This is a genomic window from Janthinobacterium sp. UMAB-60 (assembly GCF_900095235.1).
Taxonomy (GTDB): domain Bacteria; phylum Pseudomonadota; class Gammaproteobacteria; order Burkholderiales; family Burkholderiaceae_D; genus Janthinobacterium.
The window spans coordinates 1-55,569 of record NZ_LT607495.1 but is presented as its reverse complement, the minus strand read 5'-3'; the positions used below and the strand labels follow the sequence as shown (position 1 = coordinate 55,569).

Below are 55,569 nucleotides of genomic sequence, written 5' to 3'. Positions count from 1 at the left end.
CTGCTCAATTTATTGAAAAATGCGCTTGATGCGCAGGTGGAAAACGACAATCCCGGGCACCCCATCGGCGTGCTGCTGCACCGCGAAAACGGCGCCTGCACGGTGGCCGTGCGCGACGCCGGTTGCGGCCTGCAGGCGGCGCAGATGGCGCGCCTGTTCGAACCCTTTTTTACCACCAAGGCCGAAGGCCTGGGCCTGGGTATGTCGCTCAGCAAAAGCATCATCGAATCGTTCGGCGGCAGCCTGTCGGCGCATGCCAACGCCGATGCGCCAGGCTTGACGGTCTGGTTCCGCCTGCCCGAAGATACCGGTATGGAAGCAAACAAGGAAACACCATGAATGAAAGCGATGCGATCATCTTTGTCGTCGACGACGACGCCGCCATGCGCCGCTCGCTGGCCTATCTGTTCGATTCGGCCGGCTGGAAAGTGGCGACGTTCGAATCGGCGCGCGACTTCCTGCAGCGCTACGATGGCCATGCGCCCGGTTGCTTGCTGCTCGACGTGCGCATGCCTTTGATGAGCGGACTGGAACTGCAACAGGAGCTGGTGCGCCATGCGATAGCGCTGCCCGTGATTTTCCTCAGTGGCCATGGCGACTTGGCCATGGCCGTGCAGACGATGAAGGCCGGCGCCTGCGATTTTCTGGAAAAGCCGTGCAAGGACCAGGTACTGCTCGATGCCGTCAGCCGGGCCGTGGCCCGTAGCATGGATGAGAGCCGCAACGCCGCCAGCGCGAATACGGCGCAATCGGCGCTGGCCAGACTCACCGCGCGCGAGCGCGAAGTGGCGCTGCTGATGGCCGAAGGCAAAGCCTCGAAAGTCATCGCCCGCGAGCTGGGCATCAGCGACAAGACGGTGCAGGTGCACCGCCATAACACGATGGAAAAACTGGGCCTGCACTCAGCAGCCGAGGTGGCCCGGCTGCTGATGGCCAGCGGGGAGATTTAAGCCCGCACGATGCGCGCCGGCAGCCCTTGCCGCACCGACGTGCCCGACACAGGATCGACAAATACGTTCTTGTCGCCGCGGCTCGGGTCCGTCAATCCCAGATCGTTCAGGTTGATGCCCGCGCCGATGGCCGGCTCGTCGGGCTGACGCGACTTGCCGATGCGGTGGGCCCGCGCGCCATGCTCCTTGTGGCCAAAGCCATGTTCAATGGCGATCACGCCACGCTGCACCCCATGGCGCAGCATCACCGTGGCCCTGGCCCTGCCGCCCGGCGTTTCCAGATATATTTCATCGCCATTTTCCAGCTTCAAACGCGCCGCATCGTCGGGATGCACGGCAACCGGGTTGTCAGGATGGATGCCGCGCAAGCGCCGTGCGCCGATGCTGTAGGAGTTCTGCAGCGCCGATTTAAAACTGATCAACTCGAATGGCCACTCGCTGGCCGGATAGGTTTTGCGCACCGGCGTGCCGTCGGCAAACGCCGCCACCCTCCAGGCGGGCGTGCCGGGGAAGCGTTTGCCGCTCAAGCTGTTCTTACTCACGCCCAGGCCCTCGTTGTACAGCATCATCGGTTTCAGATAACGGTGCGTGGACCAGTCCTGCGGATACGGCGTTTCATCGGCCACCGGAGCGGGAGCCACTGGCGCTTTGGCATTCGCAGGCGGCGGCAGGCGCAGGCCGAACATCTCGCCATAGCTCTGGTAGCGTCCTCCGCGCGCCAGCATGAAGGCCACCTTGCGCCACTCTTCCGGCTTCAGGGTGCGCTCCAGTTCGGGACGGATGCGCGCCACGCCGGACAGTTCGATGTCGTCGTCGCTCGCCTCCGGTACGGCCGTTTTGCCCTGCCAGGCGATGTTGGCGCCGCCGCGCAGATACCAGTCCTCGGCGCGCAGCAAGGGGAAGCGCTGGCCATCCATGTCCTGCAAGGCCTCCGGGCCGAAGCCCGGCAAGGCCATCGTTTTGGCCAGCGCGATGAAGAACGATTCCATGCAAATGGTCTGCCCATCCGGCGTCTTTTGCACGCGCGGTTCGACCACGGGCCAGCGTGCCGTGCTCATTTTGACGGGCATGCCGCCCCAGGCGCCGGCCCAGCCCCAGCTTTCATACAGCAAGGTATCGGGCAGCAGGTAGTCGGCAAACGCCGAGCTTTCATTGATGAAGGGGTCGATGGCCACGATCAGGGGAATCTTCTTCGGATCGGCCAGTTCCTTGCCGATCTGCGCGCGCAAGCCCGTGATGCCGTAGACGGGATTGCAGCTCCACAGGATCAGCGCCTTCAGGGTGTACGGATAGCCGTTCATGGCGCTGGTGAGCCACTCGGTCGCCAGCGCGGGCGCGTTCGGATACCACGGCGCCCTGGCCGGATACGCCTTGCCCGCTTCTTTCTTCAGCTTGAATTCCGAGGTTTTTTCATAGGGCACATTGCGCCCGATCGGCATGCCGGCCGCCTTGATCTCGCCGTCGAAACTCTCCAGGTTATAGCGCGGCCCAGGCCCCGCATCCTTGAAGCTGCCGCCATTGACCAGGGTGCCGCCCTTGCGGTTCAAATTACCGATCAATGTATTGAGCATGACCAGCGCATACGCGTTATAGAAACCGGCGCCCGACATCATGCCGCCATGCGCATTGACGGCAGCGCGCTTGCCATGGCTGGTGAGTTCCTGCGCCAGGCCTTCGATGATGTCGCGCCCGATGCCGCAGGCAGCCGCGTATTCATCCATGCTGTGGCGCTGCGCTTCTTCGTTCAACATCGTCATGGCCGTCTTCAGGTGCAGCGGCGCGCCCGCAACCTCCAGCGGACCGTCGAAGAACAGGCGACCCTCGCCCTTGGCGGCGTTGTGCGGCACGATGGCTTGCGTGGCGGCGTCGATCACGCAAAAGGCGTCGCCATCCTTGTAGCGCTCTTCTTCCGCCAACTCCACCGCGCCGATGTCCGATGCGCGCAGGTAGCGGCCGTCGCGCGGGTGGCCTTTCTCGTTGATGATCAGATGCGTGGCGTTGCACCAGGCGGCCTCGCCCGCCGCTTCCGCCACCTTCAGGTTCGGCTGCGCGAGGAAGTTGCGGTCATAGCGTTCGTGCTCGATGATCCAGCGTATCATCGCCATGGCCAGCGCGCCATCGGTGCCCGGCTTGATCGGTACCCAGCGGCTGCGGTCGCCCGCAGCCAGGCTGTCGGCATTCGTCAGCACCGGGTCGACGACGACGTAGCTGAAATCGCGCTTGCCCGAGCGGGCCTTGGCGATCAGGGTGCCCTGGCGCTTGAACGGATTGCCCGCATTGCCCGGCGCCGTGCCCACAAAAATGCAGAACTCCGTGTTTTCCAGATCCACTTTCGCATGCGGCATTTTCTTCATGTCGCCGAACATGGCGCCCGAGCCGCTGCGATACGCGCCGCCGCAATACGAACCGTGGTTGACCAGGTTCAAACTGCCGTACGACTGCTTGAAGAAGCGCGTGCCGAACGCCAGGCGACCGTCGTCCGTGCTGCACATCAGGCCCACCTGGTTCACTTGCGGACCCAGTTCCGGTTGCGCCGGATCGATCGGCTTTTCCAGCTCGCGCAAGGCGCGCAAGCCCTGAACGTGGCCTTCGCCAAACAGGTCGCCGCCTTCCGTCACTTCCTTCACCAATTGGTCAAAAGCGATCGGTTCCCACTGGCCGCCGCCGCGCGGTCCCACGCGCTTCATGGGCGCCAGCACGCGGAACGGCGACTCCATCTGTTCCAGCACGCCATTGCCGCGGCCGCAAGCGGTCGAGCGCCCCTTCAGCCCCTTTTCCTGGAAGCGCGAGAGCGACACAAAACTGTCGCGTATCGAGGTCTGGTAAGGCAGCGCCGGGTCGGCCGACATGGGGCTGTAGGGATTGCCCGCCACGCGCAGCACCTTGCCGCTATTTTTATCCAGGCGCACGCGCACGCCGCAAAACGTGGTGCAGCCCATGCACATGGTGTAGCTGACCTGCTGGTCCGGGTTGACGGTCAATTTCCCCGTGGCCGTGTCGACGGAAAACTCGGGCGGCAGGGAATTGCCGTGCAAGCGCTGTACGGGTTTGTCCTTGCCCAGCGCGTGGTCGACCATGCGGCCGGCCGTGGTGGAAAAGCTGGCGGCAAAGGCGGCCAGGCCGCCGCCGATGGCGCCGTAGCGCAGCAGCTTGCGGCGCTTTTCGTTTTCATCTTCAGGGACGTCGTTGCGGTCGTCGTTGTTTGTGTGTTCGTTCATTTTTGACTCCTCAGTGCGTGGCCATGGCGGGGCGGCTGCGTGTAGCAATCGCGCGTCCCGCCCATGGCAAAAATTCCAGCATCAGCAACAGCAGCGCGATCCACAGGCCGGCCGTGCCGATGATCCCCATCAAGCCGTCGTTCCCCATCGGCAGGTGGTAGTCATACAGGCCCGCGCCCGTTTTCGGAATCGTCTGGCCGCCGATAAAAATCGTCCAGCGCATCATCCAGGCGCTATGCAGCGCGATCAAGCCGTTGACCAGGCCACTCGTGGCCGGGCGCCAGATGGCCAGCGCCATCGGCACGATGGACGACAGCACGGCCCAGACAGCCGTGAACTGCCATTGCGGCATGCCCGCCACCTGGGTAAAGGCCATGCTGTGGCTGGCGCTCACGCCGGAGAGACTGACGAACAGCCAGCCGCCGCCCAGCGCCAGCACCAGCGCCAGCGACAGGGCCAGTGCGCGATTCAGCGACACTTCCAGGGCCTGGTCGCGACCCGGCAGGAAGCGATTGAACAGCAAGGCCAGGCCCACCGCCCCGACAAAGGCCGTGGCGGCAAATTGCGCCGGCAGGAAAGGCGTGAACCACAGCGGACGGGCACGCACCACCATCACTTCCATGCCCGTGTACAGACCCACCACGAAGGCGGCGAGCAGGGTGAAGGCGGCGGCGGTGACGATGGCGCGGCGCGAGGCGACACCACCGCGTCCCAGCAGGCGATAGGCGAAGGCCAGGCGGTCCTTGCCCTGCCCCCGCGCGGCGAAGTCCCCGCGCAGCGCCAGCCACGCATACAGCATCAGGCAGCCCAGATACAGGGGAATGAAGAACGAACCCCACGACATCCACGATTGCGGCTGGAAGTAAATATAGAAGTGATAGAAGCGGCCCGGCCCGTGCAGGTCGGCCAGCAGCGCCACGGGCGCCGTCATGCCGCAGACGAGGGACGCCAGCAGCGCGATGCGCCCCAGGCGCTCATACGCCTTGCGGCCGAAGACGAAGTACGGCAAGGTCAGCATGAAGCTGCCGTAACTGAGGCCGATGAGGAAAAAATACTGCACCGCCCACGGCAGCCATGCCGCTTCGCGCGTGACGTTGAGAATTTCGGTGATGTGGCTGTCCATGGTTTATTTCCCGTGTTTGCTCGGTTGCCAAAGTGTCGCTTCGCCCTCGACGTGGCCGGCGAAGCGCGTGTCCAGTCCCAGATAGAACACGTGGGGCTGGGTACCCTGTTCGGGCTTGAGCACTTTCACCTTGTTCTCGCTGAGCAGCTGATGCACCATGCTTTCCGGGTCGTTGAGGTCGCCGAAGATGCGCGCGCCGCCGACGCAGGTTTCCACGCAGGCCGGCAGCAAGCCTTCGTCGACGCGGTGCGCGCAGAATGTGCATTTGTCGGCCTTGCCCGTTTCGTGGTTGATGAAGCGCGCGTCGTACGGGCAGGCTTGCACGCAGTAGGCGCAGCCCACGCAGCGGTCGCCATCGACGACGACGACGCCATCCTTGCGCTGGAAGGTGGCACCCACGGGACAGACGGGTATGCAGGGGGGATTGGCGCAGTGGTTGCACAGGCGCGGCAGCATGTAGGTGCCGCAGCGGTCCTCTTCCTTCACTTCATAGGTCGAGACGACGGTGCGGAAGCTGTTTTCCGGTACGGCGTTTTCCATGATGCAGGAGACCGTGCACGCCTGGCAGCCGATGCACTTCCGCACATCGATCACCATCGCCCAGCGCTGCCCGCCTTCGCCCCTGGTGGCGGCCTTGCCGGGCAGCGGCGCGATGGCCGCCCCGATAGTAACGGCTGGCAAGGCGCGCAAAAAACTGCGGCGCGATTCAATCATGACACTCTCCTTGACTATGGGCGGCAAGCCCTTGTTGACTTGCTGCCATGATAGAAAAGAAGTTGCCGTACGGATATTGGGGTGATCGGGTGGGGGCCTAGATGATCATGCCAATTGACAGGATCGACAATGCGGAGTAGGTCGGATTCCCCATGAGCGCTTGCATTGGTAGGTCGGGTTAGCCGGCACGGCGTAACCCGACACGCAGCGTCGCGCGGGCATGTCAGTCCCCGCAGTAACCGTTACAGCTCGTCGAGCGAATACAGCCGGCGGTGCTCGCGGATCGCGTAGCGGTCCGTCATGCCGGCGATGTAGTCGGCGATCTTGCGCGCCTGCTTGGTCACATCATCGCCATTGACCTGATAATCGGGCGGCAGCAGGGCCGGTTCGGCCATGAAGCTGTCGTACAGTTCGCGCACGATGCGGCTCGCTTTGACGCGCATGCGGTTGACCTGGTAGTGGCGGTACAGGTTTGCTCTTAAAAAGCGTTTCAGGTCCGTCGCATCACGGCGCATGGCGTCCGAAAAGCGGATCAGCGGGGCACTGGCGCGCACTTCGTTGACGTCGCGCGGCGCCGCATCAAGGATCAGCGCATTCGACGTGACGATCAGATCGTCGGCCAGCGCCGTGATCAGCCGGCGCAGGGTTTCGTAGATGGCGCGCCGGCCCGACAGGCCTGGAAACGCCTGCTGCACGTCGCGCCACAGGCGGCCGAAGAACTCCACCTCTTCCAGCTGGGCGATGGTGATCAGGCCCGAACGCAGGCCGTCATCGATATCGTGGCTGTTGTAGGCGATTTCATCGGCCAGATTGGTCAGCTGCGCTTCCAGTGTCGGTTGCGTGCGGTCGATGAAGCGCTGGGCCACGGGCCCCAGTTCGCGCGCATGCGCCAGCGAGCAGTGTTTTAATATGCCTTCGCGCGTCTCGAACATCAGGTTCAAGCCATCGAAGGCGCCGTAGTGCTCTTCCAGGGTATCGACCACGCGCAGGCTTTGCAGGTTGTGCTCGAAGCCGCCGTGCGCCTGCATGCACTCATTGAGCACATCCTGGCCCACGTGGCCGAACGGCGTGTGGCCCAGATCATGCGCGAGCGCGATGGCTTCGACCAGATCTTCATTGAGGCGCAGGTTGCGCGCGATGGAGCGGCCCACCTGTGCCACTTCCAGGCTGTGCGTCAGGCGCGTGCGGAACAGGTCTCCCTCGTGATTGAGGAAAACCTGGGTCTTGTATTCGAGGCGGCGGAAGGCCGAGGAATGGATGATGCGGTCGCGGTCGCGCTGGAACTGGCTGCGCGAGGCGTGCGCCGCCTCGGCAAAGCGACGTCCCTGCCCCTGTGCCGAATGGGCAGCATAGGGAGCCAGGAAGTCTTCGGGCAGCATCTTATTGCACTCCGGCGGCCAGGGTGGCCAGCACCAGTTCGTGCGGCGCCGACGTGATGCACGGGCTGCCCAGCGGTTTCAACAGGATGAACTTGATGGCGCCGCCCTCGTTCTTCTTGTCCACTTCCATCAGCTCCAGCCAGCGCGCGACACCGAGGTCGGGCGCCTTGACGGGCAGGCCGGCGGCGGCGACGAGCTTGCGCAAGCGCTCCACGGCCGCCTGGTCGATATACCCCATGCGGCAGGACAGATCGGCCGCCATCACCATGCCGCAGCCGACGGCTTCGCCGTGCAGCCAGTGGCCGTAGCCCAGGCCCGCTTCAATGGCGTGGCCGAAGGTGTGGCCGAAGTTCAGGATGGCGCGCAAGCCGCCTTCGCGTTCATCCTGGCGCACCACGTCGGCCTTGATTTCGCACGAGCGGGCAATCGCATACGCCAAAGCCCCCTTGTCGCGCGCCATCAGCTTGGCCATGTTCGCCTCGATCCAGTCGAAGAACGCGGCATCGATGATGGCGCCATGCTTGATCACTTCGGCCAGGCCGGCCGACAGCTCGCGCGCCGGCAGGGTTTCCAGGGTCGAGGTGTCGGCGATCACGGCGCGCGGCTGATAAAACGCGCCGATCATGTTCTTGCCCAGCGGGTGGTTGATGCCCGTCTTGCCGCCGACGGAGGAATCGACCTGCGCCAGCAAGGTGGTGGGCACCTGCACGAAGCCGATGCCGCGCATGTAGCTGGCCGCCGCATAGCCGGTCAGGTCGCCGATCACGCCGCCGCCCAGCGCCACCAGGGTGGTCTTGCGGTCGCATTTATTGGCCAGCAGCGCGTCAAAGATCTGCATCAGGCTGGCCCAGTTTTTATATTCTTCACCATCCGGCAGGACGATGCTGATCACGTCGCGGCCGTCGCTGGCCAGCGCGGCCTGCAGGCGGCCCAGATACAGGGGGGCGACGGTGGTATTGGTGACGATGGCCACCTTGTGGCCGCTGATATGGCGCAGCAGCGCATCGGCGTCGGCCAGCAGGCCGGGACCGATGGCGATCGGGTAACTGCGTTCGTCGAGGTCTACGCTCAACAACATTTTGGATTGCTCGTTCATCGAAGGCTCTGCATGAATGACGCAGTTGGGCGAGGCCTCGCATTCGAGGCTGGCCAACTGCATCAGAATTGTCTGGACCATCGATTGTACGTTAGGACGGCCCGTGTCGATGACAATGTCGGCCACTTCCATGTAATGGGGCTCGCGCTGGGTCGTCAATTCTTCCAGTTTGCGGCGCGGATCGGCCGTCTGCAGCAGCGGGCGATTCTTGTCATGGCTGGTGCGCGCCAGGATGTTGCTGACGCTGGCGCGCAGATACACGACCGTGCCCCGTTCCTTCAGGTAGGCGCGGCTGTCGGCATTGAGGATGGCCCCGCCGCCCGTGGCCATGACGATGCCTTGCTGGGCGCTCAGGTCGCGAATGACCTCGGCCTCGCGCCGGCGAAAGCTCGCTTCCCCCTCGATTTCGAAGATCCACGGGATGGTCGCTCCCGTGCGTGCCTCAATCTCGTGGTCGGAATCGACAAAGCGCAAGCCCAGTTTGCGGGCCAGGATGCGCCCGATGGTGGTCTTGCCTGCGCCCATGAGGCCGACAAGGAAAATATTACTGTTGGAAATTTCGGACACTTTTATATCAATCAGAAAATAAACGCACACCACGAGCAGCCTGCCCCCTGTGCAGTACTGCCCGTTCCCCTCGCGTCAGGGACAAGAGAATGCCAGTTTAAACGGATAACTGGTGGTATTGCCCAGCGGCGTGGTCACCGTCACATTAAACGTGCTGGTCAACGGGATCGTGCAACTGGTCGGCGTCAGGCTGTTAATTGTAACGGCATGCCAGCTTCCCTGGTTACCCTGAATGTTGCTTCCTGTCCTGTCATCGACGCCAGCGGTATTGTGCGGGAAGATATTTTGCACGCTTGTGGGCAATATCGTGGCGCTACCGTTGAGCATGTTGCTAATCGACACCGTGCTACCGGAAGGCATGGGATTCTGCTGAAAATCACTGATCCGCACGCTGAATTGACGTACATCCGCAGCCTTCACGGTACCAAGATCATAGACGCTTCGGCCGAGCATGACGCTAGTTGATCCATCGAACAATGTGACGTTATCGGCGTGGCTGTCGCTCAGGAAAATGGCCGTTCTGACAAATAGCTGCTTGCTGCCGTCAGTCGTACTGGCACAAATCAGCGCCAAGCCTGGCCACGGCTTGTCTGCCGTACCACCATTGCTGACATCGTTGCAGGGCGTGACGGGTGGATTGCTTGCCGTGCGCGGCTCCTGGCTGCGGAAGTCCACGGAACAACCGCCATTGGAGGTGATGCAACCGCCCATGCTGGACGATCCAATGGCACCCAGACTACTCTGGAATGCGACGGGCGTACCGTCAGGAACGGGATTGCCCGCCTGGTCGGCCAGTAAAACCGTGACGGTAGTAGCAGGTGTGCTCAAAGAACTGTCATATGACCAGCCTTCCACATTCGACTTGCCCACGCTAATCGAGAATCCCGATTGCACGGGCTTGCCGGTCGTGACGAGGATGGAATCGGAATACGTATTCATATACGTCGAGGATTTCAGCGCCGCCTTCACGCGGAACGTGGTCGGCGTCGTACCGGAATTGACCGTGGTAATGACCTCGCCATTGGCATCGGTGGTGTCCGTCAACTTATTGAGGGTGACGGCAGCCCCGTCGTCCAACGAGAACGTTACATCCTGGCCGGCAAGCGGTTTGTTAAAGGTATCGAACACGCGGAAAGTCAGTGTTGCCGTTTCCGTGCGCAGCAAGCCGCCCTGCCCTTTGATCACGATGGACTTGCCTGCGGGGCTAACGGCTGACAACTGTATCGATGCTGGCGCGGGGGAGCCAACAGACAGGGACGAGTGCGCGGCGCTGTTGCTGCCAACCACGCTGGCATTGATCTTGTCGGTGTTGCTACAACCGAGATCGCGATACACCACCGTTGCCTTGCCGTTATTGGCAGCGACGTCCGTTGCCACGCTGGCCTTTCCTGCCAAAATGCAGGGCGAGCTGAATCGGACAGTCGCGCCAGCCCCCAAATACGGGGTGCCAGCAGTCATGCTATCGCCAGACCTGATATCGACCGACATGGTCGTGGAACCATACGCAGCGATACTATTCGGCAAGAATGTCAAGTTCGACGCAAACAATTCGGTAGCACCCAGCGCATAACTGGCCTGGCTGTTGGCGGTGGCGCCGTTGGTGGTGGTGGTGGCCCGCAAAGTACCGGCACCACTGGCCAGCAGACTGACTGGCCGTAAGATGACACTGGCTATGCCACTATCATCGGTCAGCGCCGTGCCCGTCGATGACGACAGCAACGCCAAAGCGCTATCGGTAGAAAACATGACCAGCGCGCCACTAATCGGTTTTCCACTCAAATCGGTCACCAGTGCCTTGGCCGTCAGCGGCGTGGCGCTCGACAGCGCGTTACTGGCGCTGCTACCACTGAACAGCGACAGCGTCATTTTCGCGCCCGCAGCCTGCGCCGCCTTGACTTCATAACTCGCCTCGCCGGTGACCGTGGCGGTACCCGCCGCGACAGTGGCCGTCAGCTTGCCCGCACCGGTGACCGTCGCATTCAAGGCCGAGACAGTGATGCTGGCATAGCCCTTGGCGTCCGTCAGCGCCGTGCCATTGCTCGACGACAGCGTTACCAGGGTGGCGTCGGAGGCGAAAGTGACTATCGTATTGCTGACCGGAGCACCATTTTTATCGATCACCAGCGCCTTGGCCGTCAGCGGCGCAGTGCTGCTTAGCGTAATGGCAGGCTGGTCGGCCGAGTTCAACAGGCTCACCGTGACCGTCGCGGCCACACCACCGGTCGTACCACCACCCTTGCCGCCATCAATGGTCGGATCACCGCCACCGCCGCCACAGGAGGCCAGCACAGTGCTCAAGACCAGCAAAGCCAGCCAATTCAATGCCCTACTCCAAGAAGTATTGCCTAAAGAGAAATTTCGCATAGTCGCCATCAGTCCGCTTTCGTTTGCATTGTTACTTAAACGTAAAGATGTGACATTAACGTGTTGCTGGCCGATCTGCCACTATTTTCGGCGTAATAAACACCATCAGTTCCGTTTTTTCTTGACTGCGGCCCGTGCTGCGGAAAAAAACACCGAGCACGGGGATGTCGCCCAGCAGCGGCACCTTGCTGTCCGTACCCCGTTCGGACTGCTGATAAATGCCACCCAGCACCACCGTGCCGCCGTCTTCCACCATCACTTGCGTGCGCACGTGTTTGGTGTCGATGGCGAAGCCGGAACGCGTTTCCTGGCCCACGCTATCCTTGTTGACGTCCACTTCCAGCACCACGTTGCCGTCCGGCGTGATCTGCGGCGTGACCTCCAGGCGCAGATTCGCCTTGCGGAACGTGATCGACGTGGCGCCGCTGCTGGTGGCCACCTGGTAGGGCAGTTCGATGCCCTGCTCGATCAGCGCCAGTACCTTGTCGGCCGTCACCACCCGAGGGCTGGAAATGATCTTGCCCCTGCCATCGGCTTCCAGCGCGGACAACTCCAGGTTTAAAAAGCGGTTGGCGGCCGCCGAAAACAGGCTCAGGGCGAAGCTGGCCGGCTGCAAGCCATTGATGCTGGCGGCCGGCAAGTTGACGAATTGCGTGTTCGGCACGAAGGCGCCGGCGCCCGCCACCGTTTGCCCCGTCGCCTCGCCCACGCCCTGATACGTGCCGCCGATGGCCGCGCGGCGTCCGCTGCCACCGAGCGAAAAACCCGGCAACTGGCCCGCTGCCAGGCGCTGGTCCGTAAAACCCAGGCGCGCGCCCAGGTTGCGGCTGAAGCTGTCGTTCGCCTCGACGATGCGCGCCTCGATCATCACTTGCCGCGTTGGAATATCCGTCTTGGCGATCAGCTGACGGATCTGCTCCAGGCGCGCCGGCACGTCGGTGACGAACAGCTGGTTCGTGCGCGGCTCGATCAGCACGCTGCCACGGCGCGACAGCAGCCGGCTGCGCCCTTCCCCCGCGTCCAGGCCGAACACGGTACGGAATGCTTCGGCCTTCTGGTAATTGAGCTGGAAGATGGCTGATTGCAAGGGTTCGAGTTCGGCGATCTGCGCGCGCTGTTCCAGTTCCAGTTTTTCGCGCGCCAGCATTTCCTCGCGCGGCGCGATCCACAGCACGTTGCCATTGCGCCGCATGTCCAGGCCCTTCGCCTGCAGCAGCACGTCGAGCGCCAGGTCCCACGGCAAGTCGCGCAGGCGCATCGTCACATTGCCGGCCACGCTGTCGCTGGCGATGATGTTTTTCCCCGACGCGTCGGCCAGGATGTGCAGGGCCGCGCGCACGCCCACGTTCTGGAAATCGACGGAGATTTTCTCGCCGGCATACTGGCGCGGCGCCGTCACCGGCACCACCGCCTCGTCCCCGGCCAGGGCGGCGCCATGCAGCAATAGCCAATACATCGAACACATCCACACAGACGGCTTCATGGCGTGACCTCCGGCACACTGGCCCTGGCGTCACCCGGTCTTTGCAGGGACAGGCTGCCATGCCGTTCGCGCCACCCGCCGCCCGCGTCCGGCAGCAACTCTTTGTACTGCAGCGCCTGTTCGCTGATTTGCGTGACCCGGCCGTGGTCTGGCCCCAGATACTGGCCCACCGCCACCCGGTACACGCGCTGGCCCGCCAGCAGCAGCGCGCTCAGGCGCCCTCCCTGTTGCACGCTGCCCACCATGCTGATGGCCGGCAAGGCGACGCTTTCCAGCGGCTCGCGCACGCGGCGCGGGTCGGGTCCGGCCACACTGCCATGCTGGCCCGGCGCGCTTGCCACCGCCAATGCATTAAAAGGGTCGGCCAGGGCGGCGGCCGCGTACGGCTGCGGCACGACAGCGGCAAGCGGGCGCCATGCCGGCGCGCCGGTCTTTGCAGGCAATACCGCTTGTGCCGCCAGCTCCCCCGCTTCGGGCAAGCGATACGCGTGCAGCACGGCATCGAGGGTCAGCAAGCGATCCTTGCCCTGGGTCAAGGCCAGCTCATGCACCGTGACGATGCGCGGCAGGCGCGCCAGGTCCCCCAGCAACGCGCCCATGGCGTGATAGCCGCCGCGCAACTGTATGGCGATCGGCAAGGCGACATACGGCGCTTGCGGCCGGGCCGCGCCCGGCTTGAACAGCGAAAATTGCAGGCCGCGCGACTGGCCTGCGGCGTTAATGTCCGTCAACAGCACCGCCATCGCTTGCTGGTCGGGCAATTGCTGTTCCAGCTGGGCCAGCTCGGCGCCGGCCTGGCGCCGCTGCGCACGCCACTGCGGCAACTGGCTCGCCCTGGCTTGCGCCGCCAGATACCCGGCGCGCAAGCGGCCTTCCTCGTCTTGCGCCGCCTGCACGTCCGCACTCAGTCCATCGAGCCACGCAAGGTGCAACAGCGCCGCCACCAGCGTACCGGCCAGGGCAGCGCAAGCGACGCGCAAGTGTAGCGGCCACAGCGACGCGGTCTTCAAGCTCAGCATGATCAACCTCCACGACTAAGATTGCCCAGCGGGTGCCAACGCCAGCCGTATCGTCCATTCCACGGCGCCATCTGCCGCACCGCGCACTTCCATCACTTCCGGGCGGGACCAGGGCGCGGCCTGCTCCAGCGCCTGCAGCAGTGCCGCGACCTTGTCCTGCGCGACGGCATGCCCTTGCAGGCGCACCAGCGCCGTTTCCTGGCGCACACTGTGCAAGGCTACGCCGGCCGGCATCGCCTGGGCCAGCACGTCCAGCATGCGCACCCAGGCATGGCGTTGCTCTTGCAAATTGGCAATGGCCTGCTGGCGCAGCAGCAGTGCCGCCGTTTCGCCCTGCACCCGCTTGCCGGTGGCAAGGATGGCATTCACCTGCTGCATGGCATGGCGCCAGCCTTGCTGGCGACGCAGCTGCACGTCGAGCTGCTGCTGCAGCCAGGCGCCTGCCGCCAGGGCCAACAGCAATCCCAGCACCGCCCCACCGGCCAGTTGCCACAACAGCAGCTGACTGCGCCGGCGCCGCGCCGCCTGGCGATGCGGCAACAGGTTGATGCATGGCACTTGCGCCACGGCCTTCATCGCGCGTACCGGTGCATGGCCAGGCCCCAGGCCAGCTGATAACTGAGGCCGCCGTCCGGCAAGGCTTGCCAGCCACCCTGCGCGAGTGCCGCCTGCAGGGCCAGCGCCTCGCTATCCATGACGACGGGCGTCAAGCCGGCCGCCGTAGCCGCATCGAGGCGGCGCTGCACACTGGCGCGCCGCGCCGCCACCAGCAGCACTTCGATCTCCTGCTGCGTCTGGCCGGCAAACGGTGGCGCCGGCCCCAGCTGGTAAAAGTCCAGGCTGGCGTCTTCCAGCGCAAACGGCATGTATTGGGCCGCTTCCAGTTCCACGAGGATTTCCAGCTGTTCCTCCGGCAAACCGGCGGGCAGGCGGATCGCATGCGTGATCAGGGCCGTGGCCGGCATGGCCAGCGCCACGCGGGTGCAGGCGCTGCCACTGTTGCGGCATGCCAGGCGCACGGCGCTGGCCAGGCCCTGCAGATCTTCGACATGACCGTCAAGCATCACTCCTGCCGCCAGCGCGGCGCTGCCGCAATGCCGGCATGACAGTTTCCCTCGCCGGCGCCGCAACTCGACCACGCGCACGGCATCGTCCGCCATGTCGATGCCCAGCAAACCGATGCCAAGAAAACTGCGGATGGATATGTTTTTCATAGAGAAACGTCAGCGTGGGAGGGGTTGCTGCCATCCGCAAGCCTAGTCCTGGCAGCGCTGGCTTGTAAACGGATTTCACGCTGGGGTCTGCGGCGCGCGGCGCCTATATGGCGGGGCCGTGATCTGGCGCAGAATAATTGTTACCAAATCCTGGTTGCCAGCGGGCCAATACACGCTTATATAGAGTATCGACAAGTTTCAACACTCCCCAGGCAAGCGCCACGGCGCGCTGCCACCCCGGCAAGCTCGCTTATAATTGGCCGGCATAATTAACCGAAAGACATACGACGCATGACATCTTCAAACTCCGCTGGCTCCGCTGGCTCGAAGCCGCCCACCAAGGGCAGCAAACCCAAACGTTTTCTGCTGATGGCACTGGTATCGCTGCTGGGCCTGGGCATCGTCGGCGTCTTGCTGGTGGTCTTTGGCCTGGCCATGGCCTATCCGAACCTGCCGGCGCTCGATACCTTGACCGATTACAAGCCAAAAATGCCGCTGCGCGTGTTCACGTCCGACAGTGTGCTGATCGGCGAGTTCGGCGAAGAACGGCGCAACATGGTGCATATCAAGGATATTCCCGATGTCATGAAGAAAGCCGTACTGGCCATCGAAGATGACCGTTTCTATGAACATGGCGGCGTCGACTATCTGGGCATCACGCGCGCGGCCCTGCACAACCTGACGGGCGGCGCCAAGCAAGGCGCCTCGACCATCACGCAACAGGTGGCGCGCAATTTCTTCCTGTCCAGCGAACAGACCTTGAAACGCAAGGCGTATGAAGTCTTGCTGGCATGGAAGATCGAGAAAAACCTCAGCAAGGACCAGATCCTCGAAGTGTATATGAACCAGATTTATCTGGGACAGCGCGCCTACGGCTTCGCCTCGGCCGCGCAAATCTATTTCGGCAAGAATATCCAGGATCTCACCGTCGCCGAAGCGGCCATGCTGGCCGGCTTGCCGAAGGCGCCGTCGGCCTACAACCCCGTCGTCAATCCGAAACGCGCGCGCATGCGCCAGCAATACATTCTGCAGCGCATGGCGCAGCTGGGCTACATCACGCCGGCGCAGTTCGAAGAAGCGAAAAATGAAGAGCTGAAAGTGAAGACCGACAGCAGCGCCTTCGGCGTGCACGCGGAATACGTGTCGGAAATGGCGCGCCAGCTGGTCTACGAGCAATTCAAGGAAGACACGTACACGCGCGGCCTGAACGTCTACACCACCATCACCAAGGCCGACCAGGACGCCGCCTACATCGCCTTGCGCAAGGGCGTGATGGATTACGAGAAACGCCACGGCTACCGCGGCCCGGAAGCGTATATCGAGATTCCGAAAACCAAGGCCGAAGCGGACGACGCCATCGAGACGGAGCTGGCCGACCACCCGGACAGCGACGACATCATCGCCGCCATGGTGCTGCAGGCATCGCCCAAATCGTTGCAGGCAGTCACGTCGGCCGGCGAGGAAATCACCATTACCGGCCCCGGCCTGACCTTTGGCGCGGCCTGGCTGTCGGAAAAAGCGGCGCCGAACCGCCGCATCAAGCGCGGCGCCGTGATCCGCGTCATGCAAGAAAACAACGCCTGGGTCCTGACGCAGATGCCGGAAGTGCAATCGGCGTTCGTCTCGGCCAGCACCACCGACGGCGCCATCCGCGCCATGGTGGGCGGCTTCGATTACAACCGCAACAAGTTCAACCACGTCACGCAGGCGTGGCGCCAGCCCGGTTCCGCCTTCAAGCCCTTCATCTATTCCGCTTCACTGGAACGGGGCCTGTCGCCGGCCACCATCATCAACGACGCGCCGATCTCGTTCGACGCGGGCCAGACGGGCGGCCAGGCGTGGGAACCGAAAAACTACGACAGCAAATACGATGGTCCGATGACCATGCGCAAGGGCTTGATGAAATCGAAAAACATGATTTCCATCCGCATCCTGCACAAGATCGGCGCCAAGTATGGCCAGGAATACGCGACGCGCTTCGGCTTTGATGCGGACAAGAACCCGCCCTACCTGACCCTGGCCCTGGGCGCCGGCAACGTGACGCCGCTGCAGATGGCGGGCGCCTACGCCGTGTTCGCCAATGGCGGCTACAAGATCAACCCGTATCTGATCGCCAAGGTGACCGATAGCGATGGCAATATCCTGTCGCAAGCCAAGCCGGACCTGGCGGGCGAGGAAGCCAACCGCGTCATCGACGAGCGCAATGCCTTCATGATGAACAGCATGCTCAACGATGTCGTACGCTTCGGCACGGCGAACAAGGCCATGGCCTTGAAGCGCCCTGACCTGGCCGGCAAGACGGGTACCACCAACGATTCCATCGACGCCTGGTTCGCCGGTTACCAGGCCAAGCTGGTGGGCATCGCCTGGATCGGCTACGACCAGCCGCGCAACCTGGGCAATCGGGAAACGGGCGGCGGCCTGGCCTTGCCGATCTGGATCAACTACATGGCGAAGGCATTGAAAAGCATTCCCGTCGAGGAACGCGCCGTACCGGAAGGCCTGATACGCGTGGGTGACGAGTATTACTATGCGGAAAATCCACCGGGCACGGGCGTCGGCAGCCTGGAAGGCGCGGCGCGCGGCACGCCGGAGGAAGAGAAAGCCAAGGAAGCCGTCAAGAACGAGCTCTTCTAATGGCAATGTCGTAAGTCGGGTAGGTCGGATTAGCGCGCAAGCGCGTAATCCGACAACATTGTTAGCGCCCGGGTAGTGTCGGATTACGCGGCTTCGCCGCTAATCCGACCTACGTCTCGATGAGCTAATTACTTCAGCACGACGGGCGCGCCCGCCTGCTCGCTGGCCATGCTGGACAAGGCGGCAAACAGTTCCGAGCCGTCGCGCGTGTTGAGCCATTCATCGCCCACGCGCTTGTAATGAAAACCGCCGGAACGGGCGGCCACCCACATTTCGCGCATGGGGGCCTGGCTGTTGACGATGATTTTCGTGCCGTTGTCGATGAACTCGATTTCCAGCACATTGCCGCTGCGGCTGCATTCGACGTCGAGCACGTCTTCATCGTTCAGCCGGTCCAGCGCCGCGGCGATCTGGGTCAGGGTGGCTTCGGCCAGGGCCAGGAATTCCGATTCGCTCATGCTACACTCCAAAGATCTTAATCAAACCGTGATTCTAATCGTGAAGTCATCCTCAGCGTTTTATATCGGCATTGCCATTGTGGTTTCCAGCGTCCTGGCCGGCTGTGGCCAGCCCGGCGCCCTGTACCTGCCCAAGCCACCCGCGGCCAAAGGCGCGCCGGCAAAAGGCCCGGTCGAACCGGCGCCCGTGCCGCCGCCACCCGTGATCGTGCCAGTCACCTAAACGGAACGCACCGGGGTGGCTGTCTTCGCCGCCCTGGCGCTCTTCTCTCGCTTGCTCCAGGCGAAAACCACGCGCATTAACAGCAGTAGCGCGACGATGCTGCCGAACAGGATCGGTTGTGCGAAATTGTGCTTGCCCGCCTTCATCCACCAGAAGTGCAAAATACCCAGCGGCGCGATCACATAGATCAGCCGGTGCAGCCACTGCCAGCGCTTGCCACCGAGGCGCTTGACCATGCCATTCGTGCTCGTCACGGCCAGCGGAATGAGCAAGACAAAGGCAATAAAACCCACCGTGATGAACGGCCGCTTGAGCACATCCTTCCACATTTCATGCACATCGAAAAAGTGATCGAACCATAAAAACGTGGTGAAGTGCAGCGCCGCGTAGAAAAACGCGAACAGGCCCAGCATGCGCCGCAGCTTGATCAGCCAATTCCATTGGGTGAAACGCCGCAAGGGCGTCACCGCCAGGCTGATGCAGATAAAATACAGGGTCCAGTCGCCCGTGCCGCGCGTGATGAATTCCAGCGGCTCCACCAGTTGCCCCGTGTACGTCAGCCAGACCATGCGCGCGAATGGCAGCAGCGCCAGCAGAAAAACCAGGCTTTTGAATAGCGACAATTGTCTCGGCGTGGGGTTGAGGGCCATGGTGTTTCCTTAAAAGAACTTCTTCAGATCCATGCCCGTGTACAAGGAAGCGACATCGTTGTAGCCATTGAACATCAGGGTCTTGCGCTTGCGCGTGAGAAAGCCGTCTTCACCGATGCGCCGCTCGGAAGCTTGCGACCAGCGCGGATGATCGACGTTCGGGTTCACATTCGAGTAAAAACCATATTCGGACGGCGCCGACAGGTTCCAGGAGGTGCGCGGCTGTTCCTTGACGAAACGGATCTTGACGATGGATTTGGCCGACTTGAAACCATATTTCCACGGCAAGACCATGCGCACGGGCGCGCCATTCTGGTTCGGCAAGGTTTCGCCATACATGCCCAGGGTCAGCAGCGCCAGCGGATGGTTCGCTTCGTCGATGCGCAAGCCTTCCGTATACGGCCACTGCAGCACTCTGCCGCCCACGCCCGGCATTTGCTTCTTGTCGGCCAGGGTGATGAATTCCACGTACTTGGCATTGCCCGTCGGCTCGACCTTCTTGATGATTTCCGAGAAGGAATAACCGACCCACGGAATCACCATCGACCAGCCTTCCACGCAGCGCAGCCGGTAGACGCGCTCTTCCAGTGGCGCCAGTTTCAGCAGCGCGTCGAGATCGAGGGTCATGGGTTTCTTGACCTCGCCTTCGATGCTGACCGTCCACGGCCGCGTGCGCAAAGTGCCCGCGTTTTGCGCGGGGTCGCTCTTGTCCGTGCCGAATTCGTAGAAATTGTTGTAGCTGGTGGCGTCTTTATAGGCCGTCTGCTTGTCCAGCGCCGAATAGGCGGGATTGAGCTTGGCAGCCAGCTTGGGATTGCTGCCTTGCGCGAACGCTTCGCGGCTGGCCATTTCCAGCAAGGCCGCACTGGACACGGAGCCCAGGGCGATTTGCTTGATAAAGCTGCGGCGCGATTCAAACACGGCGCGCGGCGTGATTTCGGAAGAATACGGCAATTCGATGCCGTTGGGACTGCGCTTGATCAACATGGCGGCTCCGGAAAAAGGTGATTGGATATACCTTACACCAGTTTTTCCGGGCCGTTCATGACGCTTCTGTCATTAAAGTTTGCCGTAAGAATGCAGGCCTGAAAGGAACATGTTGACGCCCAAGAAGGCAAACGTCGTCACCAGCAAGCCCACCAGCGCCCACCAAGAAGCGACGCGGCCGCGCAAGCCCGTCATCAATCGCATGTGCAGCCAGGCTGCATAGTTGAGCCAGACGATCAGCGCCCACGTTTCTTTCGGGTCCCACGACCAGTAGCCACCCCACGCTTCGGCCGCCCACAGGGCGCCCAGGATGGTCGCTACCGTGAAGAAAGCAAAGCCCACGGAAATGGCCTTGTACATGACGTCGTCGAGCACTTCCAGCGACGGCAGGCGGTCGACCAGGTAGCCGCTCGATTTGAGCAGATACGCGGCCGCCACCATGGCCGACAGGGCAAAGGTACCGTAGCCGATGAAGTTGGCGGGCACGTGGATCTTCATCCACCAGCTTTGCAGGGCCGGCACCAGCGGCTGGATTTCGGCCGCGTCGCGCGTGACCGTGTACCACATCAGGAACACCACGGCCGCCGAAATGACCAGCATGACGAAGGCGCCCAGCTGGCGCGTCGCATAATGCTGCTCGTAATACAGGTAGAACATGGCCGTGATCAAGGAAAACAGGATGAACACTTCATACAGGTTCGACACGGGAATATGGCCCACGTCGGCGCCGATCAGGTAAGACTCGTACCAGCGCACCAGCATGCCCGTCAGACCCAGCACCACGCCGGCCCAGCACAGCAGGGAGCCGACGGACGAGCCAAATTCCGAGCGCGCCACCAGGCCGATCCAGTAGAACAGGGTCGACAGCACGAAAAGCGTACCCATCCACAAGATGGCGGACTGGCTCGACAAGATGTATTTGAGGAAGAATTTCTGGTTCGCCATCTCCAGGTGGCCCGAGTACAGCTCGATGGCAAACAGCGACAGCACGGCCGCCAGCGGGATCAGCCAGCGCACGGGCTTCCAGTACCAGCCCAGCCACGCGAACGTGGGCGCCGCTGCCAGCAGGATGGCCTTTTCATAGATATCCATGAAGGCGCCAAAGCGCATCAGGCCGAACAGGGAGGCCGCCAGCAAGCCGGCGCCATACAGCCAATCGATCAGGCTCAGGCGCTTGAAAAATCCTGGTTCCTGCGTATATATTTGCTTGTTTGCCAATTCCATCATTTTCTCCATTCCCGGCGACGCGCAAGCGTCCCGAAACTCAGCCAATCCAACTCAGCGCAGCTTACGCCGATTGCGGCAGCTTTGCCTTCAAAGTCTCAAATTCTTTTTCAAAATCCAGCGTCTTGCGTTGCGTGCTCATGGCCATCAGGGCTACGCTGCCGCCTTCGCCATCCTTGATCCACACCCACAGGCGGCGCTCGCGGATATAAAACATGGAAAACACGCCGATCACGAGGAACAGGCAACCGAGGTAGACCACGCTCTTGCCCGGCGAACGCGTCACTTGCAGCACGGACGCCTTGATTTCCGTGAACTCGTCGAGCTGCAGATACACGGGCGCGCCATAGAAGAAGCTGTCGGACAGCGCATTCGTGGCCAGTTGCAGGAAGCGGCCGTGCTTGTCATCGGCCTCGATGGCCTTCAAGCCATCCTGCGCGCGCGCCGCCTGCCACAAGTCCCACAGGCTGCCATTCAAGATTTTCATGAAGATGTCGGCCGCTTTTTCTTGCTCGGCGGCAGGAATTTTCTCCAGGAAACGCGAAATGGCCAGGAAACCGCCCTCTTGCCCATTGCCGGCAAAGATGCCCAGGCTTTTCGCCGCCGATTCCTGCAGCTGGCCGCGCAGGGCTTCCGCGTTCGCCTGCGGCATGGCGCGCGCCGCATAGCGCGCGGCGGCCTGCTGGCGCAGCGCCGGATCTTGCAGCGCGGCACGCAAGCGCATCCATTCCGTCACGCTGTAATTGTCATCGACGGGAATGCGCAGATAGCTGAACGGGTCGCTGGGATTGACGCGCATGCCGGCCAGGAACACCGTCGTGCCATCCACGGTGACAGGCTGCATGTAATTCTGGTACTCGCGCGCCTGGCCCGTCTTGTCGCGCAATTTGTATTGCACCGAGGGGCCCACGTTCTTGAGATCCTTGTTATGCGCGTTCTTCGCGGCCGAACCGAGGCGTTTATCGAGGCCGACGGCAAATTTATCGTTGAAACTTTCCGCCTTGCTGACGGCGCGCACATCCTGGCCGGCGCTGAGGTTTTCCACGTTGAAGGGACGGAAACCCGACCATTCCACCGTGTAGGAATTGCCATCGCTGCGCTCAAGCGGCGTGCTGCCGCCCACTTCGCCGCCGATATCGAAGCGTTTCGTCGTCTTGCCCGTCATGGGAAAACCCGTCAACTTGAGCTTGCTGCCGCCATCCTCAAAGCTGGACTGGTACAGGGCCAGGCCCTTGTACAGCAGCGGCTGGTTGACTTTGATGGTGGCAGGAAAACTTTCTCCCGTCACATGGTCGGTGATGACGACATCGCTGGCGAACAGCTTGGGCATGCCCGTGCTGTAGAAATCGATGTGGAATTTCTTCAGCAAAATCGTGATGGGCAGATCCTGGATCAGCACGCCATCGGCCTGGGGAATGATGGCCGTGTTGCTCGACGAACCTTCCGGGATCATGGTATTGCCGCGGAAAGTGGGGTTCGACAGGCTCAGCCGGTGCTGGGCGGGAATGTCGGCGATCACGCCGCTGCCGGAAAACGGCGTCTTGCCAAAGAACCATTGTTGTACGCGTATCGGCATTTCCGAATCGAGCAAGCCGCCCACGCAAATGATGACGATGGCGCCGTGGGCAAAGATATAGCCCCATTTATTGGCCGCGCCGCGCTTGGCCGCCACCAGGGTGGCGTTGTCCTTCTCGACCACCTTGGCCGCATAGCCGCTGTCTTTCAGGCGCATCACCATCTGCTGTGCCAGCACGGCGCGCGGCAGCGGCGCCTGCCATTCCATCTTGTGATGGAAATTGCGCAACGATTGCTCGCGCACATTGTCGCGCCAGCTGCGCATATCCTTGAGCATCTTCGGCGCATTGCGCACGATGCACAGCGAGGTCGAGGCGACGAGGAAACCCATGATCACCAGGAACCACCAGGCCGAATACACGGAATACAGGCTCAGCTTGTCGAAGACGGCAAACCAGAATGGACCAAACTGGTTCACATAGTTGGGCATGGGCTCGTTCTGCTTGAGCACGGTGCCGATGATGGACGCCACGGCGATCAGGGTCAGCAGGCTGATGGCAAAGCGCATCGACGAGACCAGCTCGACGAATTCAGCCAGGCTGCGGCGTTGGGTCTTTAACTCGATTCCGGTCGTGCCTGTGCTCATACGTGGATACTCATACGGGATATGCAATCTTCAAGAAAATGTAGGCATGGAGCAGAGTGTTTCTCCGCGCAAGGCGGCAGCATACTCCTGTTTGGCCCCTGCCATAAAAAAGGGCAGCCTGTTGAAAAGGCCGCCCTGGTTCATGCGCACTGCTGCGCCTGGCAATCTCTTGCCACTATGAAAACTTACTTCAGGCCGGCGATATAGTCGGCCACGGCGGCAATCTCGTCATCCGACATGCGGGCGGCGATGGTGTGCATTTGCGCGCTGTTCTTGCGGGCATCCGCCTTGGTGCTGCGGAACATGGTCAGCTGGGCCACCGTGTAGTCCTGGTGCTGACCGGCGATGCGCGGATACTGGACGGGAATGCCATTGCCCGTCGCGCCATGACAGCTGGCACAGGCAGCAACTTGCTTGGAAGCAATACCACCACGGTAGATTTTCTTGCCCAGGTCAATCGTATCCTTGTTTTTCGCGGCGCCCGGCTTGGACAGCTGCGCGCCCAGGTAGGCGGCGATATTCTTCTTGTCGGCGTCGCTGAGCATCTTCGCGTACGTCGTCATGACGGGCTGGTTGCGCTCCGGCGTGGTGAAGTCGACCAGTTGCTTGTAGATATAGCTTTCGTGCTGGCCGGCCAGCTTCGGATTGACCGTGATGGTCGAGTTGCCGGCCGCGCCATGGCACGATACGCAGGCAGGCAAGCCGCGCGTCGCATCGCCGTCGGCGTACAGGGTAGCGCCCTTGGCGGCGTCAGCCTTGATGGCCGGTTTCGGTGCTTCGACCGCGGAGGCAGTTGCCGATACAGCCAGCAAAGCGAGCAGCATGGATTTGAACAACGGTGAAAACGCACGATTCATTCAGGCACCCTGAGACAGTGAGAAATTAGTGGTGGACATTGCCGCGCTCCTGAGATTTTTGATTTATTTTCAGGGCCGCAAGCCGCATCGCTGCTACGCCGGCAACAATTAACAATCCCTTATTGTACAATAGCTTCTTGGCGTTATCGCTCCCTTATCGCTCCATTTTGTTGCTTTACTACTCCCATGTCAAAACTCTGGCAAGCCCGCTTCTTTACGACCGTCAACCAATTGCGTGACCTGCCCGATACCACGGTGCCGGAAATCGCTTTTGCCGGCCGCTCCAATGCCGGTAAATCGACCGCCATCAACATCTTGTGTAATCAGAAAGGCTTGGCGTTCGCCTCCAAGACACCTGGCCGTACCCAGCACATCAACTACTTCTCCATCGGCGGCGCCCACGTGGCGCAGCATCGCAAGGATGCCACCATCGTCGAAGAGATCGAATGCCTGCTGGTCGACTTGCCGGGCTACGGCTACGCGGAAGTCTCGGGCTCGGCCAAATTGCACTGGCAGCGCCTGCTGGGCGACTACGTGCAGCGCCGCGAGCAATTGGCGGGCCTGGTCCTGATCATGGATTCGCGCCGTCCGTTCACCGACCTGGACGTCCAGATGCTGGAATGGTTCGCCCCCACGGGTAAACCGATCCACTGCATCCTGACCAAAGTCGATAAGCTGAACCGCAATGAATCGGTCAACGCGCTGCGCCAGGCGAAAGCCAAGCTCGACAGCTATGTCGATGAAGACGGCGTCGGCTTCCCGTTCACCGTGCAACTGTTCTCGGCCTTGAAAAGAGTCGGCATCGACGAAGCCAATGACAAGATCATGGAACTGGCCGGCATCAGCGAAGATAGCGCGGCCCAGATGGTCGAACTGATCGACATGGAAGACGACGTCGAGCCGGAGTCCGACAAACCGGCTTGATCGAGATCAACGCTACGTAAAAAAGGCTGCCCGTTCACACGGTGCAGCCTTTTTTGATTGCGCTGAGCGTTTAACGCCGTCCCGGCCCTGGCCGCTTCTCCGAAAAGAATTCCTGACGCAGGAAGGCAGTCAGCTCGGCCGTATCTTCCACGCGGGCGCTGAGGTTGACGTTACGCCCCAGGCGCCGCGATTCCCAGACGAAGTCGCCCGGTTTTTCGGCACGGATCAACTGGATCATCTTCTTGATGATGGCCGATTCGATATCGGGTTCATTGCCCAGTTCGACTTTTTCCTGCTTCAGCCAATTGCGCTTGAAGTTGCCGTTCCAGCCCTTGAACTTGACTTCGGCGCTGAACGAGGTCTGGTTGACGATGGAAAACACGCCACCCGAATCCTCGCGGTCGCTGCCCGAATTGCGGCCCTGCGCGCCGGCGATATTCGCCTTGGCCACGCGCATGGCGCGGTCGTTCTCGCTTTCCTCGGCCGGCGGCGCGGGGTTCTGCGCCTCGCGCTGCTTGCGGCGCTGCTCGATCATCGAACTCATGTCTTCGGCCGGTGGCGGCGGCAACGGCACTTTCGATACCAGTGGCGGCGTGAAGGTTTCCAGTTTCGGCTTGTCGCGCGGCACGTCCTTGGTCACCACGCGCTTGCTCGGTGCCGGCGGCGGTTTCACCTTGGCCACTTTCGTGTCCTTCGGCTTGGGCGTGGGTTTCGGCTGCGGCTGCGGCTTCGGTTGCGGCTTGTCCTTCAGCGGCGCGATGTAGACCATCGCGCTTTCCTTCTTCGGCGGCGGAATCTTTTCTATCTTGTCGCTGCGCAACAGAACATACGCCGCCAGCAGCACGTGCAGCAAGACGGACACGCCGAGCGCAACCTTGCGCGTGGTGCTGGTCCTGGACCCGTAGGCCGGTAGTGGCTGGATCACTTGCCCGCAGGTGGGGCAAACATCGGAATCGGCAGCCAACAAATGGGTCGTGTCATGCAAAATGAATCGTGCTTTCTGTGTAGCGAAGAAATAACATTACAGGGCAGCCATAGTGCCAGAGTCCCTTGCTTTTGGGAACACTTCCTCGGCCTTGCCAATCCGAAGCGTACAGGATAGCTGCATTCCTTGCAGCGCTAACCAGAGTACCCGAGCCGTCCCTTGACGGTTGTTACCGTATGTATCACTGCCCATACAAAACCGGCGCCCCATTCACGCAGGAATGGGACGCCGGTCACGGGTCAACAGGTAATGCAAGCGCTCAAGCCTGCTTGTCGAGTGCCACCAGTTGCTCGTCCGTCACCGGCCCCGTGCCGCTGTACTTATCCAGGAACAAATAGATGACGGGCGTGATGAACAGGGTAATCACTTGCGAAAACAGCAATCCGCCGACCACGGCCAGGCCCAGCGGCTGGCGCAGCTCGGCGCCGGCGCCCAGGCCCAGGGCGATGGGCAAGGCCCCCATCAGGGCCGCCGCCGATGTCATCATGATGGGGCGGAAACGCAGGATGCAGGCCTGGCGGATGGCTTCAGGCGGGCTCATGCCCTCGTTGCGCTGCGCATGCAGGGCAAAGTCGATCATCATGATGGCGTTTTTCTTGACGATACCGATCAGCATCAAAATGCCGATGATGGCGATCATCGTCAGGTCCATGCCGAACAGGCGCAAGGTCAACAGCGCCCCCACGGCCGCCGACGGCAAGCCGGCCAGGATGGTCAACGGGTGGATATAGCTTTCATACAGCACGCCGAGCAGCACATAGATCACGGCCAGCGCGGCGATGATGAGGATGATCTGGCTAGCCTGCGAATCCTGGAACACGGCCGCATCGCCACCGTAGCGCGTGATGATGGAGGCCGGCAAGCTCATTTCCTTGCCCATCACATCGATCTTGCCCGTGGCAACACCCAGCGGCACGTCCGGCGCCAGGTTGAAGGAGATCGTCACGGCCTGCAACTGCCCCTGGTGATTGACGGACGTGGGGCCAATCGTGCGTTCCACGTAGGCAATACTCGACAGTTTCACCAACTCGCCCGACTTGCTGCGCACGGACACGCGCGTGAGCGCATCGTCATACTGGCGATCCGCCGTGGCCGCTTCCAGGATCACGTAATAGCTGGCCGCCGACGAATAGATGGTCGACACTTGCCGCTCGCCAAAGGCGCTGTACAGGGCCGTGCGGATATCGGACATTTGCACGCCCAGCAGATTGGCCTTGTCGCGGTCGATCCGCAGGGACGCCTGCAAGCCCTTGATCTGCGAATCGCTGGTGACGTCGCGGAACGCGGGATCGGCGCGCATGCCAGCAATAAACTTTTCCGCCCAGTCATTCAAGGCATCGGGGCTGACGCTTTGCAAGGTGTACTGGTAGCGGCTCTTGCTCTGGCGCCCGCCCAGTTGCAAGTTTTGCACGGGACGGAAATACACGGCCATGCCGGGCACGGCGCTCGTCGCGCGGCGCAGGTTTTCCAGCACCACGGGCATTTTCGGCCGTTCGCTGCGCGGTTTTAATACCATGAACATGCGGCCCGTGTTGCCGCCACCGACGAACGACGTCACATCCTGCACGCTGGGGTCCGCCTTGAGCACGGCCGCCACGCGCGCTTGCAAGTCCTGCAATGCAGCAGAGGAAATATCCTCCGACGCTTCCGTATTCACCTGGATCTGGCCCAGGTCTTCCTCGGGAAAGAAACCCTTCGGAATGGTCGCGTACAGCAGCACCGTCAGCGCAAAGGTACACACGGCAACGAATAGCACCACGTTGCGGTGCGCCAGGGCCTTGTCGAGCAGATGCACATATCCGTTGCGCAATTTCGTGAACCCCGCCTCGAAGTGGCGGCCGATGAACGTTTTCTCGCCATGGCTCGGGTCGCTGTCATTGTGTTCGCGTGTATCGGCCGGCAGGAAGCGGCTGGCCAGCATCGGCACCAGGGTCAGCGACACGATGGCCGAGACGAGGATGGACAGCGAGACGACGACGGCGAACTCGTGGAACAGCAAGCCGATCACGCCCGGCATGAAGAAGATGGGGATGAACACGGCCACCAGCGAGACGGAAATCGAGATGATGGTGAAACCCATTTCCTTGGCGCCCACGAGGGCCGCCTGGATCGGTTTCTTGCCCATCTCGATATGCCGCACGATGTTTTCCAGCACCACGATGGCATCGTCGACCACCAGGCCCACGGCCAGGGTAATGCCCAGCAGGGAAATGTTGTCGAGGCTGTAGCCGAGCCAGTACAGCAGGGCCAGCGCGCCGAGCAGGGAAATGGGCATGGTGACGGCCGGAATGAAGGTGGCCGCCGCGCGGTGCAGGAACAAAAAGATCACCAGCACCACCAGAATCACCGTCAGGGCCAGGGTCAGGTTGACGTCGTGAATGGCTTCGCGGATCGAGACGGAACGGTCGTTGACCAGGCTGATCTGGATGGAAGCGGGCAATTGCGCCTTGAAACCCGGTAAAAGTTTGCGCACGGCATCGACCACTTGCACCGTGTTCGCATCCGGTTGGCGCTGCACCAGCAAGGTGATCGAGCGCTCGCCATTGAAACTGCCGGCCGTCTTGGTCGATTGGAAACTGTCTTCCACCTCGGCCACTTCCTTCAGCCGCACGGGCTGGCCATTGCGCGTGGCGACGATGAGTTCGGCAAAATCGGCCGCCTTCATCATCTGCGGATTGCCCTGGATGGTCAAGGTCTGGCTGGGGCCGTCGAGGATGCCCAGCGGCGAATTCGTGTTCGAGGCGCGCAGGGCCTGGGCCAGCTCGTCCATCGTCAGGTTGCGCGCGTTCATCAGGTCGGCACGGGCGCGCACGCGCACGGCGAAGCGTTTCTGGCCATTCACGCTGACCTGGGCCACGCCTGGCAAGGTCGACAGGCTGGGCGCGATCAGGTTCTCCGCATAATCATTCAGATCCGACAAGTTCAGCGATGGCGACGTCATCTGGATAAACAGCACGGGCGCATCGGCCGGATTGACTTTGCGGTAGGACGGCAAGTCCGTCATTTCCGTCGGCAACTGGCGCTGCGCGCGCAGCAGCGCCGCCTGCACGTCGACGGCGGCCTCGTTGACATTGATGCTGGCGTCAAATTCCAGGGTCAGCGACGTATTGCCCAGGGTACTCGTCGAGGTGATCAGGCTCAGGCCGGCAATCGTGGAAAACTGCTTTTCCAGCGGCAAGGCCACGGAGGACGCCATGGTCTCGGGGCTGGCGCCGGCCAGGTCGGCGCTGACGTTGATGACGGGCGTGTTATAGCTTGGCAAGGCCGCCACGGGAATGTGGCCATACGCCAGCACGCCGGCCAGGATGATGGAGAGGGACAGCAGCACCACCATGACGGGGCGGCGGATGCTCAGTTCGGACAGGTTCATGCTGGCTTGCCCTGCGGTGCGGCGGCGCCATCGGCGGCCTTGTGTTTTTCCGCCAGGCGCACCTTGCCGCCCGGACGCAGGTTCTGCTTGCCGTCGACGATGACTTTTTCGTCGCCGGTCAATCCGGTGACGACGGCATTCGGGCCGAACGCATACACGCGGGCAATCTTGCGCACCTTGGCCGTATTATCGGCTTCCATCGAATACACGAAGATGCCCGTGGTATTGGTGATGATGGCGTTTTGCGGGATGACCAGCGCATCCTTGAGCGTGCGCACCGTCAACTGCGTATTCACATACTGGCCAGGCCACAGGTCGGTACCGCCATTGTTGAAACGGGCCTTGACCTTGATCACACCCGTGGCGGGATCGACGGCATTGTCGATGAAACTCAGTTTACCGTCGAGCTGCTTGCCGCCCGCATCGGCCAGCAGTGCCTTGACCGCCACCTCGCCCGCCTTCTGCGCCGCCAGCAAGCCCGACAGACTGCTTTCCGGCAAGGTGAAGACCACATCGATCGGGTCGAGCTGGGTGATGCTGGTGAGCGAAGTAGTCGGCTGCACCAGGCTGCCCGCGTACACATTGATGGCGCCCACGCGGCCACCCTGCGGCGCGCGCAGGACGGTGTAGCTGGAGTCGACCTGGGCGGCGCGCAAGGCGGCCTGGTCGGCGGCCAGCAAGGCGCGTGCCGCGTCGAGCTGGCTTTGCAAAGTATCCACGGCGCCCTGGGCGATGAAGTTCTTGCTCAGCAAATCCTGGCTGCGTTTGAGCTGGCGTTCGAGGTCCAGCACCGAGGCGCGGTCACGCAAGACTTGCGCCTGCGCCTTGTCGACATTCGCGTGCTCGCTGCGGGCGTCCAGCGTAAACATCAGTTCACCCTGTTTGACGAACTGGCCTTCGCGGATGTGCACCTTGGTGATCGTACTGGTCGTCTGTGGATGCAGGTCGACGCTGCTGATGGGTGTCACGCTGCCATTGGCTTGCAGCAGCATCGGCACATCCTGTCGCAGCGGCGCGACCACGCTCACCGTGGTTGGTCCCTGTCCGCCCTTGCCCCCTTTGCCATCCTGCCCACCGGCCGCTTTGCCTGCCTGATTGAAATACCAGATGCCGCCACCGATACACAGGGCCGCACCCACGAGGATTGCCAGGCTAGTCTTTTTCATTGTTCTGTCACGCTGTTGCAGCGCAGGGCTGCAGGTTGAAGGTAGTTGCCAGGGGGCGTAAAGCACAATATTGTCGCACGGAAATGCTCACTTTCCCGCGTAATACTCTGGCACGATCAGGGTGACTTCCAGTCCACCGTCGACATGATTAAGCAGTGAAACCGTGGCGCCATGCTGCTCGGCGATGTTGCGCGCGATGGTCAGGCCCAGGCCCGTGCCACCCGATTCGCGCGAACGCGAGGTCTCAATACGATAAAACGGTTCGAACACTTTGGCCAGCTGATCTGGCGCAATACCCGGTCCGCCGTCGCGGATGCGGATGCGCGCCGCACCGGCGATGCGCTCGACCGTCACTTGCGCGTACTGGCCATATTTGACGGCATTGTCGATCAAGTTCACCAGGCAACGCCGCATGGCGATGGGCCGGCCCATCAAGGCCATGCTGGCCTGCCCGGCCAGGGTCACGTTCTGGCCGGCATCGGCCGCGTCGGAGCAAACGCTGTCGAGCAGGGAGTCGAGATCGAGCGCCTGCATCGCTTCCGTGCTATCCATCGAGCGGGCCAGGTCCAGCCCTTCCTTGACCATGCTCTGCATGGCAGACAGGTCGCCCACCAGGCGGTCATATAATTCCGTATCGGCCACCTTTTCCAGGCGCAGGCGCAAGCGCGTCAGCGGCGTCTGCAAGTCGTGCGTAATGGCGGCCAGCATTTGTGTACGCTGGGAAATATGCTGGCGGATGCGCGCCTGCATGGCATTGAAGGCGGCGCTGGCCTGGCGGATCTCGCTGGCGCCCGACAGGGTCAGCGGCGGATGGTTGATGTCGTTGCCCAGGTCTTTCGCCGCCTGCGCCAGCTGCTTGAGCGGACGCATGGTCATGCGCGTGACCAGGTAAGCGAGGATGGCGATGCTGATCAGGAAAGGCAGCAGGGTCATCCAGTCATTGTGTTCATTGAACGGTGGCTGCTGGCGCGGCGGCAAGACCATCAGGCGCAGCACGTGGCCATCCTGCATGCGCACGTCGAGGTTTTCGCAGGTACCGCCCCAAGGCTTGGCGCCGAACATGCCCGGCGACTGGCGTGGATTGATGCAGGCGGCCGGGCGTTCGGCCAGCGCGCTGACCTTGAAACCCTCGCCCAGCTTGGCTTGCAGGGCGCTGGAAAATTCCGTCGGCGTACCGGGCTTATGTTCCGTGTCGGGACGCAATTCCAGGCGCACGCTGCCCTTGTTGGCCACCTTCAGGTAGGCGGCGCGCGAGGCCAGCGGCACCACGTCGGCCGCCATCACCAGCTGCTCGGCCCGCTCGACGGCGTGATAGTCGCGGTACTGCTCGATGGCGCGCTGGCGTTCGCCCACGGCCAGCCACTGCGTCAGCGCGGCCGAAGCGACGATGCCGATCAGCAGAAACATGAAGACCCTGCCCGTCATCGATCCCAGGAAGGCCTTCACGCGTGCGGCTCCACGTTGACTTGCCCGGCCAGCACGTAGCCGCCGTTGCGCACGGTCTTGATGATTTGCGGCAAACGGGCATCTTCACCGAGCTTTTGCCGCAAGCGGCTGATCTGGATATCGATCGAGCGGTCGAACGGGTCGGCGTCGCGCCCCTGCGTCAGGTTCAGCAACTGGTCGCGGTTGAGCACGCGGTTCGGGTGTTCCAGGAACACGCGCAGCAAGCGGAACTCGGCGCCCGACAGCATGATCACCAGACCGCTGGGATTGAGCAGGTGGCGCGCCGTGAGGTCCAGGGTCCAGCCGGAAAAGCGGATTTGCTGCGCCTTGTCCGATGGCACGTTCGAAGGCATGGCATGGCTGCGGCGCAGCACGCTGCGTATGCGCGCCAGCAATTCGCGCGGCTCGAACGGTTTCGGCAAATAATCGTCGGCGCCCATTTCCAGGCCCAGGATACGGTCCAGCGGCTCATTGCGCGCCGTCAACATGATCACCGGCACGGTCGATTGGGCACGCAGCTTGCGGCACAAGGTCAGGCCATCGTCGCCAGGCAGGTTCAAATCGAGCACGATCAGGTCGGGCCGCGTTTCATCGAGAATTTTCCACATGGCCGTGCCATCCGCCGCGCCCAGGGTGCGATAGGCGTTCGTTTCCAGGTAGTCCGCCAGCAAGCTGCGGATATCGCGGTCATCGTCGACGATGAGAATTGTAGAAGTGGGTTCCATGGTACGAATTATCCCCACTTCCCCCGCCCTTGCACAGCGCATTTGTATCGTCTTGTATATAGGAGACCCGAAGAAACATATAGATACAAACTGTCTGACAGCGGACACTTCGGGGAAACATGGAGAGTCCACCATGGATTCATGTGCAGCAACATGTACATCCCTCATCTTTTACAAAGGAATCCAGATGAACGCCTCAATGACAACCTTGCGCAAGAATTTGATCATCGCCATGAGCGTACTCGGCATGGGTGCGGCATCGCTGACCGTCCACGCCCAGGAAGCGGCCGCCAGCGCGCCTGCCGCCAGCACCAAAATGCAACATGAAGGCCAGCGCGGCCAGCACCGCGGTGGCAACCCTGCCGAACGCATGGCCAAGTACCAGGTCCGCCTGCACGACAAGCTGAAGCTGACAGCCGCGCAGGAACCGGCCTGGGCCACTTTCACGGCCGCCAACGCGCCGAAAAAACCGATGGGCGACTGGAAGGCCAAGCACGAAGCGATGGCCAAGCTGTCGGCGCCGGAGCGCATGGAACAATGGATCGCCATGTCGAAGGAACGCATCGCCAGCCAGGAAAGTCGCCTGGCCTCGCTGAAGACCTTCTATGCCGTGCTGACGCCGGAGCAAAAGAAAGTATTTGATGACAGCGTGCCTGGCGGCAAGCACGGCGGCCATCGTGGTGGCCACCATGGCATGGAGCAGCATCCGAAAGCAGGGTAGGTCGGATTAGCGGCAACGCCGCGTAATCCGACAACTTTGTTGACGTGTACGGTGGTGTCGGGTTACGCCCTCCCGGGCTAACCCGACCTACTCCTCCAGCTTGCGCAAGGAAGTCAGGAACGTCGATGCATTCTGGAAACCGATCACGCGCGACTGGGCGATCTCCTGCCCTTGCGGGTTGAACATGATGATGCTTGGCGGGCCGAACAGCTGGAAACGCTTCAGCATGGCCTTGTCGTCCGCATCGTTGGCCGTCACGTCCACTTGCAGCAGCACGGCTTGCCCCATCTTCTCGCGCACGGCGGGATCGACGAAGGTCAGTTTTTCCATCTCGATGCACGACACGCACCAGTCCGCATAAAAGTCCAGCAAGGCCGGCTTGCCACCCAGCTGCGCCAACGCCGCATCGAGCTGCGCCACGGTTTTTACACGCGTAAACGATTGCGCGTGCACCTGGCCACCGCCCAGGTGCGCCAACGGCGCCAGCGGATCGCGGCCGCCGCTGGCCACGCCCACCAGTTGCATCGCACCCAGCACGGCAAACACCAGGCCGAAGGCCTTGGCCACCCAGGCGTGCTGCGCGCCGCTCTTGCCCACCAGCAGATACATGCCGTAACCGACGAACAGCACCGTCCAGCCCAGCATTTGCACGGCGCCAGGCAGCACGGGCGAGACCAGCCACCAGGCCACGCCCAGTTGCAGCACGCCAAAGAAGCGCTTGACGGCATCCATCCAGGCACCGGCACGCGGCAGCAAGGTGCCGGCCGATACACCCACCAACAGCAAGGGCACGCTCATGCCCACCGCCATGGCGAACAGCGCGCTGCCGCCGATGACGACGTCGCGCGTCTGGCTGATGTACAGCAAGGCGCCGGCCAGCGGCGCGGCCACGCATGGCCCGACGATCAGGGCGGAAATGGCGCCCATGACGAATACGCCCGCCAGGCGGCCTGACGATTGCTGGTTCGACACGGACGTCAGCTTGCCTTGCAGGAAAGCCGGCACTTGCAGCTCATACAAGCCGAACATCGACAGGGCCAGGCCCGCCATCAGCAAGGCGAAAAAGCCCAGCACCCACGGATTTTGGAGCTTGGCCGCCAGGCCTTCGCCCGCCAGGCCCGCCGCCACGCCCAGCGCCGTGTAGACGATGGCCATGCCCAGCGCGTACGTCAGCGACAACAGCAAGCCGCGCGAACGGCTGACCTTGGCGCCATCGCCGATGATGATCGACGACAAAATCGGCACCATCGGCAGCACGCATGGGGTGAACGCCAGGCCCAGGCCCAGCAACATGAACAGGGGCACGATGACGAGCAGCTTGCCGCCCTTCAGGGCCGATTCGATCTTGCCCAGCTCGTTTTGCGCGGGCGCCGGGCCTGCCGCCACAGGAACCGCCGCTACCGGCTCGGGCATGCTGGTGATATCGGCCAGGGGAACGCTCAGCACGGATACGCCAGGCGACGCCTGCGCCTGCGAGCCGTTGACGGCCGCCATGTCGACTGCCGGCGCGGCCGGCAAGGCAAACTTCGACGCCACGCCGCCCGGCGCCATGCTCTGGCCGCCGCCACCGCCCACCAGCTGGGCCGTGGCATCCTGCGGCGCATAGCACAGGCCCTTGTCGGAACAGCCCTGTCCCGTCGCTTTCAGGGTGAACGCGCCAGCGGCCTGCACGGGAATGGTGATGGTCAGCGTCTTGCGGAACGTTTCCACATTTTTCTGGAAGGTGTCGTCAAACTTGACCTTGCCAGCCGGATACACGGGCGTGCCCAGCTTGGCGCCCACGGCCTCGAACTTGAAGCGCTCATGGTACATATAGTAACCATCGGCAATCACATAGGTGACGGCGATGGTGGACGGATCCTGCATGCGGGCGGAAAATTTGAACGCCAGTTCGGGATCGAGGAATTCATCGTCGGCACGGGCATGGCCGGCGCCAAAAACGGCGATCAACAGGAAGAAACAGGCAGCAAACCAAGTGAGCAAAGGATGGCGTGGCGCGGCGCGCGCGGTGGCGCTGGAGAGGAAACGGGACATGAACTACCTTTTCGACCATTCGACAGTGGACGCGCGGAGCAGGCAGCGCTTGTGCCGGGCCGGCGCGAAAGGAGAATAGTACACTGCGGTAAGAATGACTGCAGCAGAAAACAAAAAAGCCAGGCTAGGCCTGGCTTTCTCAGATGCAACTGCCGGGATTACTCGCCAGCGATTTCAACTGCTTCGGTCGTATCTGGACGATCCATCAGTTCAACGAACGCCATAGGAGCGTTATCGCCTACGCGGAAACCCATTTTCAGGATACGCACATAGCCGCCGTTACGGTTAGCGTAACGTGGGCCCAGTTCAGCGAACAGCTTCAAGACCATTTCACGATCGCGCAGGCGGTTGAAGGCCAGACGCTTGTTTGCCAGGCAGTCAGTTTTGCCCAAGGTCAGAATTGGCTCGACAACGCGGCGCAGTTCTTTTGCTTTTGGCAGGGTGGTTTTGATCGCTTCGTGACGCAGCAGCGATACTGTCATGTTGCGCAGCATTGCCAGACGGTGGGACGAGGTACGATTCAGTTTACGGAGGCCGTGACCGTGACGCATGATAAATCCTTTCGGTGAGTGTTTAAATTCCAGCTCTTCGATCGATGAAGCTAGTGCAACATCGCGGGCCGGTTTGGCGCTTCAAAATAAAAGCCTGGGACACCTGTCCCAGGCAGTTTGCTACAACTACGAATTACTTTTCCAGGCCTGCAGGCGGCCAGTTTTCCAGCTTCATGCCCAAGGTCAAGCCGCGCGATGCCAGCACTTCCTTGATTTCGTTCAGGGACTTGCGGCCCAGATTTGGCGTTTTCAGCAGTTCGTTTTCCGAACGTTGGATCAGGTCGCCGATGTAGTAGATGTTTTCCGCTTTCAGGCAGTTCGCCGAACGCACGGTCAACTCCAGATCGTCGACTGGACGCAACAGGATAGGATCGACCAGCGGAGCGCGCGATGGCGCTTCAGCGGCAGCTTCCGTGCCTTCCAGGGCAGCGAACACATTCAACTGATCCACCAGGACGCGGGCCGACTGGCGGATCGCTTCTTCCGGCGAGATCACGCCGTTGGTTTCGATGTTGATGATCAGCTTGTCCAGGTCGGTACGTTGCTCAACGCGAGCCGATTCAACGAAGTACGATACACGGCGCACTGGCGAGAACGACGCGTCCAGGATGATGCGGCCGATGGTTTTGTTCGTGTCTTCCGACAGGCGACGCACGTTACCAGGAACGTAGCCGCGGCCTTTTTCAACCTTGATCTGCATGTCCAGCTTGCCACCAGCGGTCAGGTGGGCGATCACGTGGTCAGGGTTGATCAGTTCGACGTCATGCGGCAGGTCGATGTCGGAGGCCAGGATCGCGCCTTCGCCTTCTTTTTTCAGGGTCAGGGTTACCGAATCGCGGTTGTGGACTTTGAAAACCACACCCTTCAAGTTCAGCAACAGATCGACGACGTCTTCTTGCACGCCATCGAGGGAGGAATATTCGTGGACGACGCCGGCGATCGTCACTTCGGTCGGCGCGTAGCCTACCATCGACGACAGCAAGACGCGGCGCAACGCGTTACCCAATGTGTGGCCATAGCCGCGCTCGAACGGTTCCATCACGACTTTGGCGTGACCTGCACCGAGAGCTTCAACATCGATAATACGTGGCTTCAACAAACTGTTTTGCATGAAATGTCCTTTTCAATACCCTCGGCTCATTACACCGATAAGGCTGATGGCATTAGTAAAACGCCCACTCGATCGAGTGGGCGGTGATGGTGCTAACTACTATTAACGCGAGTACAGCTCGACGATCAGCGATTCGTTGACGTCGTTAGCGATTTCGTTACGCTCTGGCAGGGACTTGAAGGTGCCTTCCATTTTCTTGGCATCAACCGAAACCCAGCTAGGCATGCCAACTTGTTCAGCCAGCGACAGTGCTTCAACGATACGCACTTGCTTTTTCGATTTTTCACGAACAGCAACGATGTCGCCAACTTTAACCGCGTACGAAGCGATGTTCACAACGATACCGTTCACGGTGAACGCTTTGTGGCTGACCAATTGACGCGCTTCAGCGCGGGTCGAACCAAAGCCCATGCGGTAGCAAACGTTGTCCAGACGCGTTTCCAGCAACTTCAACAGCGTTTCGCCGGTGTTGCCTTTACGACGGTCCGCTTCAGCGAAGTAGCGGCGGAATTGACGTTCCAGCACGCCGTACATGCGTTTTACTTTTTGCTTTTCGCGCAGTTGGTTACCGTAGTCCGAGGTGCGGGCGCCGGATTTGACACCGTGCTGGCCTGGTTTGACGTCCAGTTTGCACTTGCTGTCGAGCGAGCGACGTGCGCTCTTCAGGAACAGGTCAGTACCTTCACGGCGGGAGAGTTTTGCTTTAGGTCCGATATAACGTGCCACGATGCTTCCTTTTATTAATGATAACGCCCCAGCCACATGCATGATCAAACACGCTGCTGCGGTTAGGCGCTAGTCTGACTCAGCTTCAATCAGACGGTGGCTGAAAACGAAAAACCCGCCAAATGGAATTTGACAGGCAAGAACAGCCGGGCAGTATAACCGTTTCCGGCTCCCTGCTCCAGCGATTTCACATAACTGTACTAAAACAACAGACAGAAAAGCAGCTGGCGCCGAAGCGCCCTCTGCAACACTATCTTAGATACGACGGCGTTTCGGTGGACGGCAACCGTTGTGCGGTACCGGCGTCACGTCCTGGATCTCGGTGATCTTGATGCCCAGGTTGTTCAGCGCGCGAACAGCGGATTCACGACCAGGACCTGGGCCCTTGATACGTACTTCCAGGTTCTTGACGCCACACTCAACAGCCACTTTACCAGCGGCTTCCGCGGCGACCTGCGCTGCGAACGGGGTCGATTTACGCGAACCCTTGAAGCCTGCACCGCCGGAGGTAGCCCACGACAAGGCATTGCCTTGACGATCGGTGATGGTAATGATGGTGTTATTAAACGAAGCGTGGACATGTGCAATGCCTTCAGCGACGTTCTTTTTAACCTTTTTACGCACGCGTGCTGATGCGGCGTTATTTTGCGACTTAGCCATAATTATTCCCTAGCGGATTATTTTTTCAGCGATTGAGCGGCTTTACGCGGTCCCTTGCGGGTACGTGCGTTCGTACGCGTACGCTGGCCACGGCAAGGCAGACCCTTACGATGACGCATGCCGCGGTAGCAACCCAGATCCATCAAACGCTTGATGTTCATGGACAGTTCACGACGCAGATCGCCTTCGACGATGAATTTACCTACTTCATCGCGCAGTTTTTCCAGTTCGTTGTCATCCAGATCTTTGATCTTTTTGTTGGTTGCTACACCGGTCGATGCACAGATTTTCTCTGCGCGTGGACGGCCCACACCGTAGATGGCTGTCAGGCCGATAACGGTATGCTGATGATTTGGGATATTAACCCCTGCAATACGTGCCATTTGTTATTCCTCGATTAACCTTGACGCTGCTTGTGACGTGGTTCCACGCAGATTACGCGGACTACGCCTTTGCGCTTGATGATCTTGCAGTTGCGGCAGATCCGCTTGACTGATGCGAGAACTTTCATTTTGGGGCTCTTTCTTTCGCTTCTTTGGTTTGATTCAGTGTGTTACTTGGTACGGAACACAATACGGGCTCGGCTCAAGTCGTACGGCGTTAACTCCACCGTCACCTTGTCTCCAGGGAGAATGCGAATATAGTTCATCCGCATTTTACCTGAAATATGCCCGAGGACCACGTGTCCGTTCTCCAGCTTCACTCGAAATGTTGCATTTGGGAGATTCTCAAGAATCTCGCCCTGCATCTGTATGACGTCGTCTTTTGCCATTCGGTATGTTTACCGCGCTTAACGCGTCGGAATTCCGCCCTTGAAATTTGCTTTGCGCAGCAGCGAATCATATTGCTGCGACATCACGTAGTTCTGTACTTGCGCCATGAAATCCATGGTGACAACTACAATAATCAATAAAGAAGTACCGCCGAAATAGAATGGTACTTTCCACTGGGCTTGCATAAATTCCGGCAATAAACACACCAGGGTGATGTAGACTGCGCCGGCAAGTGTCAAGCGTGTCAGGATCTTGTCGATGTAACGGGCTGTCTGCTCGCCTGGACGGATCCCGGGAATGAACGCACCGCTTTTCTTCAAGTTATCCGCTGTTTCCTTGCTGTTAAACACCAGCGCTGTATAGAAGAAACAGAAAAACACGATCGCCACTGCGTACAACAGCGCATGGATAGGCTCACCAGGCCCCATCGATGCTGCCAAATCTTTCAAGAACCGCACCGCAGGGTTAGCGTTGTCGGCGCCCTTTGAAAACCAGTCCACGATAGTGGCCGGAAACAAGATGATCGAAGAAGCAAAGATCGGCGGGATCACGCCGGCCATGTTCAGCTTCAACGGCAAATGGCTGGTTTGACCGCCATAAATCTTGTTGCCTACCTGGCGCTTCGCGTAATTGACCAATATTTTGCGCTGACCGCGTTCGACGAATACGACGAAGTACGTTACCAGTGCTACCAGAATCACGATGAAAATCGCGCTGAAGCTGCCGATCGAACCATTCGACACCTGAGTGAACAAGCCACCCAACGCCGACGGCAGACCTGCTGCAATCCCGGCAAAAATGATGATCGAGATGCCATTCCCCAAGCCACGCTCGGTAATTTGCTCACCCAACCACATCAAAAACATTGTTCCGGTCAACAAAGTGACGACCGTCACGAAGCGGAATGCAAGACCAGGTTCCAACACCAGACCAGCTTGCGACTCCAGTGCGACTGCAATGCCTAACGCTTGGAACAGTGCCAGGGCAACCGTGAAATACCGGGTGTACTGGGTGATCTTGCGACGACCTGCTTCGCCTTCTTTTTTCAACGCTTCCATCTGCGGTGACACGATCGACAGCAATTGCATGATGATCGAGGCCGAGATATAAGGCATGATACCCAGCGCAAACACTGTAAAACGAGACAAGGCACCGCCCGAGAACATGTTGAACATGCCCAGGACGCCGCCTTCGTGCTCCTTGAACAGCGAGGCTAATTGTGTCGGGTCAATCCCGGGAACCGGGACGTGAGCACCGATACGATAAACCACCAATGCGCCAAGCAAAAACCAGAGCCGTCCCCAAGGGAAACCGGCCGCTGCACTTTTAGCAAGTTGTGGATTAGTCGCCAATTTTCGCTCCGATCAAGCTGTTAGCGGTCAACTCAGGCTACCGAGCCGCCGGCTGCTTCGATGGCGGCTTTCGCGCCAGCGGACACTTTCAAGCCCTTCAAATTCACCGCTTTGGTGATTTCGCCGGACAAGATCACGCGCACGTCACGGGCCAACACGCCCAGAACGCCAGCTTGCTTCAAGACCAGAATGTCGACATCGCCAACAGCCAGGTTGTTCAGATCGGACAGGCGCACTTCAGCTTTGAAGGTTGCGTGCATCGATTTGAAACCGCGCTTAGGCAGACGGCGTTGCAGAGGCATCTGACCGCCTTCGAAACCGACTTTATGAAAGCCGCCCGAACGCGATTTCTGACCTTTGTGACCACGACCCGAGGTTTTACCCAGGCCGGAGCCGATACCGCGACCGACGCGACGCTTGTAGTGCTTAGCGCCTTCGGCTGGTGCAATAGTATTCAATTCCATGATTTGCTCCGTTCGTGTAAGCCCGAAGGCTTACCCGACAACTTTAACGAGATACGATACTTTATTGATCATGCCGCGTACGGATGGGGTGTCTTGCAATTCGGAAACCGAATTTACACGACGCAGACCCAGACCGCGCACGGTAGCGCGATGCGATTCGCGCGTACCGATCAAGCCCTTGACCAATTGCACTTTGACTGTGTTTGTCATTTTGTCCACCTTAAGCCAGAATGTCTTCAACCGACTTGCCGCGTTTGGCAGCGATATCGGAAGCAGTGCTCATTTTCGACAGGCCGTCCAGCGTAGCGCGTACCAGGTTGTATGGGTTGTTCGAACCGGTGGATTTCGCCACCACGTCCGTCACGCCCATCACTTCGAAGATAGCGCGCATGGCGCCACCAGCGATCACGCCGGTACCAGGCTTAGCTGGGTTCATCAAGACCTTGGAGGCGCCGTGACGACCAACAACCGTGTGATGCAAGGTACCGTTTTTGAGCGGTACTTTGATCAGGTTGCGACGGGCTTCTTCCATTGCCTTCTGCACGCCAACTGGCACTTCTTTCGATTTGCCCTTGCCCATGCCGACGCGGCCATCGCCATCACCAACTACGGTCAGCGCGGCGAAACCCATGATACGACCACCCTTGACCACTTTGGTCACGCGGTTGATCGCGATCATTTTTTCGCGCATGCCATCATCCGGCTTGTCGCTTTGCATTTTTGCTTGCATTTTTGCCATGATTGATCCTTAGAACTTCAGACCGGCTTCGCGTGCGGCTTCTGCCAACGCTTTCACACGGCCGTGGTAACGGAAACCGGAGCGGTCAAACGCAACTTCGGTAATCCCTGCTTTCAACGCTTTTTCAGCGACGCGCTTGCCGATCAAGGCTGCAGCAGCGGCATTGCCGCCTTTGCCGGATTGGCCTGCCAGTTCAGCGCGAACTTCCGCTTCAGCCGTCGAGGCCGAAACCAGGATTTTTGCATCCGGGCTGATCAGGTTGGCGTAAATATGCAGGTTGGTGCGGTGCACCGACAAGCGATTTACTTTCAATTCCGCAATCTTGATGCGGGTTTGGCGTCCGCGGCGAAGCCGTGATTCTTTCTTATCCATCGTCAGCCCCTAATTACTTCTTCTTGGTTTCTTTAAGCTTAACCACTTCGTCCGCATAGCGAACGCCCTTGCCTTTATAAGGCTCAGGAGCGCGGTAAGCACGAACTTCAGCGGCTACCTGGCCAACCTGTTGACGGTCGATACCTTTAATCAGGATCTCGGTCGGGGTTGGTGTTGCGCAGGTAACGCCAGCTGGCATGTCATGCACTACAGGGTGCGAGAAACCCAGGGACAGATTCAACTTGTCGCCTTGAGCTTGCGCCTTGTAACCCACGCCTACCAGGTTCAGCTTTTTCTCGAAACCCTTGGTGACGCCAACAACCATGTTGTTGACCAGTGCGCGCAGCGTGCCGGACATGGCATTGGCTTCGCGGCTGTCGTTCGCCACGTCGAAACTCAGGGTTCCTGCATTGTTTTCCACTTTGACCTGGCCGGTGAGGGCCTGGGAAAGTACGCCCAGCGGGCCTTTTACGGTGATCGCTTGTGCGGAGATGGCGACTTCGGCGCCAGCTGGCACTACGATAGGCATTTTAGCTACTCGAGACATGTGTAACTCCTTAAGCCACGTAGCAAATAACTTCGCCGCCGACACCGGTAGCGCGTGCTTTGCGGTCAGTCATGACGCCTTGCGGAGTCGACACGATCGCCACACCCAAGCCATTCATCACAACAGGGATCTCGTCTTTACCCTTGTAGACGCGCAGACCCGGACGGGACACGCGCTCCAAGCGCTCAATGACGGGACGGCCAACATAATACTTCAAACCGATTTTCAGTTCCGCTTTGCCACCAGCTTCGGTAACAGCGAAATCTTCAATGTAACCCTCGTCCTTCAGGACGCTGGCAATCGCAATTTTGACTTTCGACGATGGCATGGCCACGGTCGTCTTTTGCACGCCTTGTGCATTGCGAATGCGGGTCAGCATATCGGCGATAGGATCGCTCATACTCATTGCATATTCTCCTATTACCAGCTTGCTTTTGTCATACCCGGAATTTCACCACGCATGGCGAATTCACGGAGCTTGATACGACCCAGACCGAATTTACGGAATGTGCCGCGCGGACGACCAGTGATGGCGCAACGGTTACGTTGACGCGTCGGGTTCGAGTTACGTGGCAGCGCCTGCAATTTCAGGCGAGCTTCGTAGCGCTCTTCTTCCGATTTCGATTGATCATCGACGATGGCCTTGAGAGCTTCGCGCTTAGGGGCGAATTTCGCCACCAGGTCAGCACGCTTGATCTCACGATTAATCAGTGACAGTTTGGCCATGATCAGTTCCTGAAAGGGAATTTAAAGGCGGCGAGCAAAGCTTTGGCTTCGTCATCGGTCTTAGCGGTTGTCGTGATGCTGATATTCATACCGCGCAACGCGTCAATCTTGTCGTATTCGATTTCAGGGAAAATGATCTGTTCCTTGACACCGATGTTGTAGTTACCACGACCGTCAAATGCACGGCCGTTCACACCACGGAAATCGCGTACGCGCGGCAGAGCCACGGTAATGAAGCGATCCAGGAACTCGTACATGCGAGCGCCGCGCAGGGTGACCATCGTACCGATCGGATAACCTTCACGGATTTTGAAGCCTGCGATCGCTTTGCGGGACTTGGTGGTCACTGGCTTCTGGCCGGCGATCTTGGTCAAGTCAGCAACTGCGTGCTCGAGAACTTTTTTATCCGCGATTGCCTCACCAACACCCATGTTCAGGGTGATTTTGGTCAGGCGTGGAACTTCCATTACCGACTTGTAACCAAACTTGCTGGTCAGGTCGGCAACGACTTTTTCTTTATAGAATTCTTGGAGACGTGCCATGATTTCTTAAGCCTTCACTACTTCGCCGGAGGATTTAAAGATGCGAACTTTCTTGCCGTCCACTTCTTTGAAACCCACGCGATCTGCCTTGCCAGTCGCTGCATTAAACAATGCAACGTTGGACACGTGAATTGGCATGGTCTTATCGACGATACCACCAGTTACGCCAGTCATCGGGTTTGGCTTAGTCGCTTTTTTAGCGATGTTAATGCCGTCAACCACGATATGTTCAGCATCGATACGCTGCTGTACCACACCACGTTTGCCCTTGTCTTTCCCGGTCAGAACGATGACTTCGTCGTTTTTACGAATCTTATCCATTACGACTCCTTACAGGACTTCCGGTGCCAGGGACACGATTTTCATGAACTTCTCAGTACGCAGTTCGCGTGTGACAGGTCCAAAAATACGGGTACCGATCGGTTCCAGCTTGGCGTTCAACAGAACGGCGGCATTGCCGTCGAACTTCACCAGGGAACCGTCTTGGCGGCGAACACCTTTAGCGGTGCGCACAACCACGGCGTTATAAATTTCACCTTTTTTGACACGGCCACGTGGCGCAGCAACCTTGACGGTTACCTTGATCACATCGCCAATGCCAGCATAACGGCGCTTGGAGCCGCCCAATACCTTGATGCACATTACTTCTTTGGCACCGGTATTGTCAGCCACTTCGAGCCGGCTTTCAGTTTGAATCATAGTATTCTCTTTCCCAACTTAAGCCGAAGAATCCACACAATGTAGACCCACGGTCAGTCTTGGTCCCGCCAGAGCCGCCCTGCTGGGCTTCACTGTTTGGGTGCATGACCTTCATACATCAACTGACCGCGAATGCTACTGTCTGTGGCCAGACACTTTGCGGCGTTACATGAACGAAGCCCGCAAGTATTACATACAATTTGCGGGCCTGCAAGTACTAATTAAAAGCCACCGCCGAAACGGTGGTTTTTATTTAAACGGTTGGTGCGGCTTGAACCACACGTGTTACCGTCCATGCCTTCGTTTTGGAGATCGGGCGACCTTCCTGGATCTCGACCGTATCACCGGCCTTGACTTGGTTGGTCTCGTCATGCGCGTGATACTTGTTCGAGCGCATGATGATCTTGCCATACAAAGGATGTTTTACGTGGCGCTCGATCAGAACGGTAACGGTCTTGTCCATCTTGTCCGAAACCACTTTACCGATCAGCGTGCGCTTGAGCGACTGTTTCACTGGTTCGTTCATTTGGCTTCCTTCAGATTCATTACCGTCTTCACACGCGCGATATCGCGGCGTACCTTCTTGAGCTGCGAAGTGTTGCTCAGCTGCTGCGTAGCGATTTGCATACGCAGGCCGAACTGTGCCTTCAACAAGTCATTCAGCTCTTTTTGCAGAGCTGGCTGGTCTTTGCCGCGGAGTTCAGATGCTTTCATATACAACTCCAATTATTGGCCGACTTGGCGGATGACAAACGTCGTCGCCAGTGGCAGTTTAGAGGCGGCAAGACGGAAAGCTTCCCGTGCCAGCGCTTCATCAACGCCATCCATTTCGTACAGTACTTTACCTGGCTGAATTTCAGCGACGTAGTACTCAGGATTACCTTTACCGTTACCCATACGGACTTCAGCCGGTTTGTTCGAAATCGGTTTGTCCGGGAAAATACGGATCCAGATACGGCCACCGCGCTTGATGTGACGCGTCATTGCACGACGCGCCGCTTCAATTTGACGCGCAGTGATACGACCGCGCGCAACTGCCTTCAGACCGAATTCGCCAAACGACACGGCGGTGCCGCGGCTGTGCGAAATACCGGTATTACGGCCTTTCTGCTCTTTACGATACTTTCTGCGTGCTGGTTGCAGCATGATTATTCTCCTGCTTTCTCAGCTGGTGCTGCTGCGGCGGCCGGTTTAGCGGCGGTACGCACACGTGCACCTGGTGCTGTGGATGGTTTCGCACCGGCACCGGCTGGACGTGGACGGCCAGCTGGCTTGCCATCGTCACGGCGTGGGCCGCGGCTTTTCTTCTCGTCAGCTGGGGTATCGATGACTGGTGCATCGCCGTTAGGCGCGCGGTCACCTTTGTATACCCACACCTTGACACCGATGATGCCGTAGGTGGTCGACGCTTCGCTGGTACCGTAGTCGATATCGGCGCGCAGGGTATGCAGAGGCACGCGGCCTTCGCGGTACCACTCTTTACGCGCGATTTCGATACCGTTCAGACGGCCGGACGACATGATCTTGATACCGAGAGCACCCAGGCGCATTGCATTTTGCATTGCACGCTTCATGGCGCGGCGGAACATGATCCGTTTTTCCAGCTGCTGAGCGATCGAATCGGCGATCAGTTGCGAGTCGATTTCTGGCTTGCGAATTTCTTCGATGTTCACGTGAACAGGTACGCCCATGATCTTGGTCAGCGCCGACTTCAGTACTTCGATGTCTTCGCCTTTTTTACCAATGACCACGCCTGGACGCGAGCTGTAGATCGTGAAGCGCGCGTTCTTGGCTGGGCGCTCGATAACGATGCGACCAACGGATGCGTTCTTCAGTTTCTTTTTCAGGTAAGCACGTGCTTTCAAGTCTTCGTTCAGCATGGCAGCGAAATTACCGTTGCCTGCATACCAGCGCGAAGCCCAGTTACGGGTGACCGCCAGACGGAAACCGGTTGGATGAATTTTCTGACCCATCGTGGCTCCTTAGTTACCGACAGTCACGTAAACGTGACAGGATTGTTTCGAAATACGGTCGCCACGGCCTTTTGCACGCGCGGTGAAGCGCTTCAGGACCGGGCCCTTTTCGACGTAGATCGTTTTCACGAACAATTCGTCGATGTCCGCACCATCATTGTGCTCGGCATTCGCAATAGCGGATTCCAGAACGCGTTTGATGATCGCAGCACCTTTTTTCGGGCTGAATTGCAAGATGTTGAGTGCAGCGTCAACTTTCTTGCCACGGATCAGGTCAGCAACCAGGCGGCCCTTTTGGTCCGACAGGCGCACACCTTTGAGGATAGCTTTAGTTTCCATTATTTCTTAGCCTTTTTGTCAGCTGCATGGCCCTTGAACGTACGGGTCAGTGCGAATTCGCCGAGCTTGTGACCAACCATGTTTTCGGAAACATAAACCGGCACGTGCAGCTTGCCGTTATGAACCGCGATCGTCAGGCCGATAAAGTCAGGCATGATTGTCGAACGACGCGACCAGGTTTTGATTGGCTTTTTGTCTTTGGCTGCTTGCGCGGCTTCAACTTTTTTCACCAGGTGGGCGTCACAGAACGGCCCTTTTTTCAATGAACGTGTCATGTGCTACCCCTTATTTCTTGCCGCGGCGCGAGACGATCATGGAAGTCGTACGCTTGTTGCTGCGTGTTTTCTTACCCTTGGTCTGTTGGCCCCATGGCGAAACTGGATGACGACCAGCTGCTGTTTTACCTTCACCACCACCGTGCGGGTGATCGACCGGGTTCATGACCACACCGCGAACGGTAGGACGAACACCGCGCCAGCGCATCGCGCCAGCTTTACCGATTTTACGCAGGCTGTGCTCGGCATTACCGACTTCACCAACCGTTGCACGGCACTCGATGTGCACGCGACGTACTTCACCCGAGCGCAGACGCACTTGAGCATAGGTACCTTCACGTGCCATCAGCACAACGCCAGCGCCAGCGGTACGTGCCATTTGGGCACCTTTACCTGGCAGCATTTCGACGCAATGCATCACGGTACCGACTGGGATGTTACGGATTGGCAAGCAGTTACCCGATTTGATCGGTGCTTCCGAACCGTTCATCACGCTGTCGCCAACGGCCATGCCTTTGGTTGCGATGATGTAGTGACGTTCGCCGTCGGCGTAGCACAACAGAGCGATATTCGCGGTGCGGTTTGGATCGTATTCGATACGTTCCACTTTCGCTGGAATACCATCTTTGGTGCGCTTGAAGTCGATCAAGCGATAGTGTTGCTTATGACCACCACCGATATGACGGGTGGTGATGTGACCGTTGTTGTTACGACCAGCGGTCTTGGATTTCTTTTCAACCAGGGCAGCGAACGGACGACCTTTGTACAGGTCTGGGTTCACCACCTTTACCATGCCGCGACGGCCTGGCGAGGTTGGTTTCATCTTAACGAGTGCCATTATGCAGCCTCCTCGGAGAAGTTGATTTCCTGGCCAGGCTTCAGGCACACGAAAGCACGCTTGGTATGGTTACGACGACCGTTGAATTTGCCGGTGCGTTTCTGCTTACCTTCGCGGTTTGCAGTTTGCACGGACAGAACTTCAACCTTGAACAGCAGTTCGACCGCTGCCTTGATTTCAGGCTTGGTTGCATCCGGCAGTACGCGGAATACAATTTGCTCGTTCTTTTCCGCGACCATGGTGGCCTTCTCGGAAATCACGGGCGCCAACAGCACCTTCATCAAGCGTTCTTCGCTATGTTTCAAAATCGCGCTCATGCCAGCATCTCCTCAATCTTGGCCAATGCAGCTTTGGTGACCAGGATCTTCTTGTAGAACACCAGGGACATCGGGTCTGCGTGACGTGGCTCAACGACGAGTACGTTAGGCAGGTTGCGCGATGCCAGTTCCAGGTTTTCGTTCAGAACGTCGGTGATGATCAGAACCGAATCAAAGCCCAGGCCGTTCAATTTTTGCGACAACAGCTTGGTCTTTGGCGCGTCGATCGTCAGATCGTCGATGACGATCAGGCGCTCTTCGCGAGCCAGCTGCGACAGGATCGAGCAGATACCTGCGCGATACATCTTTTTGTTCACTTTGTGGGTGAAGTTTTCGTCAGGCGAGTTCGGGAAAATCCGACCACCGCCGCGCCACAGTGGCGAGGACGACATACCAGCACGAGCGCGGCCGGTACCTTTTTGGCGCCATGGCTTTTTCGTCGTGTGGTGAACTTCTTCACGGTCTTTTTGCTTGCGGTTACCACTACGTGCATTCGCTTGATACGCGATGACGACTTGGTGGATCAGCGCTTCATTGTAGTCACGGCCGAAAATCGTATCGGCTGCAGCAACGTTCGAGGCGGCTTGACCTTGCGCATTCAGAAGCTTGAGTTCCATCGTTTAAGCTCCCTTCTTGGCTTTGGTTTTGATGGCTGGCGAGACAACTACCTGGCCATTTTTCGCACCTGGAATCGCGCCTTTGACCAGCAACAGCTGACGGTCGGCATCGATACGGGCGATCACGAGGTTCTGGATCGTACGGTTAACGTCACCCAGATGACCGGTCATGCGCTTACCAGGGAAAACGCGACCTGGATCTTGTGCCATACCGATGGAACCTGGAACGTTGTGCGAACGCGAGTTACCGTGCGTTGCACGGCCAGAAGAGAAGTGATAACGTTTGATAACGCCTGCATAGCCTTTACCAATGGTAACGCCTTGCACGTCGATCTTTTGACCGACTTCGAACAGGGAAGCAGCGACAACATCGCCAGCTTTCAGTTCAGCGGCTTTAGCAGCATCGACGCGGAACTCTTTCAACAGAGTACCGGCTTCAACACCAGCTTTAGCGTGATGACCAGCAACAGCTTTGGTCACGCGGGAAGCGCGACGTTGACCGAATGCGACCTGAACAGCGGAGTAGCCATCTGTTTCAGGGGTTTTGATTTGCGCAACACGGTTGTTCGATACGTCCAACACGGTGACCGGGATCGAATCCCCTTCATCCGTGAAAATGCGCATCATACCAACCTTGCGACCGAGAAGGCCTAGGCTCATTTTTTCTCCATTCCCACCTGCGATTGGGCGGGGCTTGTTTAACTACAAAGTAACGTAGGATCCAAAAAAGACGAATCCATACCGAAGCCGGCTAGTATATAGCACAAAAACCCTTGACGCAACAAGTTAACACGAGGTATGTCAAAGTGTTGCGCGACGCCCCTGCGACAGTTGCCGGGGGCGCTGCAAAGGTCGGCTAATGTAGCATACATCGCCTATTCATGCGGCTCTGCAGCGGGTGCCGCTACGCCCTTGCCCACTTGATACCAGTCAACTTTACGCGTCGCCACCATGATGGCGGCCAGCACGGCGAACAACAGGATGCTGCCCATCACCAGCGCATTGTTTTCCGAGCTCAGCAAGCCATACAGGGCGCCATACAGCGCCGTCAACGCCATGCCGAAGCCGATGCCGCGCCAGCCGTTGTGCAGCACGTGCGCCAGATAAAAGCTGGTCAGCGCGATACAGGCGGCGCTGGCGATCAGGTAGGCGGCGAGGAAGGCGATGTGCTCGGCCAGGCCCACCAGCAGCAGGAAGAAGATCACCAGCGACAGGCCTACCAGCAAGTACTGCACCGGGTGGATCGGCAGACTCTTCAGGATTTCAAAGATGAAGAAGGCGGCAAAGGTCAGCGCCACGAACAGCAAGCCATATTTGGTGGCGCGGTCCGATTGCGAATACACATTCACCGGCTCGATGAAGCCCACACTGAAGCGGTCCACCTGGCCCAGCGGCGCACTGTCGGGCACCTTGAATTCCCCCTCGATGGTGCTCAGCTGCGTTTGCGCATTCGTGGCCAGCGAGGAGATGCTCCACTCAACCTGAAAGCCATCGGCGTTGATCTGGCGGAGTTTCGGCGACGGCAGGAAGCGCCCGCCAAACTGCGGATGGGGCCAGTTCGACTTGATGCGGATCTGGCTGTTTTTCGCCACCGGCACGAAATGCTGGCGTTCGATGCCGTCCAGCCCCAGGTCAAAGCTGAATTTCACCTGTTGCGCTTGCGCCAGCGGCATGGCGCCCAGCGGCGCATGCAGGCCGCTGCGGAAGGCAAACAAGTCGGTGCCCTGTTCAAATTCGATCTTCTGCCCGCCCCAGTCGATTTTCGGGATATTACGGATGCCGCGCACGTCCTCGATGGACAGAGCGACGAAAGGCGCGCCCAGGGTCATGCGCGAGTCCGGCGACTTGCGCGGCAACTGCGTGCTGGCCGGCAGCGTAAAATCTCCCTTGAACGCATGCTGGCCGCTGTAGACCAGCACCTGGTGGATGCCGCGGTAACGGCGGTCCGTGTCGATATTGCCATTGATCTGCAAGTCGTTCGGATACACGAGCAAGCGGCGCTGCACCGTGCGGTGCAGCAACTCCGAGCGCACAGGCGCTTTCGCTTCCCTGTCATCGCTCTTGGCCACTTCCACGCGCTCTTCATATTGCTCCGTGTAGGGGATCACCAGGATGGGACCGATGATGGTTTGTTCGCGCACCGAATCGGCGGCGATGCTGTTGACGGCTTCCTGGCGGAATTCCATCCGCTCCTTGATCGTTTCCTGAATCATCAGCAGAGGCAGGCCGATCAGCAACATCAGGCCGAACACGATCAACGCTTTGACGAAGAGAGTTTTTTGCATGGCGCATCCTTGAAGTAAGGAGGCCAGTGTAGAAAAATCATGTGCGCTGATGATGCGCTGCGTGTGAAGTCTGCAGATAAATGCACGCTAAGCCAGCGGCAGGCACAGGCGCGCGCAGGCACCGCCTTCCGCATGATTGAGCACTTCGACCGTGCCGCCATGCAGCGAGGCCACCTCGCGCACGAAGGGCAGGCCCAGGCCCGTGCTCTTGCCAGCACTCGGGCGCGGCAGCGAGTAAAAGCGCTCGAAGACGCGCTCCAGCGCATACGCGGGGATGCCCTCACCGCGGTCGCGCACGGCAATTTCCACCTGGCTGCCGTGGCGCCGCGCCGTCAGGTCGATGCCGCTACCCGGTGGCGCGAAGCCAGCCGCGTTGTCGAGCAAGTTGCCCAGCGCCTGGCGCAGCAGCAGGGCGTCGCCCGCCACGCTCCCCTCTTCCGCCTGCACCTGCAGGCGCACGCCGCGCGCCGCCAGGGTGGCGGCCGCGTCCTGCGCCACTTGCGCCAGCAGCGGCCCCAGCGCGATGCGCTCGGGCTTATCCAGGCGCTGCTGCTTTTCCACGCGCACCAGGGCCAGCAGCTTGTCGATCAGTTGCCGCTGGCGCGCATTCTGTTCCAGGATACTGGCGAGGAACTGGCGCCGCTCGGCCGGCGGCATGTCTTCCTGCAGCAGCTCGGCCGATGCCTGGATGGCGGCGATCGGGCTTTTCAATTCATGCGCCAGGGTGTGCATCAGCTGCTCCACGTATTCCTTGCCTTCCAGGCGCGTGCGCATCGCCTCCAGCGCCCGCCCCAGGGTGCCGATTTCATTATTGCCCAACGCCGGCAGCGCCACCTTGCGCCCTGCTTCCACGTCGCCGATGTAATGCATCAGCTTGCCCAGCGCATGGTGCAGCCACCAGGCGAATGCCAGGCCGATCAGCAACGACAGCAGCAACAGGATGGCGCCGCGCTGCAATATCTTGCGCTGGCTGCGTTCGACAAAGGCTTGCACGCTGGCATTCGGTTTGGCCACCGTCAGCACGCCGATCACTGCATTGCCGTCGCGGATCGGTGCGGCCACATGCATCACCGTCGACATCTCGTCGTCGGGCCGGCTGCGCGTGCTGCGCGCGCCATACTTGCCCTGCAAGGTCAGATACACGTCATTCCAGCGCGAATAGTCGCGCCCCACGTCGCGGCCGCTGGAATCGAACAGCACGATGCCGTGTCGGTCCGTGATGGTGATACGGTAATCGAGCGTGCGCTTGCGCACGCCATTGATATTGACGTCCACGCCATGGCGCGCATAGTCCTGCATGCGCTCGGCCACGGGCGACTGCGCCAGCGTGCCCGCCTTCAAGTCGGGCGCCACCAGGCTGGCCAGCAGTTGCGAGGTATCGACCAGGGTGTCTTCCAGGGTCGAGCGCACACCCGGCTTGACCTGCTCCACGAAGACGTTCAGCAAGAACCACGCGGCCAGGCCGACGATCAGGAAGTAGCCGAGCAGGATACGCAGGCCGATCTTCATGCGCCGGCCAGGCTGTAGCCGAGGCCACGGTGGGTGTGGATGGGGTCGGCCTGCGCATCGATGGCGCGCAGCTTGGCACGCAGCGATTTGACATGCGCATCGACGGTACGGTCGAGCGTGTCGGGCGCTGCGCTCCACACGCGCTCCATCAGCTGCGCGCGCGACAGCACGTGGCCCGGGTGTTCCAGCAAGGTTTTCAGCAGCAGGTACTCGTAACGGGTCAGCTCCAGCGGCTGGCCGTGAAACAGTACCCTCGCCTCCAGCGCGCGCAACTCAAAGCGCTCTGGCACCGGCGCGACGCCCGCGCCAGCGCGGCGCAGGATGACGCGGATGCGCGCCACCAGTTCGCGCGGCGAGAACGGCTTGGTGACGTAATCATCGGCGCCGATTTCCAGGCCGACGATACGGTCGATTTCATCGCTGCGGGCCGTCAGGAAGATCACCGGCACGTCGGAAAACTGGCGCAGCCGGCGACACACTTCCAGCCCGCTCATGTCGGGCAAGCCGATATCGAGCACCACCAGTTGCGGTGCGGCCTCACTGCGCAGCACGGCAAGCGCCTGCTCACCCAAGGTCACATGGCGCGGCGTAAAGCCGTCCGTGCGCAAGGCATAGGCGATGCTGTCGGCTATCGCCTGTTCATCTTCCACGATCAGGACAGTCTTGGACATGGCGGCGGCACGCATTAATGGACAAGTCCGGAGTATCCCTGAAGCGGGCAAGCGGCGTCAATCGCGCGCCTTGCCGTGCGCTGGCAACAAGCCGCCCGACCTAAGGCCGGGCGACGTGGATGCTGGCCTTGATGTGCTTGAGGTGGGCCACGATGGTGAACGTCATCACCACCAGCAGCGACCATGAACTCCATTTGCTGACATGCACCACCGACCAGGCGCCAAGCTGGTTCGGATAACGCCACACGCCCCAGAAGGTGCTGATGTTTTCGGCCAGCCAGATAAAGAAGCCGACCAGCACGAAACCGAGCAGCAAGGGCATGCCGCGGTCGCGGTCGAGCGGACGGAACACCACGGTGGTGCGCGCGTACAAGCCCAGCGCGCAGGCGGCCAGATACCAGCGGTAGTCGCCGATGTAGTGATGGGTGAAGAAATTGGCGTAGATGAGCAGCGCGATCAGCACCGCCATCCAGTACGGCGGATGGTGGCGGATGCGCATGTCGAGCAGGCGCCAGGTCTGGATGATGTAGCTGCCGACGGCCGCATACATGAAGCCGGAAAACAGGGGGACGCCGAACACCTTGCTGTAGGCGAAGTCGGGATAGCTCCATGACTGGATCGTCCCCGATACCTTGAACACTTCCAGCGCAAAGCCGACCGCATGAAACAGGCAGATGGCTTTCAACTCATCCCACGTTTCCAGCCCGCTCCACACCATTGCACCCTGGATCGCCAGCGCCACCAGCAGCAGCACGTCATAGCGCGGCAGGCCGAACAGGCCGGCGCGCGGCACCAGGAACACGGCGGCAAAAAACAGTCCCACGAACAGGCACGACCTCGCCTCCTTGATGCCGAAATACAGAAATTCGGTCAGGAAGCGCGGCCAGCCGCGCAAGCGCAGACGTGGAGTCGCATTTAACAGGTGGGTATCGAGGGCATTGAGCATGCGGCAACTTTATCGACCGGCCGCGGCACTGTAAAGCGATTTTGCATGCGTACGGCGGTGCCGCCCATGTTAGCCATGCACCAATAGCAATGGGGCCGGGCGCACTCACGCTTGTGAGCAGGCCCGGCCCCATCATCAGGCAGCGGGACACCCCGCCGGCCTGGAACAGCTGTCAATACCTGTTGCTACGGTATTGTCAGCCGCCCTTGAAACTCTTATTGCAGTTTGATTTCAACATCAACACCAGCTGGCAGGTCCAGCTTCATCAGCGCGTCAACGGTTTTGTCCGTTGGGTCAACGATGTCCATCAGGCGTTGGTGCGTACGGATCTCGAACTGATCGCGCGAAGTTTTGTTGACGTGCGGGGAACGCAGCACATCGAAACGTTGAATACGGGTAGGCAGTGGTACTGGGCCTTTGACGACAGCGCCGGTGCGCTTCGCGGTTTCAACGATTTCCAGAGCGGACTGGTCGATCAGCTTGTAATCGAAAGCCTTCAGGCGGATACGGATTTTTTGGTTTGGTGCCGACATGATATTTCCTTAAAAGAACGAACCGCGCGGTCTGCACGGCAATGAGGTCATACGGGAATTTCTGACGCAACAACCGTCAGGGTCGACATGATAGCACCAAAATGCTTGCCAACCCCGCCAGTTGAATAAAAAGAAGGGCGCCGGGCGACGACGCGTCTTCTTTTATGCAGGCTTAAGAATTAAGCCAGGATTTTTGCAACAACACCAGCGCCGACGGTACGACCGCCTTCACGGATAGCGAAGCGCAGACCTTCTTCCATCGCGATCGGGTTGATCAGCTTGACGGTGATCGACACGTTATCGCCTGGC

General features: G+C 60.0%; 60 protein-coding genes and 2 pseudogenes (1 of these 62 only partly in view). 6 read left to right on the top strand and 56 right to left on the bottom strand.

From position 1 onward, the window contains the following. Nucleotides 1-339, top strand: partial view of a sensor histidine kinase gene (locus tag K0F86_RS20860; RefSeq protein ID WP_219136120.1) — the 3' portion only. Its footprint begins 1,464 nt before the window's first position; the window shows 339 of its 1,803 coding nt (coding positions 1,465-1,803); the start codon falls outside the window, past its left edge; its stop codon occupies nucleotides 337-339. After that, the gene (locus K0F86_RS20855) at nucleotides 336-950 is read left to right on the top strand and encodes a response regulator transcription factor (RefSeq protein WP_219136119.1); all 615 of its coding nucleotides are present in this window, start codon (nucleotides 336-338) and stop codon (nucleotides 948-950) included. The genes K0F86_RS20860 and K0F86_RS20855 overlap by 4 nt, the downstream gene beginning before the upstream one ends. Here K0F86_RS20855 and K0F86_RS20850 read toward each other — a convergent pair. From K0F86_RS20850 to pilM, 10 genes and pseudogenes are all read right to left on the bottom strand, one after another. Then, entirely contained in the window at nucleotides 947-4,168 is a 3,222-nt protein-coding gene (locus K0F86_RS20850; RefSeq protein WP_219136118.1) for a molybdopterin dinucleotide binding domain-containing protein, read from the bottom strand. The two genes, K0F86_RS20855 and K0F86_RS20850, sit on opposite strands and share 4 nt — an antisense overlap. A 10-nt stretch (nucleotides 4,169-4,178) precedes the next feature. Continuing rightward, nucleotides 4,179-5,291 carry an NrfD/PsrC family molybdoenzyme membrane anchor subunit gene (gene nrfD / locus K0F86_RS20845; protein ID WP_219136117.1) on the bottom strand — a complete coding sequence of 371 codons (1,113 nt, stop codon included), beginning with the start codon at nucleotides 5,289-5,291 and terminating at the stop codon, nucleotides 4,179-4,181. Between the two features lie 3 nt (nucleotides 5,292-5,294). Beyond that, the gene (dsrO, locus tag K0F86_RS20840; RefSeq protein ID WP_219136116.1) at nucleotides 5,295-6,005 is read right to left on the bottom strand and encodes a sulfate reduction electron transfer complex DsrMKJOP subunit DsrO; all 711 of its coding nucleotides are present in this window, start codon (nucleotides 6,003-6,005) and stop codon (nucleotides 5,295-5,297) included. Nucleotides 6,006-6,247: 242 nt separating this feature from the next. After that, a complete protein-coding gene (locus K0F86_RS20835) occupies nucleotides 6,248-7,384 on the bottom strand; it encodes a deoxyguanosinetriphosphate triphosphohydrolase (protein WP_219136115.1) in 1,137 nt (378 codons plus the stop codon). Nucleotide 7,385: 1 nt separating this feature from the next. After that, complete coding sequence (gene aroKB, locus K0F86_RS20830) at nucleotides 7,386-9,005, bottom strand: bifunctional shikimate kinase/3-dehydroquinate synthase AroKB (RefSeq protein ID WP_219136223.1); 1,620 nt, start codon at nucleotides 9,003-9,005, stop codon at nucleotides 7,386-7,388. A 117-nt stretch (nucleotides 9,006-9,122) separates the two neighbouring features. Next, the gene (locus K0F86_RS20825; RefSeq protein WP_219136114.1) at nucleotides 9,123-11,411 is read right to left on the bottom strand and encodes an Ig-like domain-containing protein; all 2,289 of its coding nucleotides are present in this window, start codon (nucleotides 11,409-11,411) and stop codon (nucleotides 9,123-9,125) included. A 55-nt stretch (nucleotides 11,412-11,466) separates the two neighbouring features. Next, nucleotides 11,467-12,792 (bottom strand): annotated as a pseudogene (locus tag K0F86_RS20820) (type IV pilus secretin PilQ); the annotation flags it as partial. Between the two features lie 98 nt (nucleotides 12,793-12,890). Further along, nucleotides 12,891-13,913, bottom strand: coding sequence for a pilus assembly protein PilP (locus K0F86_RS20815; RefSeq protein WP_219136112.1), 1,023 nt, complete (start codon nucleotides 13,911-13,913; stop codon nucleotides 12,891-12,893). 15 nt (nucleotides 13,914-13,928) lie between these two features. Then, nucleotides 13,929-14,480 carry a PilN domain-containing protein gene (locus K0F86_RS20810; protein ID WP_219136111.1) on the bottom strand — a complete coding sequence of 184 codons (552 nt, stop codon included), beginning with the start codon at nucleotides 14,478-14,480 and terminating at the stop codon, nucleotides 13,929-13,931. A gap of 5 nt (nucleotides 14,481-14,485) precedes the next feature. Further along, complete coding sequence (pilM, locus tag K0F86_RS20805; RefSeq protein ID WP_219136110.1) at nucleotides 14,486-15,127, bottom strand: pilus assembly protein PilM; 642 nt, start codon at nucleotides 15,125-15,127, stop codon at nucleotides 14,486-14,488. Between the two features lie 291 nt (nucleotides 15,128-15,418). On the opposite strand from pilM, the gene K0F86_RS20800 reads away from it, so the two are divergent. Beyond that, a complete protein-coding gene (locus K0F86_RS20800) occupies nucleotides 15,419-17,764 on the top strand; it encodes a penicillin-binding protein 1A (RefSeq protein ID WP_219136109.1) in 2,346 nt (781 codons plus the stop codon). Between the two features lie 128 nt (nucleotides 17,765-17,892). Here K0F86_RS20800 and cyaY read toward each other — a convergent pair whose 3' ends face one another. Further along, nucleotides 17,893-18,222, bottom strand: coding sequence for an iron donor protein CyaY (cyaY, locus tag K0F86_RS20795; RefSeq protein ID WP_219136108.1), 330 nt, complete (start codon nucleotides 18,220-18,222; stop codon nucleotides 17,893-17,895). A gap of 40 nt (nucleotides 18,223-18,262) precedes the next feature. Here cyaY and K0F86_RS20790 point away from each other — a divergent pair, with 40 nt between their 5' ends. Then, a complete protein-coding gene (locus tag K0F86_RS20790; RefSeq protein ID WP_219136107.1) occupies nucleotides 18,263-18,445 on the top strand; it encodes a lipoprotein in 183 nt (60 codons plus the stop codon). On the opposite strand, the gene K0F86_RS20785 is transcribed toward K0F86_RS20790, so the two are convergent. The 5 genes from K0F86_RS20785 to K0F86_RS20765 form a co-directional block, all read right to left on the bottom strand. Further along, nucleotides 18,442-19,095: a sulfite oxidase heme-binding subunit YedZ gene (locus K0F86_RS20785; protein WP_219136106.1), complete on the bottom strand. Its 654-nt coding sequence runs from the start codon at nucleotides 19,093-19,095 to the stop codon at nucleotides 18,442-18,444. The two genes, K0F86_RS20790 and K0F86_RS20785, sit on opposite strands and share 4 nt — an antisense overlap. A 9-nt stretch (nucleotides 19,096-19,104) precedes the next feature. Continuing rightward, nucleotides 19,105-20,082 (bottom strand): protein-methionine-sulfoxide reductase catalytic subunit MsrP, encoded by a 978-nt coding sequence (gene msrP / locus K0F86_RS20780; RefSeq protein ID WP_219136105.1) that lies wholly within the window; start codon nucleotides 20,080-20,082, stop codon nucleotides 19,105-19,107. A gap of 72 nt (nucleotides 20,083-20,154) precedes the next feature. Continuing rightward, nucleotides 20,155-21,306: a c-type cytochrome biogenesis protein CcsB gene (gene ccsB / locus K0F86_RS20775; RefSeq protein WP_219136222.1), complete on the bottom strand. Its 1,152-nt coding sequence runs from the start codon at nucleotides 21,304-21,306 to the stop codon at nucleotides 20,155-20,157. Nucleotides 21,307-21,370: 64 nt separating this feature from the next. Then, on the bottom strand, nucleotides 21,371-23,467 hold the full coding sequence (locus K0F86_RS20770; RefSeq protein WP_219136104.1) for a cytochrome c biogenesis protein ResB: 2,097 nt from the start codon (nucleotides 23,465-23,467) through the stop codon (nucleotides 21,371-21,373). A 185-nt stretch (nucleotides 23,468-23,652) separates the two neighbouring features. Then, nucleotides 23,653-24,324, bottom strand: coding sequence for a cytochrome c (locus tag K0F86_RS20765; protein WP_219136103.1), 672 nt, complete (start codon nucleotides 24,322-24,324; stop codon nucleotides 23,653-23,655). A 186-nt stretch (nucleotides 24,325-24,510) separates the two neighbouring features. On the opposite strand from K0F86_RS20765, the gene yihA reads away from it, so the two are divergent. Then, a complete protein-coding gene (yihA, locus tag K0F86_RS20760) occupies nucleotides 24,511-25,248 on the top strand; it encodes a ribosome biogenesis GTP-binding protein YihA/YsxC (protein ID WP_219136102.1) in 738 nt (245 codons plus the stop codon). A gap of 70 nt (nucleotides 25,249-25,318) precedes the next feature. On the opposite strand, the gene K0F86_RS20755 is transcribed toward yihA, so the two are convergent. The 5 genes from K0F86_RS20755 to K0F86_RS20735 form a co-directional block, all read right to left on the bottom strand. Further along, nucleotides 25,319-26,233, bottom strand: a complete 915-nt coding sequence (locus tag K0F86_RS20755) for a hypothetical protein (RefSeq protein WP_257572274.1) — start codon at nucleotides 26,231-26,233, stop codon at nucleotides 25,319-25,321. Between the two features lie 259 nt (nucleotides 26,234-26,492). Then, nucleotides 26,493-29,603, bottom strand: a complete 3,111-nt coding sequence (locus K0F86_RS20750; protein WP_219136101.1) for an efflux RND transporter permease subunit — start codon at nucleotides 29,601-29,603, stop codon at nucleotides 26,493-26,495. Then, complete coding sequence (locus K0F86_RS20745) at nucleotides 29,600-30,769, bottom strand: efflux RND transporter periplasmic adaptor subunit (protein ID WP_219136100.1); 1,170 nt, start codon at nucleotides 30,767-30,769, stop codon at nucleotides 29,600-29,602. The genes K0F86_RS20750 and K0F86_RS20745 overlap by 4 nt, the downstream gene beginning before the upstream one ends. An 87-nt stretch (nucleotides 30,770-30,856) precedes the next feature. Further along, nucleotides 30,857-32,215, bottom strand: a complete 1,359-nt coding sequence (locus K0F86_RS20740) for an ATP-binding protein (RefSeq protein ID WP_219136099.1) — start codon at nucleotides 32,213-32,215, stop codon at nucleotides 30,857-30,859. Beyond that, entirely contained in the window at nucleotides 32,212-32,940 is a 729-nt protein-coding gene (locus K0F86_RS20735) for a response regulator (RefSeq protein ID WP_034753223.1), read from the bottom strand. Before K0F86_RS20735 ends, K0F86_RS20740 begins: the two co-directional genes overlap by 4 nt. A gap of 187 nt (nucleotides 32,941-33,127) precedes the next feature. On the opposite strand from K0F86_RS20735, the gene K0F86_RS20730 reads away from it, so the two are divergent. Then, nucleotides 33,128-33,661 carry a Spy/CpxP family protein refolding chaperone gene (locus tag K0F86_RS20730; protein ID WP_219136098.1) on the top strand — a complete coding sequence of 178 codons (534 nt, stop codon included), beginning with the start codon at nucleotides 33,128-33,130 and terminating at the stop codon, nucleotides 33,659-33,661. Nucleotides 33,662-33,748: 87 nt separating this feature from the next. On the opposite strand, the gene dsbD is transcribed toward K0F86_RS20730, so the two are convergent. The 35 genes and pseudogenes from dsbD to K0F86_RS20555 form a co-directional block, all read right to left on the bottom strand. Then, on the bottom strand, nucleotides 33,749-35,695 hold the full coding sequence (dsbD, locus tag K0F86_RS20725; RefSeq protein WP_257572271.1) for a protein-disulfide reductase DsbD: 1,947 nt from the start codon (nucleotides 35,693-35,695) through the stop codon (nucleotides 33,749-33,751). 158 nt (nucleotides 35,696-35,853) lie between these two features. Beyond that, nucleotides 35,854-36,246 carry a 50S ribosomal protein L17 gene (rplQ, locus tag K0F86_RS20720; protein WP_010394482.1) on the bottom strand — a complete coding sequence of 131 codons (393 nt, stop codon included), beginning with the start codon at nucleotides 36,244-36,246 and terminating at the stop codon, nucleotides 35,854-35,856. Between the two features lie 133 nt (nucleotides 36,247-36,379). Then, entirely contained in the window at nucleotides 36,380-37,357 is a 978-nt protein-coding gene (locus K0F86_RS20715) for a DNA-directed RNA polymerase subunit alpha (RefSeq protein WP_008444343.1), read from the bottom strand. A gap of 102 nt (nucleotides 37,358-37,459) precedes the next feature. After that, complete coding sequence (rpsD, locus tag K0F86_RS20710) at nucleotides 37,460-38,083, bottom strand: 30S ribosomal protein S4 (protein ID WP_010394478.1); 624 nt, start codon at nucleotides 38,081-38,083, stop codon at nucleotides 37,460-37,462. Between the two features lie 255 nt (nucleotides 38,084-38,338). Continuing rightward, nucleotides 38,339-38,743 carry a 30S ribosomal protein S11 gene (gene rpsK / locus K0F86_RS20705; protein WP_010394475.1) on the bottom strand — a complete coding sequence of 135 codons (405 nt, stop codon included), beginning with the start codon at nucleotides 38,741-38,743 and terminating at the stop codon, nucleotides 38,339-38,341. A 17-nt stretch (nucleotides 38,744-38,760) separates the two neighbouring features. Next, nucleotides 38,761-39,126, bottom strand: a complete 366-nt coding sequence (gene rpsM / locus K0F86_RS20700) for a 30S ribosomal protein S13 (RefSeq protein WP_219136097.1) — start codon at nucleotides 39,124-39,126, stop codon at nucleotides 38,761-38,763. 14 nt (nucleotides 39,127-39,140) lie between these two features. Continuing rightward, the gene (gene rpmJ, locus K0F86_RS20695; protein ID WP_010394471.1) at nucleotides 39,141-39,254 is read right to left on the bottom strand and encodes a 50S ribosomal protein L36; all 114 of its coding nucleotides are present in this window, start codon (nucleotides 39,252-39,254) and stop codon (nucleotides 39,141-39,143) included. A gap of 42 nt (nucleotides 39,255-39,296) precedes the next feature. Beyond that, a complete protein-coding gene (gene infA / locus K0F86_RS20690) occupies nucleotides 39,297-39,515 on the bottom strand; it encodes a translation initiation factor IF-1 (RefSeq protein ID WP_005663428.1) in 219 nt (72 codons plus the stop codon). A gap of 18 nt (nucleotides 39,516-39,533) precedes the next feature. After that, nucleotides 39,534-40,868, bottom strand: a complete 1,335-nt coding sequence (gene secY / locus K0F86_RS20685) for a preprotein translocase subunit SecY (RefSeq protein ID WP_010394438.1) — start codon at nucleotides 40,866-40,868, stop codon at nucleotides 39,534-39,536. 32 nt (nucleotides 40,869-40,900) lie between these two features. Continuing rightward, a complete protein-coding gene (gene rplO / locus K0F86_RS20680; RefSeq protein WP_034753211.1) occupies nucleotides 40,901-41,332 on the bottom strand; it encodes a 50S ribosomal protein L15 in 432 nt (143 codons plus the stop codon). A 30-nt stretch (nucleotides 41,333-41,362) separates the two neighbouring features. Further along, entirely contained in the window at nucleotides 41,363-41,542 is a 180-nt protein-coding gene (rpmD, locus tag K0F86_RS20675) for a 50S ribosomal protein L30 (protein ID WP_010394435.1), read from the bottom strand. Between the two features lie 10 nt (nucleotides 41,543-41,552). Then, nucleotides 41,553-42,071 (bottom strand): 30S ribosomal protein S5, encoded by a 519-nt coding sequence (gene rpsE / locus K0F86_RS20670; protein WP_010394433.1) that lies wholly within the window; start codon nucleotides 42,069-42,071, stop codon nucleotides 41,553-41,555. A 9-nt stretch (nucleotides 42,072-42,080) separates the two neighbouring features. Next, on the bottom strand, nucleotides 42,081-42,443 hold the full coding sequence (gene rplR, locus K0F86_RS20665) for a 50S ribosomal protein L18 (RefSeq protein ID WP_071079767.1): 363 nt from the start codon (nucleotides 42,441-42,443) through the stop codon (nucleotides 42,081-42,083). Between the two features lie 13 nt (nucleotides 42,444-42,456). Then, nucleotides 42,457-42,990, bottom strand: a complete 534-nt coding sequence (gene rplF, locus K0F86_RS20660) for a 50S ribosomal protein L6 (RefSeq protein WP_034778281.1) — start codon at nucleotides 42,988-42,990, stop codon at nucleotides 42,457-42,459. 10 nt (nucleotides 42,991-43,000) lie between these two features. Beyond that, nucleotides 43,001-43,396, bottom strand: coding sequence for a 30S ribosomal protein S8 (rpsH, locus tag K0F86_RS20655; protein WP_010394425.1), 396 nt, complete (start codon nucleotides 43,394-43,396; stop codon nucleotides 43,001-43,003). 14 nt (nucleotides 43,397-43,410) lie between these two features. Beyond that, nucleotides 43,411-43,716 carry a 30S ribosomal protein S14 gene (rpsN, locus tag K0F86_RS20650; RefSeq protein WP_010394423.1) on the bottom strand — a complete coding sequence of 102 codons (306 nt, stop codon included), beginning with the start codon at nucleotides 43,714-43,716 and terminating at the stop codon, nucleotides 43,411-43,413. 2 nt (nucleotides 43,717-43,718) lie between these two features. Continuing rightward, entirely contained in the window at nucleotides 43,719-44,258 is a 540-nt protein-coding gene (gene rplE, locus K0F86_RS20645) for a 50S ribosomal protein L5 (RefSeq protein ID WP_010394421.1), read from the bottom strand. Nucleotides 44,259-44,264: 6 nt separating this feature from the next. Then, the gene (gene rplX, locus K0F86_RS20640; RefSeq protein ID WP_034753204.1) at nucleotides 44,265-44,579 is read right to left on the bottom strand and encodes a 50S ribosomal protein L24; all 315 of its coding nucleotides are present in this window, start codon (nucleotides 44,577-44,579) and stop codon (nucleotides 44,265-44,267) included. Nucleotides 44,580-44,588: 9 nt separating this feature from the next. After that, on the bottom strand, nucleotides 44,589-44,957 hold the full coding sequence (gene rplN / locus K0F86_RS20635) for a 50S ribosomal protein L14 (protein ID WP_008444317.1): 369 nt from the start codon (nucleotides 44,955-44,957) through the stop codon (nucleotides 44,589-44,591). Between the two features lie 253 nt (nucleotides 44,958-45,210). Continuing rightward, a complete protein-coding gene (gene rpsQ, locus K0F86_RS20630; protein WP_010394415.1) occupies nucleotides 45,211-45,483 on the bottom strand; it encodes a 30S ribosomal protein S17 in 273 nt (90 codons plus the stop codon). Beyond that, nucleotides 45,480-45,671 (bottom strand): 50S ribosomal protein L29, encoded by a 192-nt coding sequence (gene rpmC, locus K0F86_RS20625; RefSeq protein WP_010394412.1) that lies wholly within the window; start codon nucleotides 45,669-45,671, stop codon nucleotides 45,480-45,482. Before rpmC ends, rpsQ begins: the two co-directional genes overlap by 4 nt. 12 nt (nucleotides 45,672-45,683) lie before the next feature. Next, nucleotides 45,684-46,103 (bottom strand): 50S ribosomal protein L16, encoded by a 420-nt coding sequence (gene rplP, locus K0F86_RS20620; protein WP_010394411.1) that lies wholly within the window; start codon nucleotides 46,101-46,103, stop codon nucleotides 45,684-45,686. A gap of 2 nt (nucleotides 46,104-46,105) precedes the next feature. After that, nucleotides 46,106-46,930 (bottom strand): 30S ribosomal protein S3, encoded by an 825-nt coding sequence (gene rpsC, locus K0F86_RS20615; protein WP_034753199.1) that lies wholly within the window; start codon nucleotides 46,928-46,930, stop codon nucleotides 46,106-46,108. Nucleotides 46,931-46,939: 9 nt separating this feature from the next. Next, complete coding sequence (gene rplV, locus K0F86_RS20610) at nucleotides 46,940-47,272, bottom strand: 50S ribosomal protein L22 (protein ID WP_170840583.1); 333 nt, start codon at nucleotides 47,270-47,272, stop codon at nucleotides 46,940-46,942. Then, complete coding sequence (gene rpsS, locus K0F86_RS20605; RefSeq protein ID WP_008444295.1) at nucleotides 47,269-47,544, bottom strand: 30S ribosomal protein S19; 276 nt, start codon at nucleotides 47,542-47,544, stop codon at nucleotides 47,269-47,271. Before rpsS ends, rplV begins: the two co-directional genes overlap by 4 nt. 10 nt (nucleotides 47,545-47,554) lie before the next feature. After that, the gene (gene rplB, locus K0F86_RS20600; protein ID WP_010394400.1) at nucleotides 47,555-48,382 is read right to left on the bottom strand and encodes a 50S ribosomal protein L2; all 828 of its coding nucleotides are present in this window, start codon (nucleotides 48,380-48,382) and stop codon (nucleotides 47,555-47,557) included. Next, nucleotides 48,382-48,699: a 50S ribosomal protein L23 gene (rplW, locus tag K0F86_RS20595; protein ID WP_010394398.1), complete on the bottom strand. Its 318-nt coding sequence runs from the start codon at nucleotides 48,697-48,699 to the stop codon at nucleotides 48,382-48,384. The genes rplB and rplW overlap by 1 nt, the downstream gene beginning before the upstream one ends. Continuing rightward, nucleotides 48,696-49,316 (bottom strand): 50S ribosomal protein L4, encoded by a 621-nt coding sequence (rplD, locus tag K0F86_RS20590; RefSeq protein ID WP_034753197.1) that lies wholly within the window; start codon nucleotides 49,314-49,316, stop codon nucleotides 48,696-48,698. Before rplD ends, rplW begins: the two co-directional genes overlap by 4 nt. A 3-nt stretch (nucleotides 49,317-49,319) precedes the next feature. Continuing rightward, a complete protein-coding gene (rplC, locus tag K0F86_RS20585; RefSeq protein ID WP_071079769.1) occupies nucleotides 49,320-49,976 on the bottom strand; it encodes a 50S ribosomal protein L3 in 657 nt (218 codons plus the stop codon). 215 nt (nucleotides 49,977-50,191) lie between these two features. Further along, entirely contained in the window at nucleotides 50,192-51,601 is a 1,410-nt protein-coding gene (gene creD, locus K0F86_RS20580; RefSeq protein ID WP_219136096.1) for a cell envelope integrity protein CreD, read from the bottom strand. Nucleotides 51,602-51,688: 87 nt separating this feature from the next. Further along, a complete protein-coding gene (gene creC / locus K0F86_RS20575) occupies nucleotides 51,689-53,110 on the bottom strand; it encodes a two-component system sensor histidine kinase CreC (protein WP_219136095.1) in 1,422 nt (473 codons plus the stop codon). Beyond that, nucleotides 53,107-53,781: a two-component system response regulator CreB gene (gene creB, locus K0F86_RS20570; protein WP_219136094.1), complete on the bottom strand. Its 675-nt coding sequence runs from the start codon at nucleotides 53,779-53,781 to the stop codon at nucleotides 53,107-53,109. Before creB ends, creC begins: the two co-directional genes overlap by 4 nt. 100 nt (nucleotides 53,782-53,881) lie before the next feature. Then, nucleotides 53,882-54,727, bottom strand: a complete 846-nt coding sequence (locus K0F86_RS20565) for a DUF817 domain-containing protein (protein ID WP_219136093.1) — start codon at nucleotides 54,725-54,727, stop codon at nucleotides 53,882-53,884. A 215-nt stretch (nucleotides 54,728-54,942) separates the two neighbouring features. Further along, a complete protein-coding gene (rpsJ, locus tag K0F86_RS20560) occupies nucleotides 54,943-55,260 on the bottom strand; it encodes a 30S ribosomal protein S10 (RefSeq protein WP_010394389.1) in 318 nt (105 codons plus the stop codon). 179 nt (nucleotides 55,261-55,439) lie between these two features. Beyond that, nucleotides 55,440-55,569, bottom strand: a pseudogene (locus K0F86_RS20555) (elongation factor Tu); the annotation flags it as partial.

Excerpts from the sequence above, each read along its gene's own strand:
- K0F86_RS20855 (WP_219136119.1), top strand. The coding sequence starts at position 336 with ATGAATGAAAGCGATGCGATCATCTTTGTCGTCGACGACGACGCCGCC.
- K0F86_RS20850 (WP_219136118.1), bottom strand. The coding sequence starts at position 4,168 with ATGAACGAACACACAAACAACGACGACCGCAACGACGTCCCTGAAGAT.
- nrfD (WP_219136117.1), bottom strand. The coding sequence starts at position 5,291 with ATGGACAGCCACATCACCGAAATTCTCAACGTCACGCGCGAAGCGGCA.
- dsrO (WP_219136116.1), bottom strand. The coding sequence starts at position 6,005 with ATGATTGAATCGCGCCGCAGTTTTTTGCGCGCCTTGCCAGCCGTTACT.
- K0F86_RS20835 (WP_219136115.1), bottom strand. The coding sequence starts at position 7,384 with ATGCTGCCCGAAGACTTCCTGGCTCCCTATGCTGCCCATTCGGCACAG.
- aroKB (WP_219136223.1), bottom strand. The coding sequence starts at position 9,005 with ATGGGCGCAGGCAAGACCACCATCGGGCGCATCCTGGCCCGCAAACTG.
- K0F86_RS20825 (WP_219136114.1), bottom strand. The coding sequence starts at position 11,411 with ATGCGAAATTTCTCTTTAGGCAATACTTCTTGGAGTAGGGCATTGAAT.
- K0F86_RS20815 (WP_219136112.1), bottom strand. The coding sequence starts at position 13,913 with ATGCTGAGCTTGAAGACCGCGTCGCTGTGGCCGCTACACTTGCGCGTC.
- pilM (WP_219136110.1), bottom strand. The coding sequence starts at position 15,127 with ATGAAAAACATATCCATCCGCAGTTTTCTTGGCATCGGTTTGCTGGGC.
- K0F86_RS20800 (WP_219136109.1), top strand. The coding sequence starts at position 15,419 with ATGACATCTTCAAACTCCGCTGGCTCCGCTGGCTCGAAGCCGCCCACC.
- cyaY (WP_219136108.1), bottom strand. The coding sequence starts at position 18,222 with ATGAGCGAATCGGAATTCCTGGCCCTGGCCGAAGCCACCCTGACCCAG.
- K0F86_RS20785 (WP_219136106.1), bottom strand. The coding sequence starts at position 19,095 with ATGGCCCTCAACCCCACGCCGAGACAATTGTCGCTATTCAAAAGCCTG.
- msrP (WP_219136105.1), bottom strand. The coding sequence starts at position 20,082 with ATGTTGATCAAGCGCAGTCCCAACGGCATCGAATTGCCGTATTCTTCC.
- ccsB (WP_219136222.1), bottom strand. The coding sequence starts at position 21,306 with ATGGAATTGGCAAACAAGCAAATATATACGCAGGAACCAGGATTTTTC.
- K0F86_RS20770 (WP_219136104.1), bottom strand. The coding sequence starts at position 23,467 with ATGAGCACAGGCACGACCGGAATCGAGTTAAAGACCCAACGCCGCAGC.
- K0F86_RS20765 (WP_219136103.1), bottom strand. The coding sequence starts at position 24,324 with ATGAATCGTGCGTTTTCACCGTTGTTCAAATCCATGCTGCTCGCTTTG.
- yihA (WP_219136102.1), top strand. The coding sequence starts at position 24,511 with ATGTCAAAACTCTGGCAAGCCCGCTTCTTTACGACCGTCAACCAATTG.
- K0F86_RS20750 (WP_219136101.1), bottom strand. The coding sequence starts at position 29,603 with ATGAACCTGTCCGAACTGAGCATCCGCCGCCCCGTCATGGTGGTGCTG.
- K0F86_RS20745 (WP_219136100.1), bottom strand. The coding sequence starts at position 30,769 with ATGAAAAAGACTAGCCTGGCAATCCTCGTGGGTGCGGCCCTGTGTATC.
- K0F86_RS20735 (WP_034753223.1), bottom strand. The coding sequence starts at position 32,940 with ATGGAACCCACTTCTACAATTCTCATCGTCGACGATGACCGCGATATC.
- K0F86_RS20730 (WP_219136098.1), top strand. The coding sequence starts at position 33,128 with ATGAACGCCTCAATGACAACCTTGCGCAAGAATTTGATCATCGCCATG.
- dsbD (WP_257572271.1), bottom strand. The coding sequence starts at position 35,695 with ATGTCCCGTTTCCTCTCCAGCGCCACCGCGCGCGCCGCGCCACGCCAT.
- rplQ (WP_010394482.1), bottom strand. The coding sequence starts at position 36,246 with ATGCGTCACGGTCACGGCCTCCGTAAACTGAATCGTACCTCGTCCCAC.
- K0F86_RS20715 (WP_008444343.1), bottom strand. The coding sequence starts at position 37,357 with ATGCAAAACAGTTTGTTGAAGCCACGTATTATCGATGTTGAAGCTCTC.
- rpsK (WP_010394475.1), bottom strand. The coding sequence starts at position 38,743 with ATGGCTAAGTCGCAAAATAACGCCGCATCAGCACGCGTGCGTAAAAAG.
- rpsM (WP_219136097.1), bottom strand. The coding sequence starts at position 39,126 with ATGGCACGTATTGCAGGGGTTAATATCCCAAATCATCAGCATACCGTT.
- rpmJ (WP_010394471.1), bottom strand. The coding sequence starts at position 39,254 with ATGAAAGTTCTCGCATCAGTCAAGCGGATCTGCCGCAACTGCAAGATC.
- infA (WP_005663428.1), bottom strand. The coding sequence starts at position 39,515 with ATGGCAAAAGACGACGTCATACAGATGCAGGGCGAGATTCTTGAGAAT.
- rplO (WP_034753211.1), bottom strand. The coding sequence starts at position 41,332 with ATGGAATTGAATACTATTGCACCAGCCGAAGGCGCTAAGCACTACAAG.
- rpmD (WP_010394435.1), bottom strand. The coding sequence starts at position 41,542 with ATGACAAACACAGTCAAAGTGCAATTGGTCAAGGGCTTGATCGGTACG.
- rpsE (WP_010394433.1), bottom strand. The coding sequence starts at position 42,071 with ATGGCAAAAATGCAAGCAAAAATGCAAAGCGACAAGCCGGATGATGGC.
- rplR (WP_071079767.1), bottom strand. The coding sequence starts at position 42,443 with ATGGATAAGAAAGAATCACGGCTTCGCCGCGGACGCCAAACCCGCATC.
- rplF (WP_034778281.1), bottom strand. The coding sequence starts at position 42,990 with ATGTCTCGAGTAGCTAAAATGCCTATCGTAGTGCCAGCTGGCGCCGAA.
- rpsH (WP_010394425.1), bottom strand. The coding sequence starts at position 43,396 with ATGAGTATGAGCGATCCTATCGCCGATATGCTGACCCGCATTCGCAAT.
- rpsN (WP_010394423.1), bottom strand. The coding sequence starts at position 43,716 with ATGGCCAAACTGTCACTGATTAATCGTGAGATCAAGCGTGCTGACCTG.
- rplE (WP_010394421.1), bottom strand. The coding sequence starts at position 44,258 with ATGGCACGTCTCCAAGAATTCTATAAAGAAAAAGTCGTTGCCGACCTG.
- rplX (WP_034753204.1), bottom strand. The coding sequence starts at position 44,579 with ATGGATAAGATTCGTAAAAACGACGAAGTCATCGTTCTGACCGGGAAA.
- rplN (WP_008444317.1), bottom strand. The coding sequence starts at position 44,957 with ATGATTCAAACTGAAAGCCGGCTCGAAGTGGCTGACAATACCGGTGCC.
- rpsQ (WP_010394415.1), bottom strand. The coding sequence starts at position 45,483 with ATGAACGAACCAGTGAAACAGTCGCTCAAGCGCACGCTGATCGGTAAA.
- rpmC (WP_010394412.1), bottom strand. The coding sequence starts at position 45,671 with ATGAAAGCATCTGAACTCCGCGGCAAAGACCAGCCAGCTCTGCAAAAA.
- rplP (WP_010394411.1), bottom strand. The coding sequence starts at position 46,103 with ATGCTGCAACCAGCACGCAGAAAGTATCGTAAAGAGCAGAAAGGCCGT.
- rpsC (WP_034753199.1), bottom strand. The coding sequence starts at position 46,930 with ATGGGTCAGAAAATTCATCCAACCGGTTTCCGTCTGGCGGTCACCCGT.
- rpsS (WP_008444295.1), bottom strand. The coding sequence starts at position 47,544 with ATGACACGTTCATTGAAAAAAGGGCCGTTCTGTGACGCCCACCTGGTG.
- rplB (WP_010394400.1), bottom strand. The coding sequence starts at position 48,382 with ATGGCACTCGTTAAGATGAAACCAACCTCGCCAGGCCGTCGCGGCATG.
- rplW (WP_010394398.1), bottom strand. The coding sequence starts at position 48,699 with ATGAGCGCGATTTTGAAACATAGCGAAGAACGCTTGATGAAGGTGCTG.
- rplD (WP_034753197.1), bottom strand. The coding sequence starts at position 49,316 with ATGGAACTCAAGCTTCTGAATGCGCAAGGTCAAGCCGCCTCGAACGTT.
- rplC (WP_071079769.1), bottom strand. The coding sequence starts at position 49,976 with ATGAGCCTAGGCCTTCTCGGTCGCAAGGTTGGTATGATGCGCATTTTC.
- creD (WP_219136096.1), bottom strand. The coding sequence starts at position 51,601 with ATGCAAAAAACTCTCTTCGTCAAAGCGTTGATCGTGTTCGGCCTGATG.
- creC (WP_219136095.1), bottom strand. The coding sequence starts at position 53,110 with ATGAAGATCGGCCTGCGTATCCTGCTCGGCTACTTCCTGATCGTCGGC.
- creB (WP_219136094.1), bottom strand. The coding sequence starts at position 53,781 with ATGTCCAAGACTGTCCTGATCGTGGAAGATGAACAGGCGATAGCCGAC.
- K0F86_RS20565 (WP_219136093.1), bottom strand. The coding sequence starts at position 54,727 with ATGCTCAATGCCCTCGATACCCACCTGTTAAATGCGACTCCACGTCTG.
- rpsJ (WP_010394389.1), bottom strand. The coding sequence starts at position 55,260 with ATGTCGGCACCAAACCAAAAAATCCGTATCCGCCTGAAGGCTTTCGAT.